This is a genomic window from Bifidobacterium apri (assembly GCF_009299485.1).
Classification (GTDB): domain Bacteria; phylum Actinomycetota; class Actinomycetes; order Actinomycetales; family Bifidobacteriaceae; genus Bifidobacterium; species Bifidobacterium apri.
This window is the reverse complement of record NZ_WBSO01000006.1, coordinates 57,672-115,342: the sequence shown is the minus strand read 5'-3', so window position 1 is coordinate 115,342 and position 57,671 is coordinate 57,672. Positions and strand designations below refer to the sequence as shown.

Below are 57,671 nucleotides of genomic sequence, written 5' to 3'. Positions count from 1 at the left end.
CTGCCGACGTTGAGTGTGGTCTCAGTGTCGGTCAACCCTTCTGCTGACGCTGGGTGTGGTCTCAGCGTCGGTAGAAGCAGAACTGAGTGGGGAAGGCTGGGGCTAAGTGGAAGACTGAGACTGGGCGGAAGGTCGGGACTAGGCGGAAGACCGGGGTTTGGGCTGGCGACCAATGTCGATGACGGCAATCTGACGAGAACAACTGTCGCGCATTCTGATTGCGGTGACCGGCTGTTTCGTGACCAGCGGCAACAGAAAACCGGTTATGCCGAGGAGCCTTCAGCATAACCGGTTGCCGACGGTGGAGATGAAGCGCAGCGTGCGGTTCAGTCCATTTCTACGCGCGCGGTCGAGGAGCGGACCACAAGATGCGCCGGGAAGATCTCGTTGGGCTTGTCCGCCGGCTGACCTTCGATGAGCTGAAGCGTTTTGCGGGCGGCCGACCGTGCCATATCGATAGGAAGCTGGCGGATGGTCGTCAGCCCGACATCATGAGCATAAGTACTGTCGTCATATCCGATGACCGAGATATCGGTCGGGACGGAGAATCCGTTGCGTTCCAGCTGGAAAATAAGCGGAATCGCAATGCCGTCTTCCTGGCATGCAATGGCTGTCGGCATCTCAGGCAGGCTCAGAATCTGGGTGATGAGATTGTCGATGCGGTAGGTGCCTTCTTCTGCGGTGATCACTGAGGGTTCGATGCCTTGCTGCCGGCAATAACCGAGGAAGGATTCGATGCGCTGTTGCACGCTGAAATGTAATGATTGCGCCGGATTCGTGCGAATGTACAGAATCTTGCGATGCCCAAGCTGAATCAGGTGGCGTGCAGCAAGAATCGACCCTTGATGGTCGTCGATGTTGACGGTTGCAGAAAACCCCTCTTGCTGAACGGAATTCACGCCGATAATCGGCACGTCGATACTGCTCAAGCGCTCGATTTCGTCTTCGTCGATGTCGAATGAGGCGATGACCACGGCGTCGGCGTTTCGGCGGACGGGAAGGGTATCGAAGAATTCCTTCCGTTGCTGGCGGCTTTCAATCTGGATGATGGACAGGTCATAGCCGGCAGCGGAAAACTCGGCATTCAGCCCCTCGATGACGGATGCGGCGAACCAGTTGCTGATATGGTTGCTGACCAGCAGCGCGATGCGCAGCGATTGCCCGGTTTTCAACGCCGCCGCCGAGCGTGATATGGAGAAGTTCAGCTCGTCCGCGATGGACAGGACCTTCGCGCGGGTCTTCGGGGAGACAAGGTCAGGGCGTGTGAATGATCGCGAAACCGTGGAAATAGACACCTTCGCGCGGTTGGCGACGTCTTGGATTGTAGCGGTCGTAATAGGCTCCTTCATGATTTTGCGATTCGCTGCGGGACCCATGCGGATGCAACTCGCCTATTGCATTCGGTTGCAAACATATCCCGAAAAAATCTATATACTCAGTATAGCAGTGTTGGATACGGAATTTCGCAAATGTCTGAAATATCAGACACTTAACCGGTTAAGAACAATGCGCCACGCCGAAATGAAAACGTTTGTATTTTTTTGGGAACGCGCGTACCATGGTATTCGTTGGCTCGCACAGTGGGTCAAAGTAGCTCACCCACGAGCTGGATAGGTTAGTTTTGCAAGCGTTGTCACTACGAGGTGACGGCGAGAGAGATAGAGAGGAGAGAGCAAGATGATCACCATGGCCGGCAAGTCCATACGCCGCTGGTGGGCGCTGTTCGCGCTGCCAACCTTCGCGGCGTTCGTCATCGGCTTCCTTGTGCCGTTCATCTTGGGCGTCTACTTGAGCTTCTGCAAATTCACGACGGTCACTGATGCCCGTGTCGTGGGGTTGCGCAATTACCGAGTGGCGTTGCAAGACAAGGAATTCTGGCATGCAATGGGGTATACGGTGGCATTCACCATCGTGACCACCATCATCATCAATGTCGTGGCCTTCGCCATCGCATACATGCTCACCAAGGCGTTCAAGGGCACCAACATCTTCAGGTCCGTGTTCTTCATGCCGAATCTGATCGGCGGCATCATCCTGGGCTATATCTGGTTGCTGCTGCTCAACGGCATTCTCGCGCACTGGGCCAAGTCCATCACCTACTCGTCGACCTACGGCTTCTGGGGCATGGTCATGCTCCTCTGCTGGCAGCAGATTGGCTATATGATGATCATCTACGTTGCAGGCCTCCAGTCCTTGCCTACAGATGTCATCGAAGCCGCTGAAGTCGACGGCGCCAACGGTCGCCAGCGTCTGTTCCACGTCATCATTCCGCTGATGATGCCGAGCATCACCGTCTGCACCTTCCTGACCGTCACCAACGGCTTCAAGATGTACGATCAGAACCTTGCGCTGACCAACGGCGCTCCGTCCAACACCTCTGAGCTCGTCGCCCTCAACATCTACCGCACCTTCTACGGCCGCATCGGCTTCGAAGGCGTCGGCCAGGCGAAGGCAGTGGTGTTCTTCATCATCGTGGCGGTTGTGGCTCTCATCCAGAACCGTCTGACTTCCAGCAAGGAGGTGCAGGCATGAACGACGAAAAGGAAATCGACGCCTCGGAGCGCGTACGTCATCCAGCTGCTTGGACGGTGTTCTTCACCATCCTGTCCCTGATCTGGATCTACCCGATCGTCTTGGTGTTCATCAACTCCTTCAAGAAGAAGGTGTACATCTCGAAGAACGCCTTCACCCTGCCGAACGCGGATTCGTTCGCGGGATTGGAGAACTACCAGACCGGCATTGAACGCACCAACCTCATCGGCAGCTTCGGCTGGACCGTATTCATTACGGTCGGCGCCGTTGCACTGATCCTGCTGTGCTGCTCCATGTGCGCATGGTGGATCGTGCGTGTGAACAACTGGGCGGCCAAACTGCTGTACACCCTGTTCCTGTTCAACATGATCGTGCCATTCCAGATGGTCATGTTCACCCTCTCCAAGCTCGCCGATATGCTGAGCCTCAACACCCCGTGGGGCCTGTGGATCGTCTACCTGGGCTTCGGTGCAGGTCTGGCGGTGTTCATCTTCACCGGCGTCGTCAAAGGCATTCCGCAGGAACTTGAGGAATCCGCGATGCTCGACGGCGCATCCGTGCCGCGTATCTTCTTCAACATCGTGGTGCCGATCATGCGGCCGTCCATCATCTCCGTGGCCATCCTCGAGACCATGTGGATCTGGAACGACTACCTGCTCCCGTACCTGACCCTCGACCTCAACAAGTACAAGACCATGTCGATCGCCGTGCAGTACCTCAAGGGTGGTTACGGTTCGGTCGATATGGGTGCGATGATGGGCTGCCTGGTTCTGGCCATCGTGCCGATCATCATCTTCTACCTGATCTGCCAGAAGTACATCGTCAAAGGTGTGATCGCTGGCGCAGTCAAGGGCTGAAATTCTTCCTCTGAACTCCTAACAATGAAGGCGGACCGGTTTAGCGACTGGCCCGCCTTCAGCGTGTTTGCGGTGGATTCGCCGTGCATCGAACGACCGGGTTGCGGGAGCTCGTCGCACGTTGGCATATCAGCCCTGTGCTAACCGTCGTATCGCATGATAACGATTGCTGATGGCGATTGCTAGGATGAATGAGAATCAGCAACACCAAGGAGTCTTCATGCATGTTCTGTCCCCGGATTCCCCGTTCATGCGCGGCTTGAGCAACCTCATCGACGCCATCTGGATCAATATCCTGATGCTGGTCACCAGCATTCCGGTCATCACCATCGGTGCCGCGCTGGTGTCAGGGCACGATGCAGCACGTCGCGCAATCATCGGTGAAGGGCATGTCACGTCCAACTATTTCCGCGCGTTCCGCCAGAATTTCGCCAAATCGACGTTGATATGGCTGATTTTCGGCCCCGTAGCGGCCGGTCTTGTCGCTTCGTGGATATTCCTGCAAATCACGCCGCTGCTGATACCGAAATTCGCGTTCACTATCGTCTGGATCATCGGATTCGAATGGGTGTGGGCGTTGCAGGCGCGGTTTGAAAACAGCTTCGGCCGAACGCTCGGCAACGCGTATGTGTTCGGCGTATCCCACTTCGTTGTGACGCTGGGCATGGTGGCCATTGACGCAGTCTACCTGGCGCTGATCGCAGCATGCTGGCGGTATATGCCGCAGGGCTTGTTCCTTTTGCTGCTTATGGGCTATGGCACGTGCGTGATGCTGCACATCCCGCTGCTTGAACGGGTTTTCGCACCGTATACGCGCCAATCCGCACCAGTCCACGATGATGCGAACTGGCTCAACGGCGGAACGGATCCGGCGGACAGTCACGCACAAGCCGATCGTTGCGTGACAGGCACCAAGCAGGAACAGCACGCCTGACATTTCGCCTTTCGCAACGTGCACAACATCAACGCCATCCATACAAACAGGGCCGCCCGTCTTCAGAAGGAGAGAAGACGGGCGGCCCTGGACGAATGCCGTTCTCGCCGCATCCGGCGCGGATTACGCCATCACTCGCCACGCATCAGCGCGGCAAGCGACAAGACACGTGGATTCTTGAACACTTCATCCGTGTGGACCAGATTGCCCTCGGCATCGTGCAACGGCACACGCCAGTTGCAGTATTCCGTGCTGGTACCCGGCTGATTCTGCGTGCGGTGCTCGCCGGTGCCATCGACCAACGCGGCTTGCAACAGCAACGACGGGGCGTTGAGCAGCATGCGGTGCATCGCTTCGACGATTTCCTGCTCATGTGCGGGCACATCCTGCGCGGCGGCGGCATCCAACCAACCACCATCGACCAGCAGCTTGAGCATTGCATCACGTTCCGCGCTTGCAGCCTTCTGGAACTCCTCGACCGGTTCGCTCAGCAGATGCAGCTGTTCACGCAGCTTGACGTGCTCGAACTCAAGATACCCGGCTGTCGGCGGCAAATCATGCGTCGTGACCGACGCCAGCGCATACTTGCGATACGTGGACGGATCGGCATACGGATCGCCGGCGTTCGGGGAGTTATCGACCCGGGCGAACCATTCCACAACCGTGCCAAGTACGCCATGGTCGGCAAGCACCTGGGACACGTATGCTGGGACTGTACCGAGATCCTCGCCGATCACCATACCGCCGGCGCGACTCGCCTCAATCGACAGCACGGCAATCATCGCGCGGTAATTGTAGGTGACATACGCGCCGCCCTTGGCTCCCTCGCCCTTCGGAATCCACCACAAGCGGAACAAGCCGAGCACATGGTCAATGCGCACCGCCCCGGCATGGGCGAAGACGTTATGGACCATCTCGCGGTAGACCCGGTAGCCGGTGCGTTCCAGATATCGCGGATTGAACGGCGGCTGACCCCAATCCTGGCCTTGCTGGTTGTAGAAGTCAGGCGGGCATCCGACGGTCACACTGCCAACCGCGAAGCGCTCCGGATTCCACCACACGTCCACGCCATAGGCATGCACGCCGACCGCCATATCCTGCATCAGACCAAGCGCCATGCCTGCATCCTTCGCGGCCGCCTGCGCCTGCGCGACCTGCTCGTCTGCAATCCACTGCAACCAACGCTGGAAATCGAACAGATCCTTATGCTCGCGCACCAGTGCGGCCACTTCGGGCGAATCCCTGTTCAAGGTCGAGAACCACGGATTCTCGTCTTCTTCCCAAGGGGCGCCCCACACTTCGAACGCGACACACCATGCGGCGAACGCGTCGAGATCCGGTCCGGCGGCTTTGGTGAACGCGTCGAACGCCGCCTGGCGCTCCGCAGAACGGCCATGCTGGAAAATCACCCACAACGCTTTGCTCTTAGCGGTCCAGGAAGCATTGAGGTCCAGCGGGCCCGGATTGTCGTTGGCCGCTTTGACGCTGTCGTGCAGGGCATCGACCTGCGCGCGGTCTTGTGCGTCCAGATCGCCGTATTCTTCGATCTGTTGCGGACGGATATACGTGACATTGAGGAATCGGCGTGATTCCGGCAGATACGGGGAAGGCTCGATCGGCGGAATCGGGGTGCCTGCATGGATCGGGTTGATCAGCATGAAATCAGCGCCCTGCCCGCCGGCATCGTGCAATAACTCGCGCAGGTCGCCGTAATCGCCGACACCCCACGATTCCTTGGAGCGAACGGAGTACATCTGGGTCATCCAACCCCAACGGTGGTGTTGGGCGACCGGCTCCGGGACAGGGATCCTCGCCGGCGCGCACAGGACGGTGGCGTCAGCGTGACGGTCGCCGTCAGTCACATGAAGCGTGTGGTAGCCGGTTGGCAGGTCGTTCGGCATAGTCAGCGTGTACGCGTGGGGGATGGCCGGGTCTGCGTCGGCATCGGCGGTCAACAGGGAAGTCAGATCCTCGTCATAGGTCTCGCCGTTTTCGAGGGTGAGAGACAGCTCAGGGGATGCTGTGACAGCGTGAATCGGCACGCGGGTCGTGGTGCCGGCGAATACCACGACCGTCGGCGGGATCAGTTGGTCGCAGGAGGCGCGGTGAGTGGCTTCCAGAGACGCTGCGATGGCGTCCTCGTCGGATGCGTCGACACCCAGCGCGGCGAGCACGCTCACCAGCACATTATCCCGGATTTCAACGTAGGTGCCGAGCTGATCGATATATGACGTGGAGATCCCGTTTGCTTTGGCAAGCTTGATTAATGGCCGTGCGAGACGCTCCGGGCTTTCCTCCCGCCGGGCGTCTTGGCTTGATGGCGACGATGCCGTCTGATCGGACATGATACGCTCCTTCGCTCCTCTCGAGTTACGATGACACATTCCTTGCCGGCGGCATTGACCGTCATTGGGACAGCCGCCGAATCTGGACATCGATATTCTATCGCGTATTGAAATCGTTTGCAATGTGCCGGGAGGGTTGAATTTCTTAATGAAAATCGGTGTTATTCCCGACAATCGCGACGAATGCTGAGCAAAAACCTACTATCGTTTGCAATTCAATGACGAAAGCCCCGCGCCCGGCATATCGCAAGTCGGAACGACATGCCGGCACGGGGCCGGAAACATCGCGGCAACGCGACGGCAGAGAACGACGGGACCGCTAGCGCAATTCAGCGATCACAAAAGCGCGAGCGGGCATCGACAGTTCGACACCGCCGGCGATCTGTGCACCGGAATGCGCGCAAGAAGCCGCCGCATCGGTCGAATCGGCGATGATAACCCAATGCTGGGCAGTCCCGGCTGGAACCTTGGGCAAATGAATCGTCACGGTATCTGTGGTGGGGTTCGCGCACACCGCGAGCTTGTCGCCTACACGCGCGGCGATGACCTTCTCGGGGGAGTCCAGGGCGACGCGCCGACCGTCATAGAAGTCCCGATGCGCTTTTCTCACCACAATCAGCTTCCGATACCATTCGATTAGCGACGAGAGACGCGCCGCCCGGCTCCAGTCCAGCCAGTTGAGCTCCGCTCTGCGGTCAAAGGAATTGTCACAACCGTACTTCGTGCGCGTGAACTCCTCACCGGAAAGCATGAACGGCAAGCCGGCGGATGTGAGCACCAGCCCGGCGGCGATTGCATTGGCCGCAAGAATATCCTGTACATTCCCCGTCGCATCGTAATCCGTATGGGCAGGGTCGTCACGCATCGTCAGACAGAGCTTGTCCCACAGCGTCAAATCATCATGAGCCGACACATACTGGACAATCTGACCGACCTGCTTGCCTTGGGCTTCGGTACCGCGCCAGCCGTTGAGCGCGTGACGGACCAGCTCGACGAACTCGGACGGATGCCCATTGACATATCCCGGCTCGCGCTCAAGCATGACATTGCCTTTGATGGAGTCGCGGCTTTCATCGCAGAACCAGCCGATACGCGCGTCCAACAGCTTGCGTCCCTGCTTGTCCGCAAGGGTGAACGACGGTTCGGCATTCGTCTTGTCGGCAGACCACGGTTCGCCGTACATCAGGATCGATTCGCCGCCAGGCAGCTTGTCCAGCTCGGCACGCGCACGATTCAGCGTCTGCGTGTCCAACAAGCCCATCAGGTCGAAGCGGAACCCGTCCACATGGTATTCACGTGCCCAATACACGAGCGAATCCACAATGAATCGGCTGAACATCGGCCGTTCACTAGCCATGTCATTGCCACAACCCGAACCGTTGGCGAACCCGCCGGCATCGTCGCGACGGCAGAAATAGCCAGGCGCCATGCGTTCGAACTCGTTGTCGTTCTCGTACATGTGGTTGTATACGACATCCATGATGACGCGGATGCCCGCCCGGTGCAGCGCCGCGATCATCGCCTTGCATTCGCGGATGCGGACCGCCCCATCATACGGATCGGTGCTGTATGAGCCTTCCGGCACATCGTAGGCGACCGGGTCATACCCCCAGTTGTACGGGGTGCCAGTCGCCTCATCGACCGACCCGTAGTCATAGAACGGCATGATTTGCACGTGGGTCACGCCCAGATGCTTCACATACGCGATGCCGGTGGGGAATCCACCTGGCTGGTTGTCCAATGTCGTATGCGTATCTGTGAATGCCAGGAATTTGCCACGATGCTCAGGCGGGAACCCGCCGTGCGGGTCGTTGCTGAAATCACCGACATGCGTCTCCCAGATCACGGTTTGGGAAGCGGGAATATCGGGGGAACGGTCATCAAGCCAGCCTGCAGGGTTGGTGGAAGCCAAGTCGACCACCATGCTGCGCTCGCCGTTGACGCCGCTCGCTTTGGCCCACGGGTCTGCGGTGCGGATGGTGACCGTGCCTGCGGCTGCGTTGATGATGGCGTCACTGGGGACCGTGCTGACTGCAGACGCGGGGAAAGTGAGCAAGTAATCGTAATAGGTTCCAGCCAGTCGCTCGGCGCTGCGATGCTGCCAAGCCCCGTCTTGGGCGCGTTCCAGGTTGATGGTCGCCGACGGGTTCTCTTGCGGGTCGCTGGTGTGGAACAGACGCAGTGTGACGCAAGCCGCGGTCGGTGACCAGATGGTGAAGACCGTGCCGTGGTCAAGCAGCTGTGGTCCAAGCTGACCTGCGTAGTCAGGCCAGGATGCTTCGACAAAAGACATGAAATCCCCCTAGTGCCGGGCTTGTACCTCGTATTGGCAAGTGCCCGGCGATGAATCGTGTGTGTGATGTGCGGTGCTGCCGCATGCAAAAGGGGCGGTCCGGAGCCTTACTGCCTCGGATCCGCCCCTTGATCGGTATTGTCGGAATCAGCCCTTGACTGCGCCCGACATGGACTCCTGATAGAAGCGCTGCATGACGATGAACAGAATCGCAATCGGGATGGAAACGCACACTGCACCGGCGGCGAAGCGGGCGTACCACTGATTGATGTATTCCTTCTGCAGCATCTGCCACAGGCCCAGAGCGACAGTGAAGTTGTCCTGGGTGCGGGCGATCGCCTTCGCCATCACGAAGTCAAGCCACGGGGTCAGGAAGCCGATAATCGCCTGGTATACGATCATGGGCTTGCAGATCGGGATGATGATCTTGGTGAACACCTGCCACTTGGTGCAGCCGTCCAGGTAGGCGGCCTCGTCGAGCGACATCGGGATGGTGTCCATGTAACCCTTCATGACGTAGAAGCCAGCGCCTGAACCTGCCGAGTAGACGAGGATCAAGGCGATGATGACGAATCCGCCTTCCGTCAGGCCGAAGGCCTTGAGGATGAAGTAGACTGCGACGACGGCCATGATGGACGGGAACATGCCCAGGATGAGGGCGATGTTCATGAAGGTCTTACGCCCGTGGAAACGCAGGCGGGACATGCAGAAGGACACGGACAGCACGAAGAACAGCGAGATGACGCACACGAAGATGGCGATGACCAGCGTGTTCGCGAACATGCGCGGGAAGTTCATCACGTCGGTCTCCGTGAACAACTGCACGTAATTGTGGAACGTGTACTGCGTCGGGAAGAACGTGCTCTGGTACGGCTGCGTGTTCTTGTTGAAGCTTTCGAGCACCACCCACACGATCGGGACCAGCCAGATGATGGCCATGATGGTCAGGAAGATGTAGGCGACGACATCGCCGGCGATACGGCGCTTGTACGAATTGCCCTTGCTCTTGGTGACAGTGGTGTCAGATGTCGGATTACTCACCGGAAGCCCTCCTCATTCTTGTACGAACCGGAGTTGCGGTAGGTCAACAGCGAGACCACGGCAAGGACGATGAACGTCATGATGCCGATAACCGCACCGAGGTTGTAGTTGTTCTTATCGACCGTGAGCTTGTACAGCCAGGTGATAAGCAGATCGGTCTTGCCTGCGGACGCGCCGACCGGTGTCGGCTCGCCGCCTGTGAGCAGGTAGATCACGTTGAAGTTGTTCACGTTGCCCGTGAAGGTGGTGATCAGGTACGGGGTCAGCACGAAGAAGATGTACGGCATGGTGACGTTGCAGAACCGCTGCCACCAGTTGGCGCCATCGATTTCGGCCGCTTCGTACAGCTCAGACGGCACGTTCTGGAGAATACCGGTGATCTGCATGATGGTGTACGGAATACCAACCCAGAGGTTGATCACGATGACCGTGACACGAGCCCAGTTGGCGTTCGACAGCCACGGCAGCGGGCTGCTGATCCAGCCCCAGCTTTCCAGCAAGCGGTTGATCGCGCCATCGCGCTGAAGCATGGTGTGCATGACCAGCAGGGACACGAACTGCGGCACGGCGATGGACATCGAGAAGCAAGCGCGCCAGAATGCCTTGCCCTTGATGGTCTTGCGCTCAATGATCATGGCCATGAACATGCCGAGGAAGAAGTTCAGGAAGGTGGCGAAGAACGCCCAGATGAGCGTCCATGCCAGCACCGAGAAGAACAGGCTGGCGTTGACGTCGCCGCCGCCGGTGCTGAACACCTTGCCGAAGTTCTTCAGACCAACCCAGGAGAACAGGACCGTGTGGTTCTGGTCATAGCTGGTGAATGCCATGGAGATCATGAAGACCAGCGGCAGGATGGTGAAGACCACGATGCCGAGGGTCGGCAGGAACATCAGGCCGACATGCGCGTTCTGGTCGAACAGCGACCGCAGATCCTGAAGGATGGTGTTGGGACGGTTGCCGTTCTGGATGGCGACCTGCGCCTTGTAAGCGCTACGCAGGGACAATGTCGCCAGCAGGACCAGCAGGATGAGGACGAACAAGCTCATGACGCCGTACAGCAGGATGACGACGGAATTGTCGCCTGCCTGGTAGACCCAGAAGCCGTTGACCTTGACTTTGGTTTGCTTTGCCGTGCCCAAGGTGGTGAGCTTGCTCAGGTACGTGTTGCCCTTTTCGACCAGGTACAGGATGATCAGCACTTCGCTGACGAGGAACGCCAGACCCTTGACGATCTGCTTGCGCGCAAGGTCGCCGAGGCCGAAGATGAACAGTGAGAGGCGCGTGAGAACATCCCCGTTCTTCCACGCGGTAGCGAATCTATATGGTGACGGCTGAAGACCGTCAGAGTCCACGCGCTTGCGCTTGCGTGCTCTGGGTTTCGCCGCGGCTGTCGCAGTTGTCATGCGGACGACCTTTCGATTGTTTGATGGTTGAAGTACGAGACGCCCCGCCCCGCGAAATCGGGGGCGGGGCGTCTTTCAGACACTTGAACTTATGCGCTTACGCTCGTCCAGCTCAGTTGGAGGAGGAGGTTGCGGTCGCGATGTTCTTGTAGCCGTCGATCCATGCCTGGGTCTTGGACTGTGCGTTGTCGGTGGTCACATCGCCGTTGACGATTGCGGTGCCGAAGGTCTTGCACGGATCCCAGAAGTTGGACATTGCGGAGATGGTCGGCTGCAGGATCGAGGTGTTCGCGATGGTGTCGTTCTGGGCGACAGCGGACGGATCGTTCTTGTAGGTCGAAGCCAGGGACTTGTCGGTCGGGACGATCTGACGCATCGTGTAGTGAGCCTTCTGGGCTTCGGTGGAGCCGAGGTAGGCGGCGAACTCAGCAGCGGCCTGCGGGACCTTGGAGTTCGGGTTGTAGGCGATGGCCTTGGAGCCGTAGAAGGCCTTCATCTGGTAGGTGTTGCCGTCTTCGGTGGTGAAGGAAGGCAGCTGTGCAGCGGCGTAGTTGTCGCCGAGGGCCTTCTGAACATCAGAAGCGGACCAGGTGCCGGAGAAGATGGCGTCCACGGTGCCGTTCTGCAGTGCGGCGAGGCCGGCGCCCTCATCGTTGTCCACGACGAAGTTCGAGTTCTTGACCAGGTTGACGAGGTACTTGGTGACCTCGGTGGCCTTGGTGGAATCCATCTTGATGCCGTCCTTGGCGGTGGAACCGTTCTTGCCGAACAGGGTCATGCCTGCGCCGGTGTAGAAGGCCGGCAGGTACCAGGAGTTACCGATGTTGAAGGAGACCTTGCCCTTCTGCAGCATGGTGTCGAGGGACTTGATGTCATCGCTCGAGAACTTAGACTTGTTGTAGAACATGAAGTAGGTGTTGCCGGTGAACGGAACGCCGTAGATCTTGCCGTCGGTGCCGGTGACCGAGGAGATGATGGCGGTGTCGTCCTGCTTCTTCACCTGTGCCTTGGCGTCATCGGAAAGCTCGCCGATGGCCTGGTTGTCCAGCAGGGTGCCGAGCTGGTCGTTCGCAAACATGTAGACATCGGCCGCAGCGGACGGATCCTGCTTCACGGTGGTGCCTGCGTCGCTTTCAGCGACCACAGCGTTCTTCCACGTGATCTTGTACTCCGGGTGAGCCTTGGCGAACTGCTTCTCCATGGTCGGCAGCCAAGAGCTGGACTTCGCCTGATCCTCAGACGGACCCCACACGGTCAGCTTGATTGCCTGAGTGCTCTTCGCAGCGGTGCCGCCGTTATTGCTGGAACCGCAAGCGCTCGCTCCGAGCAGCATCGCCACAGCGGCGGTGACGCCCAGAATCTTCTTCATGTTTGTCATCCTTGACCTCCTAAAATTCCGCTCCGTTTGCGCGAAGCGAGTGTGTTTTCGGTGCAGCGGTCCGCATCTGGCCTTTTGCCCCTTCAGGCTACCTGCCGAGATGCACGCCCGCTCACCGAAGTGGGCGGATCATTGCGTACCTCCGAACCAACCAACAGTATACATGGATTTGCATACGTTCGCAAAAAACGATGCAAATTTCACTGTTTCGCGTGTCTTTTTTGCGCAAGCGACACGACACGGCAGCCGTGAGACAGCCGTTGACGACTGCAATCATGCGGTTTGTAAACCCCGGCACACCGCCCGCGCCGTTCGTGAGTGTCGAAATGCATCTTGTGTGATAGCGTTTGCTGCACTACTGAAAATAGTGGTGCAACAGACAAGGTGTGTGCGGTAAAGCACACCTCGAGCGTGCGCAGCGTCGCATACGCGGCATCCACGGTCGTGCCTGCAGGGCAGGCAGGCGGGCGGTTGGGCCACAAGGAAGGGAACGACATGACAACGACATTCACGCGGCCGGCATGGCTGGACACGGCTGTCTTCTACGAAATCTATCCGCAGAGCTTCTGCGATTCCAATGGGGACGGCATCGGCGACATTCCAGGCATCATCAGCAAACTCGACTACATCGCATCACTCGGATGCAACGCGCTGTGGATCAACCCCTGCTACGATTCGCCCTTCAAGGATGCCGGATATGACGTGCGCGATTACCGAAAAGTCGCCCCGCGCTACGGCACCAACGACGATCTGGTCGAGCTGTTCCGCCAAGCCCATACACGCGGCATCCACGTGCTGCTCGACCTGGTGCCGGGGCACACCAGTGAAGAACACCAGTGGTTCAAGGAAAGCCAGCGCGCCGAGCGCAACGAGTACTCTGACCGTTACATCTGGACCGACAGTGCGTTCGAAGGCTACTCGATGCCGTTCATCGGCGGGGAAAGCGAACGCAACGCGACCTATATCCTGAACTTCTTCAAATGCCAGCCCGCGCTGAACTACGGTTTCGCGAAACGCGACCGGCCGTGGCAGTCCTCCACGGATTCGGCGGCGGCCAAGGCGACCCGTGACGCGATGGTGGACGTCATGCGGTTCTGGCTCAACCTTGGCTGCGACGGATTCCGCGTCGACATGGCGAACTCGTTGGTCAAGAACGACGGAGACGATAAGCCAGAGACCATCAAAGCGTGGCAGGAGATGCTCGGAACCGTCAAATCCGAATTCCCGCAGGCGGCGTTCGTCTCCGAATGGGGTGTGCCGGAGCAGGCTCTGGAAGCGGGCTTCGACATGGACTTCTATCTCGACTGGCGGTTCGGCGGCAAGCCGAACGGGTACAACCTGCTCGCGCGCAATACGGACAATGCGCTCGACACGGCAGACGACCACAGCTATTTCAGCGCCAAGGGCGGCGGAAGCGTACAGGAGTTCCTCAGCCAGTACATTCCGCAGTATCAGGCGATTCGTGGCAAAGGGTATTTCTGCTTCATCACCTGCAACCATGACACGCCACGGCTCGCGCCGCGTCTGACGAAACGTGAACAGCAAGTCGCACTGGGCATGTTCCTGACCATGCCGGGCGTGCCGTTCATCTATTACGGTGACGAGATCGGCATGCGTTACCGGGACTTGCCGACCAAGGAAGGCGGGTACGCACGCACCGGAAGCCGCACGCCCATGCAGTGGGATACATCGAAGAACATGGGATTCTCCAGCGCCGATCAGGATTCGCTCTACCTGCCGGTCGACCCGTCACCGGACGCGCCGAATGTCGCTGAACAGGAGCGGGAAGCCGATTCCATGCTTGCATGGGTGCGCGCCCTGCTGTCATTGCGTGCCGACCATCGCGCGTTGCGTGCCAAGGCGCCGCTTGTCGTGCTGGCACAGCCCGAGCAAGGACGCTCTTTCGCGTTCTCGCGTGTGTCGGAAGACGGTGCGGAGCGGCTGGTCGTCGCGATGAATCCGGGCCTGAACACGGAAACGATTACCGTGCCCCCGCAAGGCGACAAGGCCAACGACCCGACCGTGTTGCTGTGCTTGGGTAACGCCTCGGCACGCGGTAGCGAGGTGACCTTGGGACCGCAGAGCTTCGTCATCGTGCACGTGTGAATCGGTATTCGACGGCGGGCGGATACGCAGATTTGCATGATGCGTGGTCAGATCTGATCCGCATATCCGCCCGCTGTCGTTCCACAAACCGCCTATCTGCTCGCCATGGCATCCATGTTCTGCGTACAATGGCAGAAAAACCGGTATGTGAAGCGGGCCATCGCGACGTCCGTCATCTGGTGGGTAACAGCGCACAAACACGATATGGAGGAGCGAGGAACGTGACTATGCGATACGAGGTGGTGCTATTCGACCTGTACGGGACATTGATCGACATTCGCACGGACGAGCAGGCTGCACAACCATGGCAGGAATTGTGGGAGTTCCTTGACGCCACCGGGGCGCATTACGATGATGCCGCGCACCTGAAGGCGAGCTTCGAACAGCTCAACGCGGTGAACGTGCAGGAAGCGCGCAAAGGCGCCGAACACCCCGATTGGGTGGAGCCTGACGTACTCCCGGTTTTCCAGCGGTTGTATGCGGCTGGCGGCTCAATGGCCTCGCCGCAGCTCGCAGCGAAGGCGGCATGGGTGTTCCGCAAAGCCAGCACCAGCAAGTTCGGCCTGTACCCGGGGGCTCTCCAGATGCTCGGCAAACTGCGCGAAGCCGGAATCCGCACCGTACTCGCCAGCAATGCACAGGCCTGCTACACGCGTCCCGAAATCGAGGCCACCGGATTGAGCAAGGCGCTCGATCGCATCGTCATCTCCAGCGAGGAAGGCATGCGCAAGCCGTCGCCGAAATTCTTCCTGCGCGCGTTGGAATACGAATACACGACACCGGATCGCGCGCTCATGGTCGGCAACGAGGAGCAGTGCGACATTCAAGGCGCGGCCTCGGCCGGCATCGACGGCGTCTACTTGCATACCGCGATATCGCGGCAGGATGACCCAGAAATCTGCAAGCAGGCGGTACTTTCCCTGGAAGGTGCCGATTACGACGCGTTGACCTCATTTGTGCTCAGCGAGTGAAAACACCGCATTCCAGACGGCCAACAGCATCGTGTGGAATAATGTCCCCCAGTTGCCGGCGGCCGCCACATCCAGGTCGCACCGCCGGAATGATGGACACGACAGACGAATAGGTGGTGCAAACCGGATATGGAAGACACCGTGACGGGCGAATACACGGAAGACCAAACGGCACGCGGAGGGCATAACCGCCGAAAGGGAATGACGACATTCCACGTGAAAACCGTCGGATGGCTGTTCGTGCTCCTCTCCGCAATCGGCACGACCGTCCTGCCGTCCGCCCTCGGCTATCGTCCCGGATCCGATGATATGGCCGCGATGACGGTTCTGGTCATCTGCGAAGTGGTCTCCTGGACCGCTGTGCCGTTGTACTCGTGGCTGCTGGTGCAGGGGTATCGCCACACGCATAGTGTTGCGCAATACGGGCTACGCCTGCTGGCGCTCGCCGTCATCTCCGAAGTCCCTTACGATATGGCGACATCCGGCAAGGTCTGGGATATGAACTCGCAAAACCCGGTGTTTGCGCTGGTGTTTGCGCTGATTGTGATCGCGGCGATTGACTGGGCCCGTGAGAATCTGCAGGGCATCTCGAAGTGGGCTGTCATCGTGCTGGTTTCCATCGCCGGACTGGCATGGTCGCTACTCTTGCATGTCGGGCTGCGCCAAGGCATGTTCAACATGGGTGTGCTGTTGATCGGCATGGCATTGGTGTTCTACGCCATGGACGCGCATGAGAACACGATGATGATGACTGCGGGCGTGCTCGGAGCGGTGTTCTTCATCATGCCGGCAGTCGGTGTGGCGATGCTGCATACGCGGCGCGATGAACTGGGATACCGTCATGCTTGGACGAAGTGGGTGTTTTATGCGCTGTACCCGGTGACGTTGCTGCTGTGCGCATTGCCGGTGATCTGATCGGGTTGCCGGAGCGGCGGAGTCGCCCTATGGCTGTTTCGACACCGCTGTACTGCTGGGTATGGCGGGAAGCGCCGAGCGGGAAGCTTCCGCGCTTCCTCGGCGCGCCGGGCGATCCTACTGTTTGAACACGGCGTCCGATCCGCGCAGCACCAGCTGGGGTTGGATGATTTCGTGCGGGTTGTCCAGCGGCTTATCAGCGATGAGTTTCAGCGCCTTGATGGCGGCGTTCCGGCCCATATCGCGCGGATCTTGCCGCATGGTGGTCAGATTGATCGTATCGGCGTATGGACTGTCGTCGAAGCCGATAATCGAGTAATCCCTTGGGGTGGTATGACCGTACCGTTCGAGTTTGAGCACCAGCGGAATGGCCATCATATCCATCTGGCAGCAGATGGCGTCCGGAAATTCGTCGAGCGCCAGCAACGCCGTCAGTGCGGAGTCGGCGAATGCACGGCCGCGGGGGACGGACAATACCTGCCATTGCAGGTCGTGATTATGTTCCGCCGCCTTGCAGGCGCGCACGAACCCGCGGCCGCGGTCGTCGATACTCGATGTGATGCCTTCGGCGGGCTCCGAGCAGGTGTACACGATATGGCGGTGACCGAGATTGATCAGATGCTGAGCCGCCATGAACATGCCCTCTTCGTCGTTGATACTGACGGAGGCGTCAAAATTCGAGGTGGATGGCGTGTTGATGCCGATAATCGGGACATGGATGCGTTCGAGCTGTTCGACTTCGTAAGAATCGATGGCGAAAGAGTTAACGAATACGGCGTCGACATTGCGGCGGACAGGCAAGGTGGTGAAGAACTCCTTGCGGTTTTCGGCGGTGTCGATGTGTTGGAACAGGGAGATGTCATACCCCGCATCGTGAAGGATGTCGTTGATGCCGGCGAAGACTTCGGTGTTGAACCAGCTGGTGATCTCCTCGTTCATCAGAAGCGCGACACGGTATGCCTGACCGGTTTTCAGCGAAGTGGCGGAGCGAGAGATGTTGAAATCCAGCCTGTCCGCAGCGAAGAGCACTTTTCGCCGGGTTTTCTCGGATACAAGTTCTGGGCGAGTGAAGGCCCGCGAAACCGTTGAGATGGATACTCCCGCCACTCTGGCGACATCTCGAATGCCAGCCTTTGTCATTCCTGCCCCTTTGCTTCGTGCGCTTGCCATCAAGATTCAACGCTGATTCCGTCTTGACAGTATACAGCTGTTTCATAAAATTTGCAAACGTTGTCAAGCTTCGCTGGCGATGGTTGCGCAACCATGATTCCGCGTATCGACCAAGAGCGCGAATTTTCTGAGAATTCACCAAGAGTTGGACTGCCCTTCGGCTGTGCGAACGTTGCCCGATGCTTTGACGTCATAGCGTGCAAACGGAACGAAAACCGACTCAACAACCACATGGTTCGCAGGCGAACGAACAGGGGCCTGCCTCGGTTTTCGTCGAGGAAAGGAAAAGAAGTGAAGCAACCAATTCGATCAAAGATCATGGCGGGCGTCTCGGCTCTTATGGCCGGCGCCGTCTGCGTGGCTCTGGCTCCCGGCGCGCTCGCCGCGGGAACCCCGAGCCTTGCAACCTTGAGCAGCCATGGCGGCGCTCAGCGCATCGCCAACACGCCGGCAACCGGCAAGGCGAAGAATGTAATCCTGTTCATTGGCGACGGTATGGGTGACTCCGAAATCACCGTTGCCCGCGACTACCTGTATGGTCCCGGCGGCACGCTTGAAGGCATCGACAAAATCGGTCAAGCCGGTGCCACCAGCGCAAAGGAAACCGGCGTCGGACAATACACGACCTACGCTGCGGGCGATGGCTCGGGAGACCGTCGCCAGCAAATCACGGCGGTGACGGATTCCGCCGCTTCCGGTTCTGCATGGGCGACCGGTACCAAGACCTATAACAACGCGGTTTCCGTGGACAACAGCTTCAACCCGCAGATGAACCTCATCGAGCTGGCCAAAGCCAAGGGGCTGGCGACCGGTAATGTGACCACCGCGGAAATCCAGGACGCCACCCCGGCAGTGATGGAATCCCACTCCACCCAACGCTCCTGCTACGGGCCGCAGGGCAAGACCGACGGCAGCTCCGACGATTCCGCCAAGCGTTGCGATGTCGCCCAGCTCAAGCAGAACGGCGGCATCGGTTCCATCTCCGAGCAGTTGCTCGACACGCGTGCCGATGTGACGCTCGGCGGCGGCAACAAGTACTTCAACCAGACCGCCCAGGCCGGTGAGTACAAGGGCATGACGCTGAAGGAACAGGCGAAGACCCGCGGATACCAGTACTTCGAAGATCCGGCTCAACTGAGCTCGTTGAAGGAAGCGAACCAGGATTCGCCAGTGCTCGGCCTGTTCTCCTCCGGGAATATGCCTACCCAATACAACGAGTCCACGCCGTACGATTACGATACCGCCGTCAAGATGTCGCTCGCCGGACAGAAGGACGGCAATCAGAGCCTCGTCACCTGCACCCAGAACTCCGAATGGCTCGGCAACAAGGGAGCCTCGCTGGCTGATATGACCGACAAGGCGATCGACCTGCTGTCTTCGAACAAGAACGGCAAGGAAAACGGCTACTTCCTGCAGGTCGAGGGCGCTTCCATCGACAAGCAGGACCACAACGCCAACGCCTGCGGCCAAATCGGTGAAACCGACGACCTCGACAAGGCCATCGCAGCAGCGCTGAAGAAGGTCGACCTGTCCAACACGCTGATCATTGTGACCGCTGACCACGCGCACACGAGCCAAATCGTCTCTTGGCCGACATACTACGGCTTGACCACCCCGCTGCGTTCCGCCGACGGCTCTGCGCTGTATGTAGCCTACGCGACGTCCTCCTCGCCGATGGATAAGGGCGGTTCGATGAGCCACACCGGCACCCAGCTGCGCATCGCGGCTTCCGGCCCCGGCGCATCGCGCGTCAACGGCTTGACCGACCAGACCGACAACTTCTTCACCATCGCCAAGACGCTCGGATTGGCCAGCTCGACCCAGGAAATCAACGCGCTGTCCTCCAACGCCAAGGTTTCCGTCAAGGACGGCGTGGCCAAGGTCACCGGGTTCAACGGCGATGCAGTGCTCGGCTACCAGCTGCAAGACACGGAGACCGGTGCCGTGCTCGCCTCGTCGAACGATGACACCCCGGTCTCCGGCGTGCGCGTCGCCACCGGTGAGACCACGACCATCGACTTCAATGGTGTCAAGGGCTTCGACCCGAGCACATCGACCTACACGCTGACCGTCACCGGCAAACAGTCCGGCACGAAAGTCGCGACTGAGTTCGGCCTCACCGGCAACGGTGCAAGCAACGTGGTGGTCGCGCCGAAGACTGGCGACAAGGCTGGCGACAAGGCCCAGCAAGCCGGGTTGGCCGGTGCCCTGGTGGGCGCCCTCGGCCAAACCGGTACCCGCATCCTCGGCACGGTGATGGTGGCGCTTGCACTCGCCGTCGCCGGTGGTTTGCTCGCCGCATGGCGCCGCGGCATGTTCGCTCGGAAGTAAGCCCCGCGGCGGTGTCAGCGGTGGTGCCGCCAAAGGGCTCCGGCGAATGCCGCGATAACTGAATAGGGAGTCCCCGCATGTCCTTTGGTGTGCTGTGGCTGCTGCCGCTGCCCCGGAGGGCATTCGGGTCGGCCGATTGGCTGGACTGGCCTCTCGCGGGTCGGGTTTGGCGAGTACGGCAGGCTCGAAACCATCCGGATGCCCTTGTCGGGGCTCCGTGGGGAATCTCCGAATCCTTCTTCTAAATTCCTAGTGTGTGACGTCCTTCGGGGCGGACAACGCCGGCAGGTCCGCGGTTTCGCGGTCGGCCGGCGTTTGTTGTTAGGGGGAGCTGGTCTGGCCCGTTTCAGGCATGCGTGTTTTGGCTTGCTGACGGCATCGGCGTGGCTCGCTTGCATGGGCGGAAAAAATTTTCGTGACATGTGGGAATAAAAGTTGACCATTCAAAGTTGAGTGATGTAGGCTCAAGTTTTGGAAGCATCCAAGGTGCGGTCTTCGGACGGCGCCACTTGGGCAAAGACGTAGACAACATAGGCAACAATAAAGGAGAACATATGGGACGCGCAGTTGGTATCGATTTGGGTACGACAAACTCCTGCATCGCAACGCTGGAAGGCGGCGAACCCACCGTTATCGAAAACGCGGAAGGCGCACGCACCACCCCGTCGGTGGTGGCCTTCAGCAAGTCCGGCGAAATCCTGGTCGGCGAAGTCGCCAAGCGCCAGGCCGTCACCAATGTTGACCGCACCATCAGCTCCGTCAAGCGCCACATGGGCACTGACTGGTCGGTCGAAATCGACGGCAAGAAGTGGACTCCGCAGGAGATTTCCGCACAGATCCTGATGAAGCTCAAGAGGGACGCCGAACAGAAGCTCGGCGAGCCCGTCACCGACGCCGTCATCACCTGCCCGGCATACTTCAACGACGCCCAGCGCCAGGCCACCAAGGACGCCGGCAAGATCGCAGGCCTCAACGTGTTGCGTATCATCAACGAGCCGACCGCAGCCGCACTGGCATACGGCCTTGAAAAGGGCAAGGAAGACGAGCGCATCCTGGTCTTCGACCTCGGCGGCGGCACCTTCGATGTCTCCCTGCTGGAAATCGGCAAGGACGACGACGGCTTCTCCACCATCCAGGTGCAGGCCACGAACGGCGATAACCACCTCGGCGGCGATGATTGGGATCAGAAGATCATCGATTGGCTTGTCGGCGAAGTCAAGAACAAGTACGGCGTCGACCTGAGCAAGGACAAGATCGCCCTGCAGCGGTTGAAGGAAGCCGCGGAACAGGCGAAGAAGGAACTGTCCAGCGCCACCAGCACGCAGATTTCCATGCAGTACCTGGCCATGACGCCTGACGGCACCCCGGTTCACCTCGACGAGACGCTCACCCGCGCACACTTCGAGGAAATGACCTCCGACCTGCTCAACCGCTGCCGCACGCCGTTCAACAACGTGCTGTCCGACGCGGGCATCTCCGTGAGCGACATCAACCATGTCGTGCTCGTCGGCGGTTCCACCCGTATGCCGGCGGTCAAGGAGCTCGTCAAGGAGCTCACCGGCGGCAAGGAAGCGAACCAGTCCGTCAACCCGGATGAGGTCGTCGCAGTCGGCGCAGCCGTCCAGTCCGGCGTCATCAAGGGCGACCGCAAGGACGTCCTGCTGATCGATGTGACCCCGCTGAGCCTCGGTATCGAGACCAAGGGCGGCATCATGACCAAGCTCATCGACCGCAACACCGCCATCCCGACCAAGCGCTCCGAGATCTTCTCCACCGCTGAGGACAACCAGCCGAGCGTGCTCATCCAGGTCTATCAGGGCGAGCGTGAATTCGCCCGTGACAACAAGCCGCTGGGCACCTTCGAGCTGACCGGCATCGCTCCGGCTCCGCGTGGCGTTCCGCAGATCGAGGTCACCTTCGATATCGACGCCAACGGTATCGTGCACGTGTCCGCCAAGGACAAGGGCACCGGCAAGGAGCAGTCCATGACCATCACCGGCGGATCCGCCCTGCCGAAGGACGAGATCGACCGCATGGTCAAGGAAGCCCAAGCCCACGAGGCCGAGGACAAGAAGCGCAAGGAAGAGGCCGAGACCCGCAATCAGGCCGAATCCTTCGCCTACTCCACCGAGAAGCTCGTCAACGACAACAAGGCCAAGCTGTCCGACGACGTGGTCAAGGAAGTCACCGAGAAAGTCAACGCCCTGAAGGAAGCCCTGAAGGGTGACGACATCGAGAAGGTCAAGACCGCACAGAGCGAGCTGATGACCTCTGCGCAGAAGATCGGTCAGGCGCTGTACGCCCAGCAGGGTGCTGAAGGTGCTGCTGGCGCTGCCGGTGCGGGTGCTGCTGGTCAGGCTTCCGGTGCGGCTTCGTCCTCCGACGACGACGTGGTTGACGCCGAAGTCGTGGACGATGACGACGACAAGAAGGACAACAAGTAATGTCCGACTTCAACAAGGACGATTACCTCAAGGACCTGCCGGATGTCGACTCGCTCAACGGCGAGAACACATCCGGCACGGCCGGAGGGTCGCATGAGCAGAACGCGCCGACGACAGCGGGCGGACAGTCCGCCGACGCCGCCAGCGGCGCCGATCAGCCGCATCACGAGGCATCGGATGCCAACAAGGCGGGCAGTGCAGCGCCGTCAGACGCGAAGCCTGCCACAGCCGCAGACGGCAACAAGCAAGCCGCGCAATCCGCGCAAGCCGATGCACAGCACGCTTCCGCCGATGCAGCTGACAACGGCAAGGACGGCGACGCCGACCATGACAAGGACGGCTCCCTGACCCCCTTGGGCCAGGCAAAGAAGGAAGCCGCCGAATACTTGGAAGCGCTGCAACGAGAGCGGGCGGAGTTCATCAACTACCGCAACCGCATGAACAAAGAGCGCGAACAGAGCCGCCAATACGGCATTGTTGACGTGCTGACCTCGCTGCTGCCGGCATTGGACGATATCGACCGCATCCGTGAACACGGGCAGATGGACGATTCGTTCAAGGCCGTCGCTACCAAGATCGACAAGACCTTCGCCAAATTCGGCGTCGAAAAATTCGGCGAGAAAGGTGAGGATTTCGATCCGACCAAGCATGAGGCGGTCCTGCAGAAGCCGGATCCCGAAGCCAAGAAAGAGACAGTTGACACCGTCGTCGAGGCGGGGTACCGAATCGGCGATCGCGTCGTGAGGGCTGCTCGCGTTGTGGTGTCCATGCCTCAAAGCTGACCTCACGACGGGAACCATACTCCCGTCACCACCAGCCGTCGCGCATTGAGCAGGTGGCGCCATACGCCTCCCAGCAGGTGCGGCGGACGGCCGGAACCACGTTCGCCGGGCCGCGCAAATCCAGTCACGGATGGGCGCGGCCCAGCGGCTACGACAAACGAATACCACGCGTACATCACACGTGGAGAAACAACAGGAGCGCACACGCATTCACGCACCGCGCAGAATCTATGGGGATGGGAGGCATAGATGGCTGAGAATGAATGGCTGAGCAAGGATTTCTACAAGGTCCTCGGTGTCTCCAAGGACGCCAGCGAAGCCGATATCACGAAAGCGTACCGCAAACTGGCGCGCAAATATCACCCTGATTTGAACAAGACCAAAGAAGCCGAAGAGAAGTTCAAGGACATCTCCGAAGCATACGATGTGCTGAGCAACAAGGATCAGCGTCAGAAATATGATGCGATTCGGCAGTTCGGCATGGGCGGAGCAAGGTTCGCCGGCGGTTCCGGCCAGGGTGGATTCGACACATCCGGGTTCTCGGACATCTTCGGGTCGATGTTCGGAGGCGGTTCCGGCAACGGCGGTACGCATATCCGGTTCTCGACATCCGGCGGCGGCCAGCCGAATATGGACGATATCTTCTCGATGTTCGGCGGCGGCGCTGGTGCAGGTGCCGGCGCGGGATCACCGTTCGGCGGTGCTCGCAGCGAATACCGGGAGACGCCGCGCCCGCAACAGGGGGCGGATCGCAAGTCGAATATCACGCTGACGTTCCGCCAAGCGGTCAAGGGCGCCACTGTGTCCTTGCGCGTAGACGGCAAACAGTTCAAAACCCATGTACCTGCAGGCGTGGAAGACGGGCAGAAGATCCGCATCCCTGGCAAGGGCAAGTCTGGGCTGTACGGCGGCAAGCCGGGAGACATGTACCTCACCGTTCATGTCAAGGCAGATCCGAAGTTCTCGCTGCGTGGACACGACATCGTCATGGATCTGCCGGTCAGTGTCGGACAGGCGGTATGCGGCGCCAAAGTCAAAGCGACGGATATCGACGGCAACGAGGTGACCTTCAAGGTGCCTGCCGGCTCATCCAGCGGCGAGGAAATCAGGCTTGACGGTCATGGCGTCCCTGGACGCGACGGCGATCTGGTCGCCCGCGTGCAGATCCGGGTGCCGTCGAAACCGGGTCTGGGCGTCAAACACGCGGCGAAGGAATTCGACTCTGCCACCGGCGACTTCGTGGATCAACTCGCTGGAGAACGCTGACAGGCGTTGATATACGCCCGCTGAGATATGTCGATGCCGCCCGGCGGTGGGCAGAGCCTGCGACCGTGGACGATGGATGAATCGAATGCCATCACGCGCGGAATGCTGCGCATCCAACGTTCGGTTGAGCCTGCACGAACGCGGGCTCAACTCGACAGCGCGGCCGCGTGGTCAAGCTCTGGCACGGCAGCGGCGGCATCGCTCAGATCTGGCAACTAGACACGGCAACGAAATCTGACAGCAGACTGCGTGCTTGCGGGCTCGCTGCGCAACGCATATGCACACGCAACACATATGTACACACACCATCGGGAGGAGGAATCATGGCACGGGTGACACCACAAGTGCGCGCGCTGTATGACATGTGCGCGGTGGCGCTGGTCGAAGGCCGTGCCGACCTCGACGGCGCCGATGATGTGGGGTTCGATATCGACCTGCCGCTGTTCACCGTGGGACATGCCGCACAGCTCGCAGACATTCACCCACAGACGCTCAGGCAATACGACCGGCTGGGTCTGGTCACGCCGGATCGCACAGAAGGCGGCGCCCGTCGCTATTCGCTACGCGATATCCACCGGCTGGTCCAAGCGCAGCGGCTCAGCCAGGACGAGGGCATCAATCTGGCCGGCGTCGCGCGGATTTTGGAACTTGAAGAAGAAAACCGCCAATTGCGCCGACAGATCAAACGGTTGCGCGAACCGGAAGATTCAAGTATCTTCGCAGCTGACGCGGATGGTGGCATCATGCAAGTGAAGCGTTCACGACGTGCCCGTATGTGGCGGCGCGATATTCACGAGGACACCCGTGCATTGCCGTCAAGCGGGACGGATGCGCAACGCTCCACATCGCGGTCCATGGTCATCTGGGGATACCGATAACCCGTGCCCGTATGGAGAAACCGCACGCCGCTGACGCGTCGAATGCCGGTGGTGGTCCCGGCAGTCTAATCTTCATCTCCATTTACCGCATACCCATTCGGGTGTGCGGTTTTTGTTGTGTCTGGGCGGGTGCGCAGGGGGCATCGGGCATGTAGTGCGTTGGCGGGCAGGAGAAGAAGTCCCGGATGGTTTCGGGAGATTGTCTTGAGATGGGCTGGTGGGTGATGAAGTCTCGGTTTGACGTGGGAGTTTGTGCCGTCATGGGCTGGTGGGCGAAGAAGTCCCGGATTTGTGCGGGAGTTTTGTCGCGGATGCGCTGATTCGTCGGTGTTCTCCCGTTTTGGGTTTCTGGGGTGTTTTTCTTGAATCGCGGATTTCCAACGTTCTTGTTGGGAGTTTGTCCGCGGGATGGCCGATTCCCTGCAATCTCCCGCGCTCGATATGGGAGTTTGCGCGAGGATTGGGAAAATCCGCCAGTTCTCCCAGAAGGATTGCGCCTGCAAGGCTTTGTGGGGCTGCCGGCCATGCCGATGGCTCCTGCGCGCCATGACAGCTTAACCGAACCAGCTTCTACGTGCCTTATGAGAAGATGACGACGGTGGACCGCCCGGGCGCTGTCCCGCAGACGGCCGCGCATCGGCATGACTTTCCACAAGTGAGGCAGATATGTTGCAAGCAGTGTTCTGGGATATGGACGGCACACTTATCGACTCAGAACCCTATTGGCATGAATCCGAACTGCGTCTCGCTGCGGCCCACGGCGGCTACTGGGACGAGGACCTCGCCTGGCAAGGCTCCGGCACCCCGGTGCCCCAGGTCGCCCGGCAGATGATCGAACGCGGCACGGCATTGACCGTCGAGGAAATCTCCCAAGGCATGGTCGATTATGTTGCGCAGCAGGAGCGTTTGCGCATGCCCTGGATTCCAGGTGTGTTGGACGTACTGCGCTCGCTGGCTGCCGCGCGGATTCCGTCGGTGCTGGTGACGACATCGCCACGCAATCTTGCACAGAACTTGGTCGACCAAGCGCCGGACGGTGTGTTCGTCGGCTATATTTGCGGGGACGATGATGTTGCGAAGAAGCCTGATCCCGCGCCATATCTTGCGGCAGGCAAGTTGCTCGGCATCGAGCCGGATATGATGCCGTATTGCGTTGCCGTCGAGGATTCGATAAGCGGCCTGCGCTCCGCGTCGGGTTCCGGCGCGACTACGATCGCCCAGACCGGTTACATGCGCGCCGACACGTCCCATGGGCCGCAATACGCGTCGATACGTGGTTACGAGGGAATCACCGCCGAGACGTTCGATCAGTTCGTGAGACAACGCGTGGCAGGGGAGTCCGGGGCGGGAGCGTCTGCTGCGCGGCGGTAGGGTGCCGCCGCTTGTATCCTTGCATTTTCGGTTGCCGGGCACATTGGTGACGGCATTGCCTGGCGTCGTCGTAGGAAGCCCGGGCGGAATCCAATGGAACCATGAGCGCTTTCACCGTTCAGCGACTCGAACCCGCGATCGCGATTATGGAGCGCTGTGTCTTCCAGTGCGGCCGCGCTAGGCTTGGAATCAGCAGGCTCGTTGAATCATGTGGAGGCGCTGGTATGCGTGTGGTGCCGTTGTCGTGGATGGATGTCGTCGCTGTTGTGGCGGCGTTGGTACTGTGCGGGCTGATCGGCTTCGAACGGGAGGCCCGTCGCAAAGATGCGGGAATCCGCACGCATATTCTGGTCGGTGTGGGCAGCTGCCTGTTCACCATGGTGTCGATTGAGGGTGTTCCGGCGGTTGTCGGTGCTTCGGTCACGTGGGACGCCTCGCGTATTGCGGCGCAAGTGGTCACAGGTATCGGATTCCTTGGCGCAGGCGTGATTTTCTTCAACCACGATACGGTCCGCGGATTGACGACCGCATGCGCGATATGGATCGCAGCCGCTGTAGGTATGGCGTGCGGGGCAGGCATGTTCCCGTTGGCGCTGCTGATTACCGGACTGTATTTTGTCGTGGTGTTGGCGATCGCTCCCTTCGTGGTGTGGGTACTGAAACGAGATCGCGACTACGTTATTCGCGTGACATATCAGGATGGCAAGGGTGCATTGCGTCAGGCGTTGTTGCTTGCTGCCCGGCACGGGTTTGAAACGCAGGTTGTTTCCACGCATGATGTCGATGGGGATACGTGGCAGGGCGCTGCGGTCGAATTGCGACTTGCGGGCAATACCAGCGATTTGCATGATTGCATCGGTGATATCGCGCAGATTGATGGCGTGCGTGATATCGATGTCCTCTCCCGCGACGACTGATGCCGCTACTGCGATTGGTTAATCAATCTGCTCATCAATCAATCTGCTCATCAATCAATCGGTCAATCGATTCATCAATCGATAATCCCCAAGAGCCAACGCCCTCCCCTCACAAACTGTTGACGCTGGTCGGCCATCCCGCGTAGCTGGTTTGTGTGGTGGTACAAACCGTTGACGCTGGTCGGGCGTTCCGTGTGGCTGGTTTGTGTGGTGGTGCAAACTGTTGACGCTAACTGGCCATTCCACGTAACCAGTTTGTAGGAGAGGTCAGTTTGAAGGATGACCGGTCTGCGGGAGAGTAGCAGCGGGCGCACGCATTGCTGAAACGCCGGACATTCGTGTTGACCGATAATCCCGATGACCCTATTGGGCGGCCATCGTGCACGCATTTCGGCGATAACCCTGATAACCCATAACTGCGACGGTTGCCCCCAGAACCCCGCTATCGACTCACAAGGTAAAGAAAAACCCTCCTGCGGTGGAATGCAGGAGGATTTTTCGTGGAGCTATCGCAAACCTACTCGAAGAATTATCTAATAGTTGCAAAATACATTAAAGAATATCATGCTACCCCTGTAAATACTAACGTAGATCCATTCATCACAGATTTATCCTACGACCCCCAATTCTATCGTAAAATCCGTTGCTCAGTAACAAAAACTCTCTCAGAGGTGGAAAGTCGAACAATCATCGTGAAATATCAGCAGGGCAAATCTACCTACGAGTTAGCATGGGAATTTGGCTGCCATAGAGCGACTATTAGCAGAGTTTTAAAAGACAACGGAATTGAAGCCACGAATCAATGCGCCAAGAAGAAAGTCCTCGCCGAGATGATTATGCAGATGTACTCAGAATGGTATAAACCGTAGGAAATAGGGGGAAGTGCTTGGAGTGAGCGCCGACACCGTCAGACGTATCTTACATGACAAGAATGTCTATACCCGCAAGAGCTGGGAGTTTCCGAAAAGTAGAATGATATACAATATACGAGTTATTGGGAGAACGCTTCTCCGCGGTGTCATTGCTCATGTACGCCTGCATTGATACCAAGTATTAAATGGCGACAGGGTTACAAAGGAGTAATCAAACATGGAAACTATCAGATTAAACGATCTACTCCAATTAACGAGGGAAGAAATTGACAGAACAAAAATCCGTTTCATGGTGCCCAAGAGTGATATTGGTTTCAACCCGAACGCCGACGCCGAAGATCCATCCAAACAAGATGAGATTAACCTTACTGCTCTTGTACATAACGAGAAAAAAATCTTTTTCAAAGATGGAGTTATCGCAATAGGTTTCATTCGAATCCGCGACGATTATTGGCTAATGACCGGAATTGTCAAAGTCATAAAAGACAATGGCCAATCTCAACCAGCGACAGCTGAGTATTTGACCAAGAAGTACAACTTCAGATTGGTTGTAAGATTTCATAAGAAGTCTCAGAATGGCGTTCGTTTAGCGAAGGGTATCATCGATGATCTTGAAGTTATCGAAGTCTGGAACTCAGACAAGACCCTGAACGATACAACCTTCCCTGGATATAAGAACGTATCCGTGGGTTACCGCGAATTAAAGAAAAACTTGAATCTGAATCCTCAGAATGGCGCACGGCCTTACGCTGTCGCAAAGGCATTTACCTAATTACAGATAAAAATACCGGAAAGCTCTATGTCGGCTCAGCATATGGAGCAAATGGTATTCTGGGGCGCTGGGAAACTTACATAAAGAGCGGCTACGATAAAGACGAAGTCGAAAACGGCAAATATCCGAACAAAAAGCTATGGGAGCTAGTAAACGAAAAGGGGCTCCCATATATTCAAGACAATTTCCAATACTCCATCCTCGAAACCTTCACTGATGATGTTTCCAAAGAGGATATAATTGCAAGGGAATCTTGGTGGAAAGAAGCCCTGCAAAGTAGGAAATTTGGATACAATGCCAACTAAAGCATGTATCGCTTGGCCGGCTCATTCTTACTCGCCATATCCTTCACAATACTAATAATCCCTTAACCGCTGAGTGGGTCGTGTGCGTCGGTGGAGGGTTGTGGTTCTGTTTCTGCCGACGCTAACGGTGCTGTCAGTGTCGGCAGAGGGTCCTGACGATGCTGAGGGACGAGTCAGCGTCGGTTGAGGATTTGGCGCGATCGTGCCGGATTGATAAAGAAAAACCCTCCTGCGGTGGAATGCAGGAGGGTTTTTCGTGGAGCTGATGGTAATCGAAACCACGACCTCTTCGATGCGAACGAAGCGCTCTACCAACTGAGCTACAGCCCCGTGTCTGGTGATTGCTCATCGAGACAACTCACCAAAGTCTAGTACAAGATACCGCCAAACGCAATCCGATATGGTGCCATAGGCGTGTTGCATCTGATGTGTCTGGTCGTCATCTTCAATGCGTCGGCGGCAATGCATCAGCCGCAATGTATTGAAGATCGGCCACCGATACGCCTACGCCGATTGGGGCGGCGGGTCAGTTGTGCGGTGTCGCCTCAGACAGGTCGGCGGCATCCTTGACGGTAGCCGCAGCGATGGCCTGCGCGCTCAACACATCTGCCCCAGACAAATCGTTGGGAAGCATCCCCGCGTTCTTGACCGTGGCGGCCGCAACATTCGCATTATCCGCTGCGGCCTCATCGGCGACGCCGGCAACCTCGCTAGGAGCGGTATCGGCCGCATGCCTGGCCGGTTCGGCTGCACGCCCGCGCCGCTTGCCGGTCTTCGCCTTGACCAGCCCCACGAAGGTCGGGGTCAGCGAAATCAGCAGAATCGCCACAATCACCAGCTCGAAATTGTCTTGTACGACCGGAATGCCGCCAAAGAAGTACCCGAGCAGCGTGAACAGGGTCGACCATGTCAGTCCGCCCAACACGGAGAACGGCGTGAATCGACGCCACTTCATGCCGGAAATGCCGGAGATGAAGGGCATGAAGGTGCGGATGAAGGGGAAGAACCGTCCCAGGAACACGGCGAGCGGCCCCCATTTGTCGATCATGCCTTCGGTGCGGGCGAGTCGCTCCGGCGTCATCGCCTTGACTTTGCCGGATTCGATGATCCGCCGGCCGAAGAAATGTCCGATGAAGTAATTGCACTGGTCGCCGATCACCGGCGCCGCCCACACGACGGGCAACAGCAGATTCAACGGCAACGCCGCTTTGCCGGTGGTCGCGTCTGCCGCTGCGAAGCATCCCGCGGCGAACAGCAACGAGTCTCCCGGCAGGAACGGGAAGAACACCACGCCGGTTTCAATGAATACAATCAGGAAAATGAATCCCAGCGTAGGCGCGACGCCCATGGCAATCCAGGATGCGATCGCCGCTCGTGGATCCTTGAGCAGCCGGATCAGAAAATCAATGAACCCCATAATGTCCTTATCGAATGCCGGATGTCACCAGCACGTAGGCTGTTGTCTTCCGTTGGTCGGTTTCGATTGCCGTTCCAGCCTACCGCGTGCACTTGTCTTATGGGGTTCCCGATGCGCAGTTTCACACGATTACCGTAACTGCGTCGCCCCGTGCAATCGTGGGCGACGCACACTCTTGCCGTCGGGGAACGGGTCACAAATCGTAGGACGGTTTGGTGATGTCGTTGCCGTCCGTCTTCTCGCCTGCCCGATCATCGGTCTCCGGGGTTGTGTCGGCAGACGTTGCGGATTGCGGCTCAGGTTCCGGCGCGCCCAAGGCAAGGCCCATGGTTTCCAGTCGCATACGTAGCTCCGGGGCGGCCATGATGCTCGCATAGACATTGCCCTGCGCCTCGTTGCCGTGCACATGATGCAGCAGTTCTGTCTGTTTCACGGTGTTGATACCGCTGAATACGAGGTGGACATGGTCCTCCTTGGCGTATTCAACGGTACGCCCGATGATTTTCATGGCCAGCGGATGCCCGTACCCGTTGACGATGCTCGGGTCGAGTTTGATGACGTTCAGCGGGAGGTTGGCCAGAGCGGAGACCTCGGAATATGTGGTGCCGGCCTGGGTGAGCGCGATGCGCACATTGCTCATGGAAGTCAGTCCCGCCAGATCGTCGTCGAATTGCACTTGTGCGGTATTGAGCACCGCTTCGCCGAATTGCAGGCAGATCGTGATGTCCGGATGGTTCTTGTTGAGCATTTCGAGGCGCTCATAGAATCTCGAATCATTGAGTTCGCTGCCGTTGAGGGTCAGACACAGGTTGTTTAGGGTCGGCGTGATCTTGCGGAACTCCAGCAGATCTTTGACACCATGATCCAACATACTCAGAGTAAGTTCGCAGCCAAGGTCCAGCCGTTGCGCTTCGGACAGAATGAAGTCGAAGTCCAGCCGGTGGTTGTGGCTGTCGGTAATGCGCGGGAACATCTCGATGGCTTGGATAGTACGATCATCCAAGCGGAAGATGGGCTGATACATCACAGACAGACGATCCTGATGAATGGCGTCACGCAACGCGTCGGACATCGCCAGATGTTCCTCCGTGGATTGGTTCTGATGATGCAGCGGCGTGGTGATATCCGATTCATGGAGCCCCGCGTCAATCAGCAGCTGGGTGGCGCCCTCCTCGGATGTGGCGAAGGACAGCGACGTCACCATGGTGATGGACACCGTTCCCATCTCGGTCTGGATCGGCAGGGATGTGCTGTCGCGCAAACGGTCGGCGAGATTCTCGACATCCTCCGCCTTATCGAAGTTGTTGAGTATGACAGCGAATTCGTTGCCGCTGACCCGGGCGAGGAACGCGCCGTCCGGGATGAGTTCGTTGATGCGAGCCGTGGTGGTTCGCAACACGGAATTGCCCACAAGACGGCCATACCGATCGTTGATGCGCTTGAACTGGTCAATGTTCAGATAAATCACGGCGACGTTGTTGCTGGAGCTTTCGGTTTGCATGCTTCGCAGATTCGCGATGAATGCGGCATACGTATATGCGCCGGTCAGCGGATCGGTTTCGGATTCCGACCGAAGCATACCCACCTCGCGATTCATACGGAGCTCCTCGTTGAGCACTGACGCCGCCGCAGCGAGCACCTCCTCGTCAGAGGGCAGGAACGGTCGGTTGAAGATGCTGCGTTCGAATACGATGGTGTACTGGCTGCCCTGCTCCTTGATGCGTTGCGAATGGCGGTAGGAATGGAACGGCCGTGGAGTCATCTGGTCATCGGTCATCATGATGCAACGGATATTCGGCAGCGATTGGTTGATGATATTCGACAAGGCGTGCTCGGTGTGGGCGCTGGGCAAGGGCAGGGCGTCACTGATGCGCAGCAGGCAGCGCAACGACGCTTCCTCGCGGGCCATGCGTCGCAACGTATAGAAGCTCATCAGAATCAGGGCGTAGACATCCAAGGAAACCGTGAGAATGGAGCGCACAGGCGACTCCGTAATCTTGAGATCCGAATACTGGTAGATCGCCGGAAGCAGAATCGTCACCACAATCGCAGCAAAATCGGCAAAGGACAGGACGATGATCCTGGTGAAGGAATATTCGCCCAAGGATTTTCTGATCGGCACGCCACTGATGAAGAACATGACCATATCGCAGACGAATCGGACCAGCGGCAGCAATGCGGTGGCGATGACCAATGGGAGGAGACAATTGGTGATGATGAGATGCAACGCTTCCGGTCGGGGAATGGAAGAGGTGAATATCTCGTGCAGCAGCTTGGGCGAATCGCCGAGCACAAACCACACCATGGGAATCGGCACGAGGGCGGCGGCGGCGCGGATGCTGCCGATGAACACGTTACGGGCAGACAGAGTCGCGCACACCAAGGTGATGATGATCAGCAAACTGAGCAGGTTGTTGTACCCCTCGGTGATTAGCATCATCGTCACCAACAGCGGGATGGCGGTATGTCTGCTCGCCACGGGTACGGAACTCAATTCGGTGCTGTACGCCATGCAGATCAGGAAGCTGATGGTCACCATGACCAAATCGGTCGGAGTGCGCTCTGCCGCGTACTGCAGCCCCGGCAGATAACCAATGAACACCGCGGCGAGTACAACCGCACATGCGATGGCGAGGATCTTGGTCCGTGTCTGAGGCGTGCGGGCATCGTCTTGATTGAGCCCCAAGGTGCTGTGTTGCTGTGTTGCCATTGTTCCTCTTCTGTCCGTATGGAATCCCACGATACCGATGCCTACATATCCGCCCATGCCGCAAGCGTCATTGTTGCCGCGCTCGCAGTGGCGCGAAGATGTTACGCCGGGCCGATCAGACGCCACGGCGAATCCGTTCCGGACGCCGTGCTGTCCGGGCGCTCGCCGGTGTTGTCTGATATCGCCTCATACAGGTTGCGTTTCCATGTCACCTTGTCGCCTTTGGCGTACTCGGTGGTGTCGTCCCATTGCGGGTATTTGCCGTGGGGAGTAGACCAGGTCGCTGAATTCATGTCGACGATGGTGCCGGGCGAACCCTTGAAACCGGAGCTGAGCAGAGTGGCGAACTCGCCACCGGTCTGTTTGACTCCGCTGCAGGAGGTTTCGACGGCGTCGCTGCTGAAGTTCTCACCGCACTGCTGGTCGCGGTTGAGCGACCACATGGCCAGATGGCCGAGATTCGTCTGCATGGCGAACGTGTTGACTTTCTGGGCGTCATCGAGCGTGAGATATTCGTTGTCGGTGTCATTCTGGCCGATCAGGACCGTAGCGCCCATCATCTCCCAGATTTGTGAGTCGCTGAACAATTTACGTTTCTTGTACAGCAGCTGTTTGTACTGTCGGTGTGCGCTGTTCAGCGCCTGCTTGATGAGGTCGGACTGCGCGCTTGTGCTGGAAGCGACGTTGAAATCCATCGTCATAAGGTTCAGCGTCGAGAGGTTCACCCCGGCGTCGATGAATGCGGATATGGTGTCGAGCCCGGCGTCGGTCAAACCATCGGTGCCTACCGGCAGTGTGAGACTGACGGTTATCGATTGTCCTTTGGCTTGTGCGTCGCTTTGCAAGCCGGCGACTGCTTGCGCGCGTCTGATGGCGCTTTCGCTGTACCCGTCGAGATTGTCGCCTTCGACGTCGAAATCGATTGAAGTGACATGATATCGCGAGATGACGGACTGATACACCTTTTTCAGCGAACTGGCGGTGGAGCATTGCCTGGCGAGTTCGGTATCGTTCTTTCCGCCGAAGCTGATCGTCACGGTGCGATTAGTGCGGAACACATTGGCGATACGGCTGTCGAGATCGAGCTGCGAGGATGCTTCATCGAGGGTGTAGTACCCGCCCCAGCTCGGTGTGCATCCCCCCGACGCTGTGACGAAGCCCAGCACCACGTTGTGGTATGCGTTGCCGACGTCGGATTCGAAGGTGTAGCTCGGCATCGCGGTCACGTCGACATACCCCCCGAACCATGGTTCCGGGAGTTCCTTGGATGCTGTCTTCGTGTAGGCGAGCCACGCCCAGACACCCGTGACGATTAATGTTGCGCAGACCACGGCGATGCCCAGCCTCAGGAATGAGAAGCGGCGTCCGGGGAACAGCGGTTTTCGTGCGCCCATGGCCATTCCTTTCGTGTCGAGCGGCCTTGATGGTGGTTGTGCCGGATTCGGCACCGGCCTGCGCCGAACAGCATCTTTTTCTATCATCGTACCTTGAACCGGTTCGAAATACGGCTTGCCCACGTTGCGGACAGAATCCGGAGCAAGGATGAGAAGGAATGCACGGCACCCCCGTTGACACCCCCGTGACCATGATATGCGGTAGCGTGGAATACGGTTGCGGGAATCCGGGAACAAAATATTCGCGGGCACCGCAAACCGCATACCGGTGCGGGCGTTCACAATCGCCATCAACGACGCATGACTGGAATGAAGACAGGACCTAACAGGTGATGAGGAAAACGGCAGAGCACAAGAGCGCTCGGCAGGGCAGGCAGTGGGGTGCAGAAACCTCGACGCAACCGCTGTCCATCATGCATACGAAACCATCCGGCAGGCGGATTATTCTCGGATACATCGCGATGGTATGCACCGTCATTTCCTATATCGTGTACATGGTCACGATGATTCTCACCATGTTCGTTAACAATCCGGATATCACCCTGCGATTCGTCATCGAAGATGTGCTGTACCTCGTCATCGTCACCACCCTGATTTTCAGCGCCATGGTGTATCTCGTCACCCGTCAGGGCGCCATGAGGCGGTTCCTCACCCACGAACGTGTCCCGCGAGCCATCCTTGACGAGTATTTCTCCCACCAGTACGACAAAGGCATCACCGTGCTGATTCCCTCCTACGTGGAACAGCCGAAAGTCGTGGAGAAAACAATCTGGTCCGCCGCATTGCAGGAATTCCCCGATTTGGCGATTGTGCTGCTGATCGATGACCCGCCGCACCCGAAGAACGACGAGAATCGGAGGATTCTTGAAGCCTGCCGTGCGTTGATGCCGTCGGTGATTGACGAACTGTCCAAGCCTGCCGAACGATTCCGCCAGCACCGCGATGAAGCGGCCGCCACCTTCAAGGACCAGGTGCGGGCCCGCCGCAGCACCATCGCCCGGTGCGCCGACGATTACCGCGCCGCCGTGCGCTGGCTGGACGCGAAAGCCGACTACTGGAACGTCGAGGACCACACGGATGAATTCTTCTGCAACCAAGTGCTGCGCGGTCTCGCACGCGATCTTCGACAAACCGAGGAAGCGCTCAATGACGCGGTGAATCAGCGCGGATTCATCAGCCCGGAACGCATCATCCAGCTGTACAACCGGCTCGTGTGGATCTTCACGGTCAAAGGCTGGTCGTTCGAACGCAAGCAGTACGCTTCCCTGTCGCAGGAAGGCAACAAGGCGATGAACCTCAACTCGTTCATCGGACTTATGGGCCATCATGTCAAACGCGAGGAGACTGCGGACGGTGTCATTCTGCGTGACGTGCGTCCCGGCGAGGTCCCTGATTTCGTGATGCGCGATTCCGAATACGTACTCACGCTCGACGCCGACTCCATGTTGCTGCGCGATTACTGCCTAAGGCTCGTCTACCAGCTTGAGCAGCCAGGCAACGAGCACGTCGCCGTCATCCAGACGCCGTATTCCTCATACCGCGGTGCGCCGACCCGAATCGAGCGCATCGCTGCGGCGACCACGGATATCCAGCATGTGCTGCATCAGGGCATGACCTACTACGACGCGACCTTCTGGGTCGGGGCGAACGCGGTCATCCGCAAGCGGGCGCTTGACGACATCTGCGTGGTGTCCACGGAGGGCAGCCGCACGGTGCGCACATACATCCAGGACCGAACCGTCATCGAGGACACGGAATCCAGCGTGGATCTTGGCTATTACGGATGGCATCTGGTGAACTATCCGGAGCGGCTGAGCTATAGTTCGACGCCGCCCGATTTCGGCTCACTGGTGGTCCAACGGCGTAGATGGGCGAACGGCGGACTGCTGATCATCGGCAAGTTCTTCCGTATCGTGCGTGCACGCCGGCGCCAAGGCAATCCGGTGCGGCTGGGTGAATGGTGCCTGCGCGTCAACTACATGGCATCGATTGCATGGTCAAGCTTCGGCCTGATGTTCCTGCTTGCGTATCCCTTCGACCAGCGGTTGCTCAGCCCTTGGGTGGTGGCGGCCTCACTGCCGTATTTCACCGCTTACGCGAATGATTTGAAAGCCAACGGGTACAAGCGCACCGATATCTTCCGCATCTACGGATTCAATATCGTGCTGCTGACCGTGAATCTCGCGGGTACGCTCAAGTCCATCCAACAGGGGATGACCAACACCAAGATTCCGTTCGTTCGTACGCCAAAAGTCAGCAACCGCACCGCTTCGCCGCCGTTGTATGTCGTCATGCCGTGGCTGATTGTCGTATTCTCGTGCTTCGTGCTGTATGCGGACTATCTGTCCGCAAACTGGGGGAATGCGATTTTCGCCGGTTTCAATGCCGTGGTGACATTGTGGGCGTTGGTGTCGTATATCGGCATCTGGCATTCCATCCAAGACATGGTGGTCGGATTGGTGCGGTGGTTCTTCGTGCCGATCAAACAGCCGAAGACCGGCAAGCCAGACGATTCGTCATGGAAGGATGCGCTGTACTTCGGCGACCGCAAGATGATTTACGAATCCCGGCCGGTGTGAGGCCGGTGTGAGTCCTGGCGGTTGTGAGCCCTGCAAGTCTTCTGCCGGCCCGGCGTTGTGGCTCGCACGCGAGCTGGTATGCCGCACCGGCAGTATCGCCACAATAGGCTCGCGTCTGCGCCGTCAGATCCACGACTTGAACCACATGTGGCTCAACCAGAATTCATACGGAACCGGCATCGCCGTCCAGATCGGGTAGAAGAACGCCGAGACCAGCATGATCGGCACCAATGTGGCAGCCAGCACAATCCGCCAGGTTCCGGTGCTGACACGTTGGCGCACCTGATCGCCGACATAGCAGATCGCGAGAATGATCCACGGCAGAATGACAATCGAGTAGAACGTGAACGTGGTGCGATGCAAGTATTGCGCCCATGGCAGCCAGCCGCCGAGGAAACCTGCGAGCACCGCCCAGATACGCCAGTCACCGTGTTTGACGATGGCGATGATGATGCCGATGATCGCGCACAAAGAGCCGAGCCACCAGATCAGCGGATTGCCCAGTGACGTTACTGCGGAGACACACTGCGAATGCGGTGCCAGCGAGCACAGGCCCGGATGCCCATCAAGCTCTTCCCAGTAGAAGCTGGTCGGACGCACCTGCAACGGCCATGTGAGCGGGTTCGCCTTGTAATCGTGCGGCGAGTCGAGCGTGGTGTGGAACTGCCACATCTCAACGTGGTATTCGACGAAAGACCGCAGCCCTTCTGGCAGCCATGTGACGCCTTGGCCGGGATGGTTGCGAGCCCAATCGTGCATATACGAGTCCGGGTGGATGAACCAGCCGATCCATCCGGCCAGATACGTGCCCGCCCACAGCGGCAGCATATACAGTGCGGTCAGCGGCGCGTCGCACAGCAGGCCAGTGGACAGCCAGCTGCGGTAGCCGGCGCGGTAACGTTCCCGAGCGTCCCAAATCACGCTGATCACGCAGAACGCCGCCATGAAGTAGATGCCGGACCATTTGACGCCGGTCGCCAGGCCGATCAGAATCGCAGCGGCGGCACGATACCAAGAGAACGCGATGACCGGACCGCGTGCATCAAGCAGCATGCTCTGATTGCGTTCGACTGTCTGAACAGATGACGATGCGTCGGCGTTTGTTGCCTCTGTTGCCGTGGCGGCGAGGCGCTTGCGTTGCATCCGGCGTGCGCGACGGGATGTATCCGGCACCCAGTGCGCGTTGCGACGCGCAGCGTCTACAGCATAATGCGCCTGGAGCTTGGCGCGCGCCCAGTCGCGGTGCATGAGCAGTAGATCGAACGCGCCGAGCACGAACACCATGATGAATATGTCAAGCAAACCAGTGCGGCTGAGCGTAATACCCACACCGTCAACAGACATGAGCAGGCCCGCGGATAGCGCGATGGACATATTGTCGAACAATCGCAACGCCACGCGAATCATGATGATGATTGCAAGCGTCCCCGCAATTGCGGTGCTCGCACGCCACGCGAACGTGTTGCCAGCGCCGCCGAACAGTTTCAACCCAAGCGCGATGCACCATTTGCCGATCGGCGGATGCACCACGTATTCTGCGCTGCCCAGCCACCGGTTCGTGTCCCCGTCCGCGAACACGGTGTCGACGGGGAAATCAAGTCCGCCGCGATTCAAGTATTTCGGCCAATTGCGTGGCTCGCCGGTCAGCAGCATGGTCCACGCGTCTTTGACGTAATAGGTTTCGTCGAACACCACGGCACGCGGCTCGCCAAGGCGGATGAATCGCAGCAGACCACCGAACACAGCCACAAGTACCGTCAGCAGCCAGGAAATCAGACGGGGGGCGGCGGCGAGCCGCGCGCGCAAGCGGATCAGGGCGCCGCCGACCTTTGCCGACGGGCGTGTTCGCCCAGAATTCACGGAACTCAACACCATCACTCCCAAAGGTAGAGGATACTGGATATATGACCAGTGACATCGAGGGACGCCAGTCGGCGTCGCAGTCCTTACATGATAGACCCCAACACATGCAATACGATACAAGCGGGGCGGCCAATACCGGCGTGCGTGTCGAAGTGCCCGCCGGAACGGTCGTGCTTGCCGCCACGCCGATCGGCAACGTGGGCGATGCGTCGGCGCGACTGGTGGCTTTGCTGGAGCGCGCGGATATCGTCGCCGCGGAAGACACCCGCCGCCTCTACGACTTGGCGAACCGTCTTGGCGTGCATGTCGGAGGCAAGGTCATCGCCTACCATGACCACAATGAACGCAACAAAGCCGACGGACTGCTCGACAGCGTTGAAGAGGGAGCCACCGTGCTGGTGGTTTCGGACGCCGGGATGCCTACGATCAACGATCCCGGTCTGGCGATTGTGCGTCGAGCCATCGAACGTGGACTGCCGGTGACGTGCGCTCCCGGGCCGAGCGCGGTACTGGATGCGCTCGCGCTGTCAGGCCTGCCGACGGATCGGTTCTGCTATGAGGGTTTCGTGCCTCGCAAACACGCGGAACGTATGCAACGCCTGCGCTCGCTGCGCGCCGAGCAACGCACGATGGTGTTCTACGAGACGCCTCACCGCATCGCTGAGACTATGCCCGACTTGCTGGGGGAGTTCGGACCAGATCGCCGGATGGCGTTGTGCCGCGAACTGACCAAAGACTATGAGCAAATCCGGCGTGGCACGATTGCGCAGATCAAGCAGTCGGTGGACGACGATCCGCCGCGTGGCGAAATCGTATTGGTCATCGAGGGCGCGAGCGATGATGAGGCGCGGGATAGCGCGCCTTCCGCATTGAGCGTGGAGGATCTGGCCGTGTTGTCCATCGACCGTGCACGGGAAGACGGGCTGCGCATCAAAGACGCCATCGCGCAGGTCGTACAGGAACACCCGTTGCCGGACGGATCGCTCGCCAACCGTAAGCAGGTGTATTCGACGGTGCTGGACATGCGTTCCTAGCCTGTGCCGGTCGTGTCGCCACGATAGCGTCGCGCCGTCGTGCCGGCTGTTCGGCTTGTCAATTCGCTGCCAGCGTCCATGTCTGCGTCATGTGTTTGCGGCTACGCGCGGTCGTCCCGCGGTTGCCCGAACAAAATGTCGAACGCCTCACGGACGCCTGGACCGCCCGCTTGCGATACGTATTCCAGCAGGGCGGCGTCGGCTTTGGGATTGGCGATCAGCCATTTGCGTAAGTGCGGATACTCGCGCGCGATCAGCCAGAGCGTAGACATGTCGGTATCGGGATTGCACGCGATGACGGGTGTGATGACCAGCGGGGGAGGCGGCGGTGACAGCGTGCCCGCTGCCGGGGGCTGATGTTCGGGCGCCCATCGTTGATGATGCAACCGTTCCGCCGGTTTCCTGGCTCCTTTCGGTTGGGATATGACCGATAGTCGTCGTCGCGCGCTCATGCTTGCCCCTGACTGTTGTCTGCCGCCGTGGCGGTCAGCAGTTCGCGAGCTTGCCGGATATTCGGCCAGTGACGGCTGTCGGTGTCGAAGATCGCGAGACAATCGGCCATGTCGAATGAATATCGGTTCATCAGACATCGGATGGTTCCCCCAACTTCAAGCTGCTCATCGGCCGCGTCGATCTGCACCAATGCGAGGTCGCACGCCGTTCTTGCCGGCGAAGTGACTTTCATGCCGCCGACCGTGACAATGTACTGGCTGTCAATCTGCCTGTTGAACGGGCGGATTCTACGTCCGTGCGCCAGCGAACGGTAATGCGCATCGGACACCACATCGATAGTCGAAGGGAAGTCCCCGCCCACCCAAATCCACGCGGCAAGTGACGCGCAAGCCACTACGTCCATCGGCGACGCATGGCGGCAGATCAGCCCCCGGCCGTCCGGTGTGTCGGCATGTTCCCCCAAATACGCGCTGATGTCATCAAAGCTGTGGAGCACTCCGTAATCAGCCATGCGTGTGACACACATCGGACCGGGAAGCCGGCATGTGCGGATGATCGGATGCCCGGTCGAAAACCCCTGTCGGATCACGCGGCGGCGTCCTGACGGCCCCTTGCCATGCGAGTGATGCGGTGAATCCCCTTCGCGACTGCCGGCATGTCCCGATGCGGCAGGACATGATTGCTGATGCCGTCCGGATGGTTCCGGCCGACGGCGGGTCTGCTTGCGCCCCGGTGGTGCGTTTCCTGTCAACATAGTCATACGGGGAAAGATACCGGCGTGATGCTGCGCAGGCAACGACGCTGGAAAGGAATGTGCATAACCGTGATTGCCCGGTGTACGACAACCATCCGAGCTGTGGATAACGTGTCACAGGACAGGAACCGGGCGGTATCGCAGGAGGAACGATCGGCCCAAACCGCACATGGTGCGCGCGGGCGTGATACTGTCCGTCATACGCGGCGATGCCCGGACGAATCTGCGTGTGCCTGTCCAATCCCGTCGGATAAAGCTCTTGCTGTCCGCGCTGAGCCTGATAATCAAGCATATGAGTCATATTTTGGTCAATGTTGCGTGGCCGTATGCGAACGGTCCGCGCCATATCGGGCATGTCGCCGGTTTCGGCGTCCCGTCGGATGTGTACGCGCGCTATCAGCGCATGAAGGGCAATGACGTGCTGATGGTGTCCGGAACCGATGAGCACGGCACCCCGATCCTCGTTGAAGCTGATAAAGAAGGGGTCAGCGCGCAGGAGCTCGCGAACCGCTACAACCGCGTGATCGCCAAGGATTTGTGCGACCTCGGCCTGAGCTACGACCTGTTCACCCGCACCACCACCACGAACCATGAGCACGTCGTGCAGGAACTGTTCAAACAGTGCCTGAAAAACGGGTATATCTACAAGGGCACGCAGAAAGTCGCCATTTCCCCGTCCAGTGGCCGCACCCTGCCGGACCGTTACATCGAAGGCACCTGCCCGATCTGCGGTGCCGACGGCGCGCGCGGCGACCAGTGCGACAACTGCGGCAACGAACTCGACCCGGACGAGCTGATCAACCCGGTCTCCAAAATCAACGGTGAAACCCCGCGGTTCGAAGAGACCGAGCATTTCTTCCTCGATTTGCCGGCGCTCGCCGAAGCGAATCTCGCGTGGCTCAAGACGCGCGAAGGATGGCGTACCAACGTCATCAACTTCTCGCTCGGCCTGTTCAAGGAAGTCAAGCCACGCGCCATCACGCGCGACATTGATTGGGGCATCCCCGTACCGGTCAAGGGTTGGATCGACAACCCGAACAAGAAGCTGTACGTGTGGTTCGACGCGGTGATCGGCTACTTGTCGGCGTCCATCGAATGGGCTCGCCGCAAGGGCGATCCCGAAGCGTGGCGCGCCTGGTGGAATGACCCTCAGACGCCGGGCTACTACTTTATGGGCAAGGACAACATCACCTTCCACTCCCAGATCTGGCCGTCTGAGATGATCGCGTACAACGGTGCCGGATCCAAGGGCGGCGAGACCGGCAAACTCGGTCCGCTCAACTTGCCGGAGCAGGTGGTGGCCAGCGAGTTTATGACCATGGAAGGCAAGAAGTTCAGCTCCTCGCGTGGCATCGTGATTTATGTGAAGGACATCCTGTCGCGGTACCCGGTGGATGCGGTGCGCTACTACATCTCCGTGGCTGGCCCGGAAACATCGGACTCCGATTTCACGTGGGCTGAATTCGTGCGGCACAACAATGAGGAGCTCGCCTCCAGCTGGGGCAACCTGGTCAACCGTGTCGCCAACCTCATCTACAAGAATTTCGGCGCCATTCCTGAACTCGATGAGGATTCCATGACATCCGAAGACCGCGCGTTGCTCGAGGAGACCGCTGCAGCCTTCGATGTGGTCGGCGGTCTGATCGAACGTCACCATCAGAAGAACGCGTTGAATGAAGCGATGCGCGTGGTGGGTGATATCAACAAGTACATCTCCGCCACCGAACCGTGGAAGATCAAGGATGACGAGAAGCATCTCGCCACCGTGCTGCATGTGGCCGCGCAGGCCGTGGCGGACGCAAATCACCTGCTCGCTCCATTCCTGCCGCATTCCGCGCAGAAGGTGTGGGAGGCGCTCGGCGGCAAGGGCACGTTCTCGCCGCTGCCGCATATCGAGGAGGTCGAGGATCTTGATAATCCGGACTTCCACTACCCGGTGATCACCGGCGATTACAAGCTCGGTGTGAATGTGCACCCGTGGAAGAGCGAGGCCATTGACACCGGCGCTCCGGTCGCCAAGCCGAAGCCGATTTTCGCGAAGATTCCGCAGGAAGCCGTGCAGGAGGAGCTCGATCGCTTCGAAGAGCAGCTTTCCCAGCGCAAGGCCGCGGAAGCCGAGCGTCTGGCCAAGGCGAAGGCACAGCTGGCTGAGGAAGAGGCCGCTGACAAGCCGGCCAAGACGGCTGAATAATCGCCGGCTGAACAATCGCGGATTGCGCGAATCACGCAAATCTGCGAATATGCCAGGCGGCGGGACCTGCCCTGTGAGGTGGGTCCCGCCGCCTGGTTGATTTTATGCTGGTTTTCAGCCTGATATTCTGCGAACCTATTCATCCTCTCGAAGCGATATTGCGCAGCGTGGTGTCGATGTCGGCGTCGATGAGGATGGACCGGTCGGCGATCTGCGGCGCGGTGACCGCTTCGCCGAGATTGATGCTCGCATAGGTCGCGTTGCGATTGACGGATGTCCACTGCATGAACGGGAACTTGAAGATGATCGGCGTGTTTCCGCCGCTGCCCAAGTCAAGGAACAGGGTCCGACTGCCGTCGGCTTCGCATGCCCGGCGGGTGTCGAGGAAACTCTGGTATCGTTCCGCGCATTCATGCCATGTCTCATCCTCAGCGAAGGTGTCATCGCAGCGCAGATTCGGCGCCATGGGGAATCCATCATCCGGGCAATACGGGATGAGGTCGTCCGGAATTGTCATGCCGATGCCGGCCCATCCGCCGGCCTCGTCAGCTGCAATCAGCTCACCCCAGTCGTCGGCGGTGTCGGCGGTCATGTGCGCGAAGGTGAAGCCTTGCGCGAGTAGCATGCGCTTGACATCCCGCTCGTTATCGTAGGTGCGGGAGGTGCCGGTGCGTGAGCTTTGGAACAGCCCGTAATCGCCCTGCGTGCAGAACAGGCGGTCGTCGGGGAAGCCGGCTCGCTGGAAGCAGTGGTCCACATTCGTGGTGATGACCGTGTAATCATGGCCGTCGAGCAGACTGCGCAACAGCCCGTATGTATCCTTGGGCGGGGCCATATAGCGGTTGATGTAGATGTGGCGGCTCCACCACGCCCAGTAGGTGTTGAGGTCCGGGTATTCGGCGAACCCGCCGGAATACATGTCGCCGATGCCGTATGTGTTCACGAAATCGCTGAAATACCGCTCGAAGCGTTCGCCCGAATACGTGTATCCGGCGGATGTGGACATGCCAGAACCTGCGCCGACCACAATGGTGTCCGCATCGTGGATAGCGTTCGTGAGACGGGTGATGGCATCTTCGGATGTGTCGCGATTATCCGTTGCCGGTGGATTGATAGCGGGTGGCGTGAACAGTGACATGAACGGCATGGTGGCTTCTTTCTGCGGGTTCGCGGGGTCGTGATGGGTGCCGGCGCGGTGTGGATCGGCGGTGTGCTTGCCGCCTATGCCGCCTGGTTCCCGGGAATGCCGAGCAGCTGGCGGTAGATATGCTCATCCGCCTCGCCGAAGACGTCGAAGATGACGGTCGGCGTTGTCGGAGTGCTGTCATGGTCTGGATCGGCCGGTTCGCCTGATTGGTCGGCCCTGGCGCTTGTGTCCGCATGCCGGTCAAGCCACGCACGCACAGTGCGTACGGCGATTTCAGCCGCCTCCTGCTGTGGGAAGCCGAAGACCCCGGTGCTGATGCAGCAGAATACGATGCTGTGCAGGCCGTGTGTGACGGCGAGGTCGAGACAGCTGCGATAGCTCGAGGTGAGCAGTTCGCGGTCGCGGTCGCTGGGGTGCCCTGCGGCGATTGGCCCGACGGTATGGATGACATGCGCCGCCGGCAGATTGTACCCCGGCGTGATTTTCGCGCGTCCGGGCGCCTCGGGCGTGCCTTGTTCACGCATAATTCGCGCGCATTCCAGGCGCAGCTCGACGCCTGCGAAGGTGTGGATCGCGTTGTCGATGCACAGATGCCCCGGCGCCCAGCATCCCAGCATCTCGCTGTTGGCCGCATTGACGATGGCGTCCGCCCGGATCGCTGTGATATCGCCCCGCCACAACCGCAGTCGCGGGTCGGTCGCGGAAGGGATGACGCAGGCGTCGTCGATGGCGGTGATACCCCGGTCTGCGATGATATCGTGCAACAGGGCGTCCTGGTCCTTGAGCCACCCCTTGTCCGGCTCGATCGGTTCGCGCGTGTTCACGAACGCACGGAACAGCGCCCACAGGTCCTGCGCGGTCATGGCGGACAGGGCCGCTTCATCGGTGCGGATACCCGGCGTCCAGCCGCCGGTGTGGGCGCGTTCGTCGGCAAGGTAGCGCACCAGCGGTGTCAAGCGTTGCGCAAGCTGGTTCATGTCATGCCTTTCTGGGGGTGGGGGTTTCCGTTTTGGGTTTGTCTCGTGTCCGGGGCGCGCTCGTAACATCGCGTGACAGACAAGCCCACCTCTCATGACGGTATCGTACCGGTTGTGGGAGGTGGGCATTGGCTTGACGTCGATTATCGCGAAGAGCGGTAAGGGCGCGGCTCGGGCTCAGGCGCGCACCACGGAGATGCGCTGGCCGATATGGTTGCCCTTGGCGATCTCATCAACGATGGCGATGGCATAATCGGCGTAGCTGATGATGGATTCGCCGCGATCGTTGAGCTTCAGCTCTTCGCCGGCGAGAATATACTTGCCGGTGCGCTCGCCGTCGGCCTGGAAGTCGGCTGCCGGGGAGACGAAGGTCCAGCGCACGTCCTTGCGTTCGCGAAGCTCGGCGAGTGCTTTGCCCTGTGCTTTGGCGAGCGGCTTGAAGGCGTCCGGGAAGTCCGGGGTGTCAACGAGCTGTGTCTTGTGCTCGGGGTCCACGTACAGCGATCCTGCGCCGCCGACCACGATGAGACGGGTCTGCGTGCCGGAGAGAATGTCCGCCAGGTGCTTGAGCGAGGTGGAGTGCTGCGGCAGGGTGTCGGGGCTCCAGGCGCCGAAGGCGTCCACAACCGCGTCGAAACCCTTGAGATCGTCGGCGGTCAAATCAAACAGGTCCTTGATGATGGCGTGCTGGGCGACGGTCTTGTTCTCGTCGCGTACGACGGCGGTGACGTCGAATCCGCGATCGACGGCTTCCTTGACGATGAGCTTACCGGCCTTGCCGTTTGCTGCGACTACTGCGATGGAGGTCATTGGTGTTCCTTACGATTGCTGGCTCGGGTTTCGATTTCCGGCGTGGCTTTCGGCTGGTTGCCTGGGTGAACGCCATGTCGGTATCTTTACGAACCTAGGTTTCTTTTTGACACTATTGAATATAGCAGGTATAGTTACAAAAGGAAACCAAGCAAGGAAAAGTGCCTTGGGCACCATTGGGTAACAATTTGATAGTTTCAAAGGAAAGTAGGGAAAAGAAGTCATGTCTGAAATCATGGTCGCCGGCGTGTCGCCGAGTGATTTGCCGGCTTGCCCGGTCGAAACCACACTCAAACTGATCGGCAACAAGTGGGAAGTGCTGGTGTTGCGTGATTTGATGCCCGGTACCAAACGGTTCGGAGAGCTCAAACAGTCCATCGGCGGCATTTCGCAGAAAGTGCTGACATCCAAATTGCGCGAGATGGAGGCCGATGGCTTAGTTGAGCGGCGTGTGTATGCGCAAGTGCCTCCGCGGGTGGAGTATTCGCTGACGCCATTGGGGCGCACCCTGAAGCCGGTGCTGGATGCGATGGAGCAGTGGGGAACGGCGTATAAGAAAGCTGTGGCCGCTGGGCGGTAACATGTTTTCGGGCAGACTGATACGACGCAGTGTGGGCATGTGACTGTATCGTTACAATTTCATTACATATTTGCCAGCGTATTCTCAGAAACGCACATCGTTATTCCAAGAATCAGGCTGTTTCATAATAGATGTCAGCGGTTCGACCGGTGGCGAGGCCCCTTAGGTCGGCCCCATAATTGAACCCCTTCTTCTCTCTTCTCTCTCGCCCGGCGGCTTCTCACCGCCGGGTTTCTTCTTTTCAGGCAAGTTCCGCACAACCCTTGGAGCTACCGGCTGCTGTGATATACAAACTGGCTACGCCTAGAGCCCGTTGAGCGTAGCTGGTTTGTGGGAATGATGGCGGATGTCAGTCGCAGTGGTGCGGCTGGTCGGCGGGATAATACACAAACTGGCTACGCCTGGAGCCCGTTGAGCGTAGCTAGTTTGTGGGAATGAATGATGGCGGATGTCAGTCGCAGCGGTGGGGCTGGTCGGTGGGGGTGATACACAAACTGGCTACGCTTGGAACTCGTTGAGCGTAGCCAGTTTGTGGGGATGGTGGCGGGTTTCAGCGTCGGTAGAAGCAGTGGTGGGGTTGGTCGGCGGGATAATACACAAACTGGCTACGCCCAGAGCCCGTTGAGCGTAGCCAGTTTGTGGGAATGATGGCGGACTTCAGTCGCAGCGTCGAGTCAGCGGTTGCCACGGCTCGATGTCCACTGGATCAGTGTCGAGAATCGCCTTCGTCGCCTCATCCAGATATTCCTTGCGGATGATCAGCTCGGTGACGAACCGGTCGAACCAATCTGCCGACGCGACATAATAGCCGTCCTTGCCGGCATCCTTGCCCCAGCTGTTTTCGACCTTCCAACGATCCGGCTTGCCGTCGGCATCCAGATTCACGCCGGTCAGCGTCATCGCATGGTTGCTTGCGGAATCCCAGTATTCCAATCCTTGACCCTTGTCGAAAGTGAACTCGGTGTCGAACAGCTGATCCACGCGCACGGTACCGCGGTCGAAAATCCCGGCGTCGCGCAGCGAGAACTGCATGCAATCACAGGCGAACCAAATGGGGTGACCGGCACTGAGCTGGTCAATCGCCGCCTTGCGGAACACATCAAGCGGCACGTTGACAAACTCCATATCCCCGGCTTCCGCCACATTCGCAGTCCATTTGATCCGGTACCGTTTGCCGAACGGAGTGCGGGCCATCGGCGCATTGCACAGCGTGACCGCATCATTCACATCCACCGGCACATACTTGTGCATAAATTCGAGCGGCGTGATGCCATATTCGCGGATTTGCGGACGGTCGTCACGGCCATCCTCGCCCTTGCTGGCTTTGCTGTCCTTGCCATCTTTGCTTTCCTTGGAGGCATCGGCATTCGCGGCATCGGCGGATGACTTGCCGTCGGCATCGTCGTCGCCTTTGGTCCGCGCCAGGAAATCAAACCGTTCCGGTGGCTCGCCGAGCGCGATGCAGCACATCCGGTATACCGTCGCCATATCCTCGGTTTTCACTGCGCGCAGCGCCTCCAAGCCCTCGCCCGCTGCATGACGATCGCGCAAATCGGCGGCGAATTCGCGCAACTTCGTGTTCAAATACTGCTTGAACGCATCAGAATTACGGGAATTCGCGGATTCCGGATATGCGGATTTCGGAACCAGGCCATACTTGTTGACCAGTGCGACGAACATCTGCCACCAGCCGCCATCGTCGGCGACGGTATCGTTGATGATTTCGAACACGCGGCTATCGGTCGGCTCGTCCAACGTGGCCAGCACGTTCTCCAAATACGTATTCGACTTCTCGACCGCATCCCAGAAGAACAAGTAAGACTCAGAGAATTCGAAATCCTCAAGCTTCCAACGGTGCATGAGTTCGTAGCGCAGCGTATTGAGTGAAGCGAACATCCAGCAGCGGCCGGAACGCTCCTGATTCGTGATTGAGCCCTGCTTGAGTTCGATGGAAAAATCACGCGGAAGCGCGCGCACCCCATGATAATCGGTGGCGGCCTTCAGCACGCCCATGCTGGTGGCGGCATTCGCCGCGACCGCATTCGCCCGGTCGGCATTGAACCGCTGGGAGAATTCGCGCAGTTGTCCGGGCTGCAGCGCTTTTGAATCAGCCGGATCGACAGTGCCATGATTCGCCATGATGCTCCTTACTCGTAAGTGAATCTGTCAAATGATGTACGCGTGCCATGCGCCCATGTCCAAAACCTTCATCGTACTCCGAGCGGGTTCCGGGCGGTTACTTGCCGTCGGCCATGTGCCGTCGGTCGTTTGCTGTCAGTCGCGTGCGGTATCGCGCGTATGTCAGGACATACGTTGCGCATCAGAAGAGGCGCCCGGCAGCCCGCAGATGTCGCTTGTGCGCTGTCGCGTATGTCCGGACATGCGCGAGCCGACGGATATCAAGGTGTCCCGCCATCCTTCTGCGCCTTACGCATGGTTGTGTATGCCATCACATACGCAATCGGGCAGCTGGACAGCCAATCAACCAATACCTTGGTCCATCAACGCCGCCCGCGATTAGACTGGAAGCCATGTCCAAGCATCACCATCGCGACCGCAGCTGGGCGCCCGCCCCTGAACCGCTTCCCGCCGACGCGCAGGTCATCGACAACCATACGCATGTGGCCAGCGTCGTCCCCTTCTCTCGCGAAATGAACCGGCAAGCCATCGAGCGCGACCAGCCGCCGGTGCCCGTCTATTCGGTCGACGAGCTGCTCGCCCAAGCGCAAGCCGTCGGCGTCGAGGGGATCATCGACGTCGGCTGTGAATATCCCAATCTCGGTACCGCCGTCCAGATGGCGCTTGATCATCCGGGTGTTGTCCATGCGGCACTCGCCATACATCCCAACGAGGCCGTGCTGCACGGCCACCGTGGCGTTCCCGGTCCGGACGGCCTGCCGTTGAGTTACAAGCCGTACCATGATGTCAGTTTTGAAGACGCCCTCGCGCGCGTCCACCAGCTCGCCGTCGCGCACCCGCGTGAAGTCGTTGCCATTGGCGAAACCGGTATGGACCTGTTTCGTACGGGCCAGGGTGCCAAGGAGCTGCAACGGCAAGCCTTCCGCGACCATATCGCGCTCGCCAAGGAACTGGGGCTGCCCATGCAGATCCATGATCGCGATGCGCACAGGGAAGTTATCGACACGCTGCTTGCGGACGGCAGCCCCGAACGCACGGTGTTCCACAGTTATTCCGGCGACGCCGATATGGGGCGCATCGCCGCGGAACACGGCTGGTATCTGAGCTTTTCGGGGACGGTCAGCTACAAAGGCAACGACGGCATCCGCGAATCGGCACGACTGGTGGGTCTTGACCACATCATGGTCGAGACCGACGCGCCATATCTCAGCCCGATGCCCTACCGCGGGCGGACCAACGCGCCGTACATGATTCCGTACACGTTGGCTGCGCTCGCCGATGTCTTCGATCTGCCGGTCGCCCAGGTCGCGCGCGCTACCCGCCGCACCACGCGCGAGGTGTATGGTATCTGAACGTCCGTGGTGATTCAGCGGCTCGTGAACGTGGGGGTGGGAGAGAGCGAGGACTGTCCTGCGGTGAGTCGTGGATGGTGTCGTATCTTCGTGTTGCTGTGTTCCATGTGGTTCGGGGATGGTGTATTGAGGGCGTATTTCTGCCGACATGTGGTTGATGCTTCGTCGTGTGTGGGTTCCTGTGGTGGTCGCGCTGCGGCGAGTTTGAGATGATCGTGTATCGTCGGATTCCTGTGGCCCGGGCGGCTCAGGGACTGCGAATCGTGCTCGCATCTGCGGCAGACATCGGGAGTTGCGTCGGTATGTCGGGATCCCTGCGAGCGGGTCTTGCCGGGATTCGACGGTTGGGTTCCTATCTCCAGGTCGCCGGCAGAAACTGGGCAGATTGTTCTGATCTTCCTCATTATTTCCTCTGGTGGTTGCAATATCTCGCGCCCGTCGTATAGACTTGCCGCTGTCTGTAAAGGAATCGTGATGACAGCACGGTTCCGATGCCAGGCAAGAGAGTTCACGAGCGGGGAAGGTCCCCGCCGATGGAGGAAATGTTATGGCGGAATCACGGCAGCGTGAATCTTCGCATACCGCCAATCAGTCTACGCAATCAGAAGAGCAGAAGGCTGACGAACGTATGCGTGAGACGTTGCTGAAGGCCGATACCTTCACCAACGCGCCCAAGGTCTCCCGCAAGACGACGACCAAGGAAGAGCGCGAGGTAATCGCCAAGCAGCAAGAAGAAGAGCATAAGGAAGCGGAGAAACTCGCGAAAACCGCGACCAAGGGGGCTATCGGCCGCTGGTGGACGCGAGTGCAGTCCGGTCCGAACAAAGTCACATTCACCATGGCGATTGTCGCCCTGGGTGTGGTGTACGGCGATATCGGTACGTCGCCGCTGTACACGATGCAGACCTTCCTCAATGGCCAAGGCGGCATCCAGCATGCTGACAGGGAAGCAATCCTCGGCGTGCTGTCCCTCGTGTTCTGGTCAATCACACTGATCACCACCGTAAAATACGTGCTGATCGCCATGCGCATCGACAACAAGGGCGAAGGCGGTATTTTCGCCCTATACTCGTTGATCCGCAAATACGGTGCCTGGCTGGCGATCCCCGCCATGCTCGGCGGCGCCGCGTTCCTCGCAGATTCAGTGCTGACCCCGGCCGTGTCGATTTCTTCGGCAGTCGAAGGCCTGAAAACCATTCCGGTGTTCGAACCGTTGTTCCGGGAAGACGCGAATCTGACGATGATCATCACCGCGGTCATCATCCTGCTGCTGTTTTCGGTGCAGTCACGCGGTACGGAAAGCATCGGGCGCGTTTTCGGCAGTATCGTGATGGTGTGGTTCGCCTTCCTCGCCGTCGTGGGCGTGTTCAACCTGGGCAATGATTGGAGCGTATTCGCCGCACTCAACCCGGTGTACGGCATCCGCTTCCTGTTCAGCCCGCATAATGCGGCGGGCATTGCGCTCATGGGCACGGTCTTCCTGTCGACCACGGGTGCGGAAGCCTTGTATTCGGATATGGGTCACGTCGGCCGCGGCAATATTTACTTCACTTGGCCGTTCATCAAAGTCGCGCTCGTGTTCAACTACTTCGGACAGGGTGCGTGGATGCTGCGCAATCAGCACAATCCTGCGCTTGAGAACGTAGACAGCCTGAACCCGTTCTTCCAGATGATGAGCCCGGGCGTGCGGTATATTGCGGTCGCGCTGTCGGTCACCGCAGGCATTATCGCTTCGCAGGCGCTGATTACCGGCGCGTTCACCATGGTCGCCGAAGCCACCGGTCTCAACTGGATGCCGCATCTTCAGGTGCGCTACCCGGCTCGTACGCGCGGCCAGCTGTATATTCCGGTGGTCAACGGCGTGCTGTGCGTCTCCACGCTTGCCGTGCTGTTCCTGTTCCGTGATTCGGAGCATATTTCCGCCGCGTACGGTCTTGCGCTGACCATCACGATGATCACCACCACCGTGCTGCTCGCCGTGTACATGTGGTACAACCGGCACAAGGTCGGGGCGATCGTGTTCTCGATCGTGTTCCTGTCCATCCAGATCATGTTCTTCATCGCATCGATGGCGAAGTTCATGCATGGCGGCTGGTTCACCATGCTGCTGACCTTGCTGATTCTGATGATCATGGTCACGTGGAATGACGGCACGAAGATCGAACGGTCGCAGCGTCGCCATATGAAGCGCAAGGATTTCCTGCCGGCGCTCGAGAAACTGCATGGCGACTTCCGCATCCCGTATTTCGCGGACAACATCGTGTATCTGACATCCGACAGCGAGATGAAGCGTCTTGATACGGATATCTTCTTCTCGATTTTCGCTGACCACCCCAAGCGTGCGCGCGCATGGTGGGCGGTGTCCGTGCAGACGACCGACGAGCCGTTCACTCGCGAGTATTCGGTGGAGGATTTCGGTACCGATTATCTGTTCAGAGTGAAGATTCGGCTTGGTTTCAAGGTTTCTCAGTCCATTCCTGCATATATCCACCAGATCATGCATGATTTGGAGCATACGGGTGAACTGCCGCAGCAGAAGTCGCAATATCCGAAGCTCGACGCCGATCCGGGTGTGGGCACGATCAAGTATGTGCTGATTCACAAGGCGCTGATGCCGGAATCTACGATTTCGCAGCGTGGTGCGTTGTCTCTGCAGATGAAATACGCGATTCGTCACGCGGCGGGTTCGCCGGTCAAGTGGTTCGGCCTGGCGCCGTACAATCCGCTGATTGAGGTGCAGCCGCTGTTCCTGTCGACGCGTCGGCCTCCGAGACTGAAACGCGAGGCGAATAATCTGCGCCAGATTGAGTCGAGTGAGGATGTGCTCGCGCTGACGAAGTCTTCGACGAAATCCGCCGCATCCAAGGAGACCAAGGATGCCAAGGAAACCAAGGCATCGGCGAAAGCAGAGAGCCAGGCGGCCAAGTCAGGTGGCGCAAAGCCCGCGGCCAAGCCGGCTGGCGGCGCCAAGCAATCTGTCGCAAAACCACAGGCGGCGAAACCGTCTGCAGTCAAGCCCGCCGCGAATCAGGCCTCGAAACAGGCGAAGCCGACGACGCAACACCATCCGGGCAAGGCCGGTGGAGTGTCGAAACAAACCGGATCAGGCCATCACGGCGGCGAGAAGTAAGCCAATCGCGGCCGGTGGCATTTTTGCCGCATCGCCCGTCGCATATTTGCGGCTTGTCATCGCATGTGATAGGCGTCGGGTGGTGAGCGCCGGGTGGTGAGCGCCGGGTTGGGCGCCGACGTGTGATACTGAGGGCCGTTCGCCATGTCTGCTGCGCTGTTGAGCGCAGGGCATGGCGGGCGGCCCTTGGCTATAACGCTATAACAAACCTCTATAGCCGCGCGCACAGGCGGTGTCCTACTTACCGTTAGAGTGGATGAATATGTGCAGATTACTGGGTTATGCGACTGCGGGTATCAACCGCAGTCTGGAGGATGTGCTGGGCGGTCAGGCTGTCACGGACTTTCGCGCGATGAGCGCAGTCCACAATGACGGCTGGGGCACCGCTTCGCTGCGCACGCCCCAGGAACCGCCATACCGTAGGGATGGCGGCGCGCCTTCGCCGGAAACCGGTACGCGTCTGTACAAAACAACGACGTCTGCGTTGCATGATCCCGTATTTGAGGATCTCGCCAAACAGCCGGCACGCGGAGCATTGTGGCATTTCCGCCTCGCCAGCTCCCATCTGCCGCTGATTCTGGAGAACCAACAGCCGTTCTTCGCCAACGGGTTGAGTTTCATCCATAACGGCGATATTTCGGATGAACACGGCCGCAACATTATTGAAAACCGTGACTTTCCTGTGGACCACAGCGTGTTCCTGTCCACGGGGGGTCGCAGCGATTCCGCGGTGTTCTTCGCGGTGATTCTGGAGTATATCGGTTTTGGTTTCCCACTGGATGAGGCAGTCGCTCAGGCGGTGCGCGAACTGCGGCAGACGTATCCGAAATCCAGTTACAACTGCATGATTCAAAGCGGCGACCAGCTGGTCGCGTTGCGGGCTTCGGGGCGGACCGAGGTGCCGTCGCGCATCATGGAGGTTTACTCAGGGTACGGTTGGCAGCAGCATGCCATTGACTATCGCGTTATCAGGTATCGGCGGATTCTAGGGGTTGACGGGACCTCCGAAGGCGTGGTTGTCGCCAGTTCCGGCTTCCCGCAGAGTGAGGCTGACGGTTGGACGGAGCTGAACAACGATGAAATGATCGTCGCTTCGAATCGTACCGGTGATTTCCGTCTCGAAACCATCTGAGAGTTCGCCCTAACCCACAAACCGTTTACGCTGGCGGGCTTGTGGGTGTAGCTGGTTTGTGTGTCTGCCCAGACTGTTTACGCTGGCGGGCCTGTGGGTGTAGCTGGTTTGTGTGTCTGCCCAGACTGTTTACGCTGGCGGGCCTGTGGGTGTAGCTGGTTTGTGTGTCTGCCCAGACTGTTTACGCTGGCGGGCTTGTGGGTGTAGCTGGTTTGTGTGTCTGCCCAGACTGTTTACGCTGGCGGGCTTGTGGGTGTAGCTGGTTTGTGTGTCTGCCCAGACTGTTTACGCTGGCGGGCTTCTGGGTGTAGCTGGTTTGTGTGTCTGCCCAGACTGTTTACGCTAGTGGGCCTGTGGGTGTAGCTGGTTTGTGTGCCTACCCAAACTGTCTACGCTGGCGGGCTCCTGGGCGTAGCTGGTTTGTGTGCCTACTTAAACCGGTGATGCTGGGAGGGCGTGTTGCGTAGCTGGTTTGTGTGTGAGGGAGCGCTTCTGGCGCAATGGGCGGAGGGGATTCGGCTCGCTCCCTACAATGGACCGTATGAGTGGATATGTTCCGACATTGGCCCAAGTTGATGAGTTGCACAGGAAAATCGCGCCATCGCAGGCCGCATACGATTTGATACACACGCATTGCGTCATCGTCGCGACCATCGCCCGCGAAATCGTCCGGCATCAGAACGCGTTGTTCGTGCGACGCTGCACGCTGCCGAAAGACCAATCCGGACGTCCTGACCCGTCGCAAGCCGCTGCATCCGACGGCATCACCGGCGGCGAGATCCCGCCGAGACTGTTGGACGAAAACCTCGTCGTGATTGGCGGGCTGCTGCACGATATCGGCACGTATCGCGTGCTCAAACAGGACGGCTCCGACGGCGAACCGTTGAAATTCGACGGTCCGCGCTATATCAAGCACGGATTGCTCGGCTACCAGTATCTGCTGGATGAGGGAGTGGACGAATCCATTGCCCAATTCGCGCGCAACCATACAGGCGTGGGGCTGACGAAGGATGAGGTCATCCGACAGGGGCTGCCATTGCCGCCGGCGGATTACGTTCCGCTGAATCTCGAGCAGGAAGTGGTGATGGTTGCGGACAAGTACAACAGCAAATCCGTACCCCCGAAATTCCTGACCGCGCAATCCTACGCGGACAAGGCCGCCCGATTCGGCGAAGAGAACCGTCGCGCCTGGCTTGATTTGGTGGAGAAGTACGGCGAGCCGGATATTCCGGCGCTGGCCGAGCGGTTCCACCAGCGTGTGGTGTGAGCGCGGCACGGAGCTGGATTCAGGGGTACTGAGCCTTTGACCGCATGGCACGCTGATGATGAAAAGCATGGCCTGCATCCTCAATGCCGGGGATGCAGGCCATGCTTATATCAGCGGGTTGGCGGCTGCCCGCCGAACGCCTACTCGTACAGGGTGAACGCCTCGTCGCAAGCGTCGGCCACCTCGTCGTTGTCGGTGACGATGATCACGCAACGCCCGGTATCCGCGGTCTGCCGGTTCGGGTGGGCGAGACTGTTGAGCAGATCGAGGATGGTTGCGGCGTCATCCGCATCCAGACCGCCAGTCGGCTCGTCAAGCAGCAAAATCCCGGCTTCGCAGCAGATGGCACGTGCGATGGCCAGCCGCCTGCGGTCGATTTCCCTGAGCTTGCCTGCGGGGGTGTGGACGAGCGCTTCATAGTTCTCTGTGGCGAGCTCGCTGCCATCGCCGAAATCGGTCTGGTCCAACAGGTCGCGCGCGATATCGGGCTTGGGCTGCAGGAAGTTGCGGCCGGATGCGTCCATCGTGTATACGAGGTTGTCAATGGCGTCCAGGTCATCGCGAATTGCATAGCGTTGCGGCACCACGCCAAGACGGTGCGCGCGCGCTTCAGCCGGGTCGAAGGACGCGAGGTCGGTGCTTTTCAGCATGACCCTGCCGCCGGTCGGGAACACCATGCCTGATGCGACGGCCATGAATCCGGCGCGCTGTTCGGCGTCATCGGGGTCGACCATGATCGCGTAGGTGCGGCCGTTGTAGCAGTCCATGCTGATGTTGTCGAGGACGTCACGGCCGGTTTTGCGGTTGCTGAGGATGACGTTGTTGAACGCGAACGACGGATACGCCTTCAGCGTGACGT

Annotated in this window: 40 protein-coding genes, 1 tRNA gene and 1 pseudogene (1 of these 42 only partly in view); 23 read left to right on the top strand and 19 right to left on the bottom strand. The window is 59.1% G+C overall.

Going from position 1 to position 57,671, the window contains the following annotated elements:
• Positions 1-326: 326 nt before the first annotated feature.
• A complete protein-coding gene (locus tag DSM100238_RS05600; RefSeq protein ID WP_152355700.1) occupies positions 327-1,349 on the bottom strand; it encodes a LacI family DNA-binding transcriptional regulator in 1,023 nt (340 codons plus the stop codon).
• 328 nt (positions 1,350-1,677) lie between these two features.
• Between DSM100238_RS05600 and DSM100238_RS05595 the strand changes: the two genes are divergently transcribed.
• The 3 genes from DSM100238_RS05595 (at position 1,678) to DSM100238_RS05585 (ending at position 4,323) form a co-directional block, all read left to right on the top strand.
• Positions 1,678-2,532 (top strand): carbohydrate ABC transporter permease, encoded by an 855-nt coding sequence (locus DSM100238_RS05595; protein ID WP_152355699.1) that lies wholly within the window; start codon positions 1,678-1,680, stop codon positions 2,530-2,532.
• On the top strand, positions 2,529-3,389 hold the full coding sequence (locus DSM100238_RS05590) for a carbohydrate ABC transporter permease (protein WP_376831246.1): 861 nt from the start codon (positions 2,529-2,531) through the stop codon (positions 3,387-3,389). The genes DSM100238_RS05595 and DSM100238_RS05590 overlap by 4 nt, the downstream gene beginning before the upstream one ends.
• 220 nt (positions 3,390-3,609) lie before the next feature.
• A complete protein-coding gene (locus DSM100238_RS05585; RefSeq protein WP_240812366.1) occupies positions 3,610-4,323 on the top strand; it encodes a YesL family protein in 714 nt (237 codons plus the stop codon).
• A gap of 131 nt (positions 4,324-4,454) precedes the next feature.
• Here DSM100238_RS05585 and malQ read toward each other — a convergent pair whose 3' ends face one another.
• The 5 genes from malQ to DSM100238_RS05560 form a co-directional block, all read right to left on the bottom strand.
• A complete protein-coding gene (gene malQ, locus DSM100238_RS05580) occupies positions 4,455-6,668 on the bottom strand; it encodes a 4-alpha-glucanotransferase (RefSeq protein WP_152355698.1) in 2,214 nt (737 codons plus the stop codon).
• A 319-nt stretch (positions 6,669-6,987) separates the two neighbouring features.
• A complete protein-coding gene (gene pulA, locus DSM100238_RS05575; RefSeq protein ID WP_152355697.1) occupies positions 6,988-8,961 on the bottom strand; it encodes a type I pullulanase in 1,974 nt (657 codons plus the stop codon).
• Positions 8,962-9,108: 147 nt separating this feature from the next.
• Complete coding sequence (locus DSM100238_RS05570; RefSeq protein WP_152355696.1) at positions 9,109-10,002, bottom strand: sugar ABC transporter permease; 894 nt, start codon at positions 10,000-10,002, stop codon at positions 9,109-9,111.
• Positions 9,999-11,405 carry a carbohydrate ABC transporter permease gene (locus DSM100238_RS05565; RefSeq protein WP_152355695.1) on the bottom strand — a complete coding sequence of 469 codons (1,407 nt, stop codon included), beginning with the start codon at positions 11,403-11,405 and terminating at the stop codon, positions 9,999-10,001. Before DSM100238_RS05565 ends, DSM100238_RS05570 begins: the two co-directional genes overlap by 4 nt.
• A gap of 112 nt (positions 11,406-11,517) precedes the next feature.
• Positions 11,518-12,783 (bottom strand): extracellular solute-binding protein, encoded by a 1,266-nt coding sequence (locus DSM100238_RS05560; protein WP_167511062.1) that lies wholly within the window; start codon positions 12,781-12,783, stop codon positions 11,518-11,520.
• Between the two features lie 495 nt (positions 12,784-13,278).
• Between DSM100238_RS05560 and DSM100238_RS05555 the strand changes: the two genes are divergently transcribed.
• The 3 genes from DSM100238_RS05555 to DSM100238_RS05545 all read left to right on the top strand — a co-directional run bounded on the left by DSM100238_RS05555 (position 13,279) and on the right by DSM100238_RS05545 (position 16,775).
• Complete coding sequence (locus DSM100238_RS05555; protein WP_152355694.1) at positions 13,279-14,889, top strand: alpha-amylase family glycosyl hydrolase; 1,611 nt, start codon at positions 13,279-13,281, stop codon at positions 14,887-14,889.
• Between the two features lie 227 nt (positions 14,890-15,116).
• Positions 15,117-15,860, top strand: coding sequence for an HAD family hydrolase (locus tag DSM100238_RS05550; RefSeq protein ID WP_152355693.1), 744 nt, complete (start codon positions 15,117-15,119; stop codon positions 15,858-15,860).
• A 129-nt stretch (positions 15,861-15,989) separates the two neighbouring features.
• Entirely contained in the window at positions 15,990-16,775 is a 786-nt protein-coding gene (locus DSM100238_RS05545; protein ID WP_152355692.1) for a TraX family protein, read from the top strand.
• Between the two features lie 117 nt (positions 16,776-16,892).
• Here DSM100238_RS05545 and DSM100238_RS05540 read toward each other — a convergent pair whose 3' ends face one another.
• Positions 16,893-17,915, bottom strand: a complete 1,023-nt coding sequence (locus DSM100238_RS05540; protein WP_152355691.1) for a LacI family DNA-binding transcriptional regulator — start codon at positions 17,913-17,915, stop codon at positions 16,893-16,895.
• Between the two features lie 348 nt (positions 17,916-18,263).
• On the opposite strand from DSM100238_RS05540, the gene phoA reads away from it, so the two are divergent.
• The 9 genes from phoA to DSM100238_RS05500 all read left to right on the top strand — a co-directional run bounded on the left by phoA (position 18,264) and on the right by DSM100238_RS05500 (position 29,578).
• Positions 18,264-20,276, top strand: coding sequence for an alkaline phosphatase (phoA, locus tag DSM100238_RS05535; protein WP_152355716.1), 2,013 nt, complete (start codon positions 18,264-18,266; stop codon positions 20,274-20,276).
• A 554-nt stretch (positions 20,277-20,830) separates the two neighbouring features.
• Positions 20,831-22,720 carry a molecular chaperone DnaK gene (gene dnaK / locus DSM100238_RS05530; protein WP_152355690.1) on the top strand — a complete coding sequence of 630 codons (1,890 nt, stop codon included), beginning with the start codon at positions 20,831-20,833 and terminating at the stop codon, positions 22,718-22,720.
• A complete protein-coding gene (grpE, locus tag DSM100238_RS05525) occupies positions 22,720-23,502 on the top strand; it encodes a nucleotide exchange factor GrpE (RefSeq protein WP_152355689.1) in 783 nt (260 codons plus the stop codon). Before dnaK ends, grpE begins: the two co-directional genes overlap by 1 nt.
• A 249-nt stretch (positions 23,503-23,751) precedes the next feature.
• The gene (locus DSM100238_RS05520; RefSeq protein ID WP_152355688.1) at positions 23,752-24,768 is read left to right on the top strand and encodes a DnaJ C-terminal domain-containing protein; all 1,017 of its coding nucleotides are present in this window, start codon (positions 23,752-23,754) and stop codon (positions 24,766-24,768) included.
• A 323-nt stretch (positions 24,769-25,091) separates the two neighbouring features.
• Positions 25,092-25,646, top strand: a complete 555-nt coding sequence (locus DSM100238_RS05515; RefSeq protein ID WP_152355687.1) for a heat shock protein transcriptional repressor HspR — start codon at positions 25,092-25,094, stop codon at positions 25,644-25,646.
• A 666-nt stretch (positions 25,647-26,312) separates the two neighbouring features.
• Positions 26,313-27,017, top strand: coding sequence for an HAD family hydrolase (locus DSM100238_RS05510; RefSeq protein ID WP_152355686.1), 705 nt, complete (start codon positions 26,313-26,315; stop codon positions 27,015-27,017).
• Positions 27,018-27,118: 101 nt separating this feature from the next.
• Positions 27,119-27,934, top strand: coding sequence for an MgtC/SapB family protein (locus DSM100238_RS05505; RefSeq protein ID WP_240812365.1), 816 nt, complete (start codon positions 27,119-27,121; stop codon positions 27,932-27,934).
• Between the two features lie 500 nt (positions 27,935-28,434).
• Positions 28,435-28,803: a helix-turn-helix domain-containing protein gene (locus tag DSM100238_RS09345; RefSeq protein ID WP_167511061.1), complete on the top strand. Its 369-nt coding sequence runs from the start codon at positions 28,435-28,437 to the stop codon at positions 28,801-28,803.
• Positions 28,804-29,023: 220 nt separating this feature from the next.
• A complete protein-coding gene (locus DSM100238_RS05500; RefSeq protein ID WP_152355685.1) occupies positions 29,024-29,578 on the top strand; it encodes a hypothetical protein in 555 nt (184 codons plus the stop codon).
• 562 nt (positions 29,579-30,140) lie between these two features.
• On the opposite strand, the gene DSM100238_RS05490 is transcribed toward DSM100238_RS05500, so the two are convergent.
• The 4 genes and pseudogenes from DSM100238_RS05490 to DSM100238_RS05475 all read right to left on the bottom strand — a co-directional run bounded on the left by DSM100238_RS05490 (position 30,141) and on the right by DSM100238_RS05475 (position 35,404).
• Positions 30,141-30,213: transfer RNA gene (locus DSM100238_RS05490), tRNA-Ala, on the bottom strand.
• 427 nt (positions 30,214-30,640) lie between these two features.
• Positions 30,641-31,300 (bottom strand): annotated as a pseudogene (locus DSM100238_RS05485) (DedA family protein); the annotation flags it as partial.
• A 193-nt stretch (positions 31,301-31,493) separates the two neighbouring features.
• Positions 31,494-34,010, bottom strand: a complete 2,517-nt coding sequence (locus DSM100238_RS05480; protein WP_167511060.1) for an EAL domain-containing protein — start codon at positions 34,008-34,010, stop codon at positions 31,494-31,496.
• Positions 34,011-34,111: 101 nt separating this feature from the next.
• Positions 34,112-35,404 carry a chitinase gene (locus tag DSM100238_RS05475; RefSeq protein ID WP_152355682.1) on the bottom strand — a complete coding sequence of 431 codons (1,293 nt, stop codon included), beginning with the start codon at positions 35,402-35,404 and terminating at the stop codon, positions 34,112-34,114.
• 332 nt (positions 35,405-35,736) lie between these two features.
• Here DSM100238_RS05475 and DSM100238_RS05470 point away from each other — a divergent pair, with 332 nt between their 5' ends.
• Positions 35,737-37,983, top strand: coding sequence for a glycosyltransferase family 2 protein (locus DSM100238_RS05470; RefSeq protein WP_152355681.1), 2,247 nt, complete (start codon positions 35,737-35,739; stop codon positions 37,981-37,983).
• A 123-nt stretch (positions 37,984-38,106) separates the two neighbouring features.
• Here the strand turns inward: DSM100238_RS05470 and DSM100238_RS05465 are convergent, their stop codons facing one another.
• Positions 38,107-39,858: a dolichyl-phosphate-mannose--protein mannosyltransferase gene (locus tag DSM100238_RS05465; RefSeq protein WP_240812364.1), complete on the bottom strand. Its 1,752-nt coding sequence runs from the start codon at positions 39,856-39,858 to the stop codon at positions 38,107-38,109.
• Between the two features lie 92 nt (positions 39,859-39,950).
• Between DSM100238_RS05465 and rsmI the strand changes: the two genes are divergently transcribed.
• Positions 39,951-40,880, top strand: a complete 930-nt coding sequence (gene rsmI, locus DSM100238_RS05460; protein ID WP_240812363.1) for a 16S rRNA (cytidine(1402)-2'-O)-methyltransferase — start codon at positions 39,951-39,953, stop codon at positions 40,878-40,880.
• 101 nt (positions 40,881-40,981) lie between these two features.
• On the opposite strand, the gene DSM100238_RS09755 is transcribed toward rsmI, so the two are convergent.
• Positions 40,982-41,332: a variant leucine-rich repeat-containing protein gene (locus DSM100238_RS09755; protein ID WP_240812362.1), complete on the bottom strand. Its 351-nt coding sequence runs from the start codon at positions 41,330-41,332 to the stop codon at positions 40,982-40,984.
• Complete coding sequence (locus tag DSM100238_RS05450; protein ID WP_152355679.1) at positions 41,329-41,844, bottom strand: hypothetical protein; 516 nt, start codon at positions 41,842-41,844, stop codon at positions 41,329-41,331. The genes DSM100238_RS09755 and DSM100238_RS05450 overlap by 4 nt, the downstream gene beginning before the upstream one ends.
• A 535-nt stretch (positions 41,845-42,379) precedes the next feature.
• On the opposite strand from DSM100238_RS05450, the gene metG reads away from it, so the two are divergent.
• Positions 42,380-44,278, top strand: a complete 1,899-nt coding sequence (gene metG / locus DSM100238_RS05445; RefSeq protein ID WP_152355678.1) for a methionine--tRNA ligase — start codon at positions 42,380-42,382, stop codon at positions 44,276-44,278.
• A gap of 139 nt (positions 44,279-44,417) precedes the next feature.
• Here metG and DSM100238_RS05440 read toward each other — a convergent pair whose 3' ends face one another.
• The 3 genes from DSM100238_RS05440 to DSM100238_RS05430 all read right to left on the bottom strand — a co-directional run bounded on the left by DSM100238_RS05440 (position 44,418) and on the right by DSM100238_RS05430 (position 47,212).
• Positions 44,418-45,425 carry an SIR2 family NAD-dependent protein deacylase gene (locus DSM100238_RS05440; RefSeq protein WP_205730693.1) on the bottom strand — a complete coding sequence of 336 codons (1,008 nt, stop codon included), beginning with the start codon at positions 45,423-45,425 and terminating at the stop codon, positions 44,418-44,420.
• Positions 45,426-45,499: 74 nt separating this feature from the next.
• On the bottom strand, positions 45,500-46,402 hold the full coding sequence (locus DSM100238_RS05435) for a protein-ADP-ribose hydrolase (RefSeq protein WP_152355677.1): 903 nt from the start codon (positions 46,400-46,402) through the stop codon (positions 45,500-45,502).
• Between the two features lie 177 nt (positions 46,403-46,579).
• Positions 46,580-47,212 carry an NAD(P)-dependent oxidoreductase gene (locus DSM100238_RS05430; protein ID WP_152355676.1) on the bottom strand — a complete coding sequence of 211 codons (633 nt, stop codon included), beginning with the start codon at positions 47,210-47,212 and terminating at the stop codon, positions 46,580-46,582.
• A gap of 223 nt (positions 47,213-47,435) precedes the next feature.
• Here DSM100238_RS05430 and DSM100238_RS05425 point away from each other — a divergent pair, with 223 nt between their 5' ends.
• On the top strand, positions 47,436-47,792 hold the full coding sequence (locus DSM100238_RS05425; protein ID WP_152355675.1) for a winged helix-turn-helix transcriptional regulator: 357 nt from the start codon (positions 47,436-47,438) through the stop codon (positions 47,790-47,792).
• Between the two features lie 657 nt (positions 47,793-48,449).
• Here the strand turns inward: DSM100238_RS05425 and DSM100238_RS05420 are convergent.
• Entirely contained in the window at positions 48,450-49,931 is a 1,482-nt protein-coding gene (locus DSM100238_RS05420) for a C1 family peptidase (RefSeq protein ID WP_152355674.1), read from the bottom strand.
• Between the two features lie 392 nt (positions 49,932-50,323).
• Between DSM100238_RS05420 and DSM100238_RS05415 the strand changes: the two genes are divergently transcribed.
• From DSM100238_RS05415 to DSM100238_RS05400, 4 genes are all read left to right on the top strand, one after another.
• On the top strand, positions 50,324-51,283 hold the full coding sequence (locus DSM100238_RS05415) for a TatD family hydrolase (protein ID WP_152355673.1): 960 nt from the start codon (positions 50,324-50,326) through the stop codon (positions 51,281-51,283).
• A gap of 628 nt (positions 51,284-51,911) precedes the next feature.
• Positions 51,912-54,413 (top strand): KUP/HAK/KT family potassium transporter, encoded by a 2,502-nt coding sequence (locus DSM100238_RS05410; RefSeq protein WP_240812369.1) that lies wholly within the window; start codon positions 51,912-51,914, stop codon positions 54,411-54,413.
• Positions 54,414-54,675: 262 nt separating this feature from the next.
• Positions 54,676-55,545, top strand: coding sequence for a class II glutamine amidotransferase (locus tag DSM100238_RS05405; RefSeq protein WP_152355671.1), 870 nt, complete (start codon positions 54,676-54,678; stop codon positions 55,543-55,545).
• Between the two features lie 541 nt (positions 55,546-56,086).
• Complete coding sequence (locus DSM100238_RS05400) at positions 56,087-56,812, top strand: HD domain-containing protein (RefSeq protein ID WP_152355670.1); 726 nt, start codon at positions 56,087-56,089, stop codon at positions 56,810-56,812.
• A gap of 140 nt (positions 56,813-56,952) precedes the next feature.
• Here the strand turns inward: DSM100238_RS05400 and DSM100238_RS05395 are convergent, their stop codons facing one another.
• Positions 56,953-57,671: the 3' portion of an ATP-binding cassette domain-containing protein gene (locus tag DSM100238_RS05395; RefSeq protein WP_152355669.1), read on the bottom strand. It continues 319 nt past the right edge of the window; the window shows 719 of its 1,038 coding nt (coding positions 320-1,038); its start codon lies off the right edge, out of view — the gene reads right to left on this strand; the stop codon is at positions 56,953-56,955.

Bases quoted from the DNA above. Each gene is read 5' to 3' on its own strand.
- DSM100238_RS05600 (WP_152355700.1), bottom strand. From the start codon at position 1,349: ATGAAGGAGCCTATTACGACCGCTACAATCCAAGACGTCGCCAACCGC.
- DSM100238_RS05595 (WP_152355699.1), top strand. From the start codon at position 1,678: ATGATCACCATGGCCGGCAAGTCCATACGCCGCTGGTGGGCGCTGTTC.
- DSM100238_RS05590 (WP_376831246.1), top strand. From the start codon at position 2,529: ATGAACGACGAAAAGGAAATCGACGCCTCGGAGCGCGTACGTCATCCA.
- DSM100238_RS05585 (WP_240812366.1), top strand. From the start codon at position 3,610: ATGCATGTTCTGTCCCCGGATTCCCCGTTCATGCGCGGCTTGAGCAAC.
- malQ (WP_152355698.1), bottom strand. From the start codon at position 6,668: ATGTCCGATCAGACGGCATCGTCGCCATCAAGCCAAGACGCCCGGCGG.
- pulA (WP_152355697.1), bottom strand. From the start codon at position 8,961: ATGTCTTTTGTCGAAGCATCCTGGCCTGACTACGCAGGTCAGCTTGGA.
- DSM100238_RS05565 (WP_152355695.1), bottom strand. From the start codon at position 11,405: ATGACAACTGCGACAGCCGCGGCGAAACCCAGAGCACGCAAGCGCAAG.
- DSM100238_RS05560 (WP_167511062.1), bottom strand. From the start codon at position 12,783: ATGACAAACATGAAGAAGATTCTGGGCGTCACCGCCGCTGTGGCGATG.
- DSM100238_RS05555 (WP_152355694.1), top strand. From the start codon at position 13,279: ATGACAACGACATTCACGCGGCCGGCATGGCTGGACACGGCTGTCTTC.
- DSM100238_RS05550 (WP_152355693.1), top strand. From the start codon at position 15,117: ATGCGATACGAGGTGGTGCTATTCGACCTGTACGGGACATTGATCGAC.
- DSM100238_RS05545 (WP_152355692.1), top strand. From the start codon at position 15,990: ATGGAAGACACCGTGACGGGCGAATACACGGAAGACCAAACGGCACGC.
- DSM100238_RS05540 (WP_152355691.1), bottom strand. From the start codon at position 17,915: ATGACAAAGGCTGGCATTCGAGATGTCGCCAGAGTGGCGGGAGTATCC.
- phoA (WP_152355716.1), top strand. From the start codon at position 18,264: ATGGCGGGCGTCTCGGCTCTTATGGCCGGCGCCGTCTGCGTGGCTCTG.
- dnaK (WP_152355690.1), top strand. From the start codon at position 20,831: ATGGGACGCGCAGTTGGTATCGATTTGGGTACGACAAACTCCTGCATC.
- grpE (WP_152355689.1), top strand. From the start codon at position 22,720: ATGTCCGACTTCAACAAGGACGATTACCTCAAGGACCTGCCGGATGTC.
- DSM100238_RS05520 (WP_152355688.1), top strand. From the start codon at position 23,752: ATGGCTGAGAATGAATGGCTGAGCAAGGATTTCTACAAGGTCCTCGGT.
- DSM100238_RS05515 (WP_152355687.1), top strand. From the start codon at position 25,092: ATGGCACGGGTGACACCACAAGTGCGCGCGCTGTATGACATGTGCGCG.
- DSM100238_RS05510 (WP_152355686.1), top strand. From the start codon at position 26,313: ATGTTGCAAGCAGTGTTCTGGGATATGGACGGCACACTTATCGACTCA.
- DSM100238_RS05505 (WP_240812365.1), top strand. From the start codon at position 27,119: ATGAGCGCTTTCACCGTTCAGCGACTCGAACCCGCGATCGCGATTATG.
- DSM100238_RS05500 (WP_152355685.1), top strand. From the start codon at position 29,024: ATGGAAACTATCAGATTAAACGATCTACTCCAATTAACGAGGGAAGAA.
- DSM100238_RS05480 (WP_167511060.1), bottom strand. From the start codon at position 34,010: ATGGCAACACAGCAACACAGCACCTTGGGGCTCAATCAAGACGATGCC.
- DSM100238_RS05475 (WP_152355682.1), bottom strand. From the start codon at position 35,404: ATGGGCGCACGAAAACCGCTGTTCCCCGGACGCCGCTTCTCATTCCTG.
- DSM100238_RS05470 (WP_152355681.1), top strand. From the start codon at position 35,737: ATGAGGAAAACGGCAGAGCACAAGAGCGCTCGGCAGGGCAGGCAGTGG.
- DSM100238_RS05465 (WP_240812364.1), bottom strand. From the start codon at position 39,858: ATGGTGTTGAGTTCCGTGAATTCTGGGCGAACACGCCCGTCGGCAAAG.
- rsmI (WP_240812363.1), top strand. From the start codon at position 39,951: ATGCAATACGATACAAGCGGGGCGGCCAATACCGGCGTGCGTGTCGAA.
- DSM100238_RS09755 (WP_240812362.1), bottom strand. From the start codon at position 41,332: ATGAGCGCGCGACGACGACTATCGGTCATATCCCAACCGAAAGGAGCC.
- DSM100238_RS05450 (WP_152355679.1), bottom strand. From the start codon at position 41,844: ATGGCTGATTACGGAGTGCTCCACAGCTTTGATGACATCAGCGCGTAT.
- metG (WP_152355678.1), top strand. From the start codon at position 42,380: ATGAGTCATATTTTGGTCAATGTTGCGTGGCCGTATGCGAACGGTCCG.
- DSM100238_RS05440 (WP_205730693.1), bottom strand. From the start codon at position 45,425: ATGCCGTTCATGTCACTGTTCACGCCACCCGCTATCAATCCACCGGCA.
- DSM100238_RS05435 (WP_152355677.1), bottom strand. From the start codon at position 46,402: ATGAACCAGCTTGCGCAACGCTTGACACCGCTGGTGCGCTACCTTGCC.
- DSM100238_RS05430 (WP_152355676.1), bottom strand. From the start codon at position 47,212: ATGACCTCCATCGCAGTAGTCGCAGCAAACGGCAAGGCCGGTAAGCTC.
- DSM100238_RS05425 (WP_152355675.1), top strand. From the start codon at position 47,436: ATGTCTGAAATCATGGTCGCCGGCGTGTCGCCGAGTGATTTGCCGGCT.
- DSM100238_RS05420 (WP_152355674.1), bottom strand. From the start codon at position 49,931: ATGGCGAATCATGGCACTGTCGATCCGGCTGATTCAAAAGCGCTGCAG.
- DSM100238_RS05415 (WP_152355673.1), top strand. From the start codon at position 50,324: ATGTCCAAGCATCACCATCGCGACCGCAGCTGGGCGCCCGCCCCTGAA.
- DSM100238_RS05410 (WP_240812369.1), top strand. From the start codon at position 51,912: ATGCGTGAGACGTTGCTGAAGGCCGATACCTTCACCAACGCGCCCAAG.
- DSM100238_RS05405 (WP_152355671.1), top strand. From the start codon at position 54,676: ATGTGCAGATTACTGGGTTATGCGACTGCGGGTATCAACCGCAGTCTG.
- DSM100238_RS05400 (WP_152355670.1), top strand. From the start codon at position 56,087: ATGAGTGGATATGTTCCGACATTGGCCCAAGTTGATGAGTTGCACAGG.